The organism is Leisingera caerulea DSM 24564, from assembly GCF_000473325.1.
Lineage (GTDB): Bacteria > Pseudomonadota > Alphaproteobacteria > Rhodobacterales > Rhodobacteraceae > Leisingera > Leisingera caerulea.
The window spans coordinates 55778-112246 of sequence record NZ_AXBI01000001.1 but is presented as its reverse complement, the minus strand read 5'-3'; the positions used below and the strand labels follow the sequence as shown (position 1 = coordinate 112246).

The window sequence follows — 56469 nt, the reverse complement described above, 5'->3', positions numbered from 1 at the left end:
AGGCGGTGCTGCACCCTTTGCCGGTGAGGCCGAGACCCTTCGCGAAACCACAGACGCGCTTTTGGACGGGGACGGCATTCCACAAGAGAAGCGGAAGTTCCGGTTCCTTGCAGGCATGCGCTATGTGGGGCAGTTCCACAAATTGTCGGTGCCACTTGATGACGCCTGGCTGACAGACTGGGATACAGCAGCAGCCAAGGCACGTTTCCACGCAAACCATCTGGCCATCTACGGCCATTCCGCGCCGGAAACACCGGTGGAGATTGTCTCTCTGCATGTCGAGGCCCTAGGCGAAATAGATCGCCCCTCAAGCCTTGCGACCGCAGCCACGGACGAAGGCACCGCGCCAGAGCCAAGCGGATCACGTCAGGTCATGTTCGACGCGGATGAAGGCTTTGTCACTGCCGTCATTCATGATCGGGCGGCACTGCCCACGGGTGCCATCATTCATGGCCCCACCATCATCAACCAGCTTGATTCCACGATCGTGGTTGCCCCGAACGAGACGGTAAGCGTCGAAGCGGAAGGCAGCCTCAAGATCACCCGGGAGGCCTCATAATGACAGCAAATATCGACCCTATCAGCCGTGACGTCTTTCAGTATGAAGCCGTCAGCGTTGCCGAAGAGATGTCCATGGCGCTCAAGGGATCGGCGTTCTCGTCGATCATCTGGGATATGCTGGACTATGCCTGCGGTATTCTGGATGTGAATGGTAACACGATTGCGCAGGCTGAAACGATCCCGGCCCAACTTGGGATCATGCCAACTGCGGTCAAACGGATATTTGATGTCATTCCGCTGTCGGACTGGAACGAAGGCGATGTGATCATCTGCAATGATCCCTATTTCGGCTGCACGCACACGCTGGATATCGTTCTGTTCAGCCCGGTCTATTTCGAAGGCAAGATCATCGCCATCGCCTCGACCGTTGCACACCACATCGACCTTGGTGGCAAGGTGCCGGGAACCGAGGCTGCGGACGCTGTCGAAATCTTCGAAGAAGGTCTGCGGTTCCCGCCGATGAAGGTGATGGATCGCGGGACTCCCAACGACATCATCTTTGCCATGATCGAGCGCAACGTCCGCGATCCTGAAGCCTGTGCAGGTGATCTGCGCGCGCAGATCGCTGGCTGCCGGATGGGCGAGCGGCGAATGAAGGCGCTGGCCGAACGCTATGGCGCGGACCGGCTTCAGGCATTGATCGAAGCCAGCCAGGACTATGGTGAAGCCTATGTGCGGGCCGCGCTCGCGAATGCCGAACAACGCGAACACAGGACCTCGATCTTGATCGAAGATGATGCTTCCAGCGATGAGCCGATGAAAATCGTGGTCCACGCCAGGATAGAAGACGACAACTCGCTGACCGTCGATTTCACCGGTACCAGTGCACAACGTCAGCATGGGATCAATTGTCCCGTCGCCTCGGCCATCGGGATGACCTACTATGCGGCAAAGGTAATTTTCTCGCCAGACGTGAACCAGAACGAGGGCTGCAACCGTCCTTTGAACATTATCATCCCCGAAGGATGTTTTCTGAACCCGATCTCTCCTGCCGCTGTATCGGTGCGACACCTGAGCCAGCAGGCCACGGCGGATGCGGTGCTGAAGGCGCTTACTCCATTGCAGACCAAGAATGCCTCGGCTGGATGCCACGTGTCCTTCCCGACTTTCACTGCCGGTGGTGTAGACGACCGGGCGCAAGCGCTGAACTACGCAGGCCAGCATCCATACTTTGTCATCTGTGACATCATCAGCGGCGGCATGGGCGGGCATCGCGGTGGCGACGGGCTGAGCGCCATCGATACACATGGTGGCCACTGCGCGATCCTCTCGGCGGAAGTCATGGAGTCCATGAGCCCATTCCGCGTGCTCTCCACTAAGCTGGTGCCCAACTCGGGTGGCGAGGGCCAGTATCGTGGCGGACTAGCGATTACCCGTGATTATGAAGTGCTGTCCTCGGCACTGACGCTCTCGGGGTATTTGCAGCAAGCCGGTGAAGAGACAGCAGCCTGGGGTTTCTCCGGCGGCTCAAATGGCAAACCGGCCTCTGCTGAGCTCTTTCCTAAGGACTCCGAGCCGCAAAAGCTCAAATCCAAGTTTGTCGGCCTCAAGATGGCCAAGGGCGACGTGATTCGCCTGACCGGATGCGGCGGCGGAGGCTGGGGGGATCCGGCCCAGCGTCAACCGGAACGTGTCGCCGCAGACCGTGCGGCAGGTTTCATCGACTGACATTCAAATCAAAGCGAGACTGAAATGACCAACAAAACAACATCCACCCGGCGCGGGTTCCTGAAAGGGGCCGGCATGACGGCAGGGTCAGCCGCGATGCTTGCCGGATTGAACAGCCAGGCGCAGGCGCAATCCTCCGATCCGATCGTGATCGGCTGCCCCGCCCCGCTGACCGGCATCGTTGCTGCCGATGGCATTGAATATCAGCGCGGCCTTGAGATGGCTCGCGATGAGATCAACGAGATGGGCGGCATCCTTGGCCGTAAAATCGAAACCGTCTTCGTAGATACCGAAAGCAAGGGTGATGACGTTGTCATTCAGGCCTGTCAACGCCTGATCGACCGTGACAATGCAAGCGCTCTGATCACCGGATACAATCTTGAAACCGGCACCGCGATGCACGATGTGGCCGCCGATGCTAGCGTACTGGCGATGCACACCAACACTGTGGCTGTCCACGATGAGTTGGTGAAATCGGACCCTGACCGCTATTGGGGCGTGTTCCAGTATGACCCGCCCGAAACCATGTACGGCACAGGATTCCTGAAGTTCCTGGCCGATCTGGAAACGAACGATCAGTTCACACGTCCCAACAACAAAATTGCAATCGTGACTGGGCCCGGCACCTACTCGGTGAATATCGCCAACGCGCTTCGGGATGGTGCTGCCGAATACGGCTACGAAGTATCTCTGTACGAAACTGTGAACGTGCCAGTCACCGATTGGGGGCCAACGTTGGCCAAGCTGCGGCAGGACCCGCCTGCAGTGATCGCGATCACGCATTTCTACACACAGGATCAGGCGCAATTCATGAACCAGTTCATGACCGATCCGACCAATAGCCTTGTCTATCTGCAATATGGCGCTTCGCTTGCTGCGTTCCGCGACATTGCCGGCGACAATTCGGTGGGCTCGATCTATGCGACCGTTATTGGTGCTTTGCAGGATGAGATTGGCAACTCTTTCACCGAAGCCTACAAGGCCAAGTTCGGCGAAAACGCATCGCCCAACGCTGGGGCGCAAACCTATCAGGCGCTTCACACTTATGCGCTTGCTGCAGCTTTGGCGGGAGGCCCCGGTGCGGCCTATGAAGAGGATCAGAACCGTGCTGTGGCGGATCGGCTTCGCAACCTGATCTATCGCGGGCCTATTGGCACCCTACGCATACGGCCTGACACGCAGTCAGCCTTCAGCTATCCGACAGAGGTCAACGATCCCTCGCTTGGCATGCCGCACATCTTCAGCCAGATTCACGACAAGGCGCAGGACGGCGCGTTGATTGCTCCACATCCTTATGGTGTGGCAGAATTCAAGATGCCGCCGTGGATGCAAGGCTGACGGGGCCCGTGACTTCTTCAAGCGATATCATGTTGGAGTGCCGGGGCGTTTGTAAACGCTTCGGCGCTCTGGCCGCCGTCGATGGCATCGACTTTACCGTAGCGCGCGGCGAAGTCGTTGGCATCGGTGGCCCGAATGGTGCGGGCAAGACCACTTTTTTTGATCTCATCAGTGGGCTGACTCCGACAACGGAAGGCGATATCAGACTGATGGGCAAGAATATCGTTGGGTTGGCACCTCATCGGCTAATCCATCTGGGATTGGCCCGTACGTTTCAGCTCAATTCCGCATTCGACGGGATGAGCGTCTACGAGAACATTCTGGTGGCCCGTTCCTTTGGACGTCGCAGTGGCGGTGGCAGCGCTCTAGTAGCTGGTAGTGACAAGCAAGCGGCACGCGACATGCTCGCGGAGCTTGACCTTGAAGAATTCGCTTCGATGCAGGCCGCGGAAATCCCCATTCTAGCACGCAAAAGGCTCATGATTGCCACCGCGCTTGTCAATGAGCCGGATATTCTGCTGCTGGACGAGCCTGTCGGCGGTCTGACCCCGCCCGAAATTGAGGACTTCATTGCCCTAATGCTGAAACTCAAGGCGCAGGGTATGACCATCGTCTTTATCGAACATGTCATGCACTTTCTAACGTCTGTGGCGGACCGCGCGATGATCATGCATCAGGGGCAGACCATCTATGACGGAGCACCGACCGGCCTGGCCTCGGACAGAACCGTGGCCGAAGTCTATCTGGGATCAGCTGGATTGGAGCAAAGCGCATGAAACCGGTTCTGTCCTGCACCAATATCGTCTCTGGCTATCTCAATCGCCCGGTTCTGCACGGCGTCTCGATCGAAGTTGCCAAAGGCAATGTGTTCGCGGTGATTGGCCCCAATGGTCACGGCAAGACAACCCTCTTGCGCACCATATCCGGGTTTCTTCCGTTGCGAGACGGGCAGATCACCCTCGACGGCGAAGATGTTGCCGCAAAATCGGTGGACCAGCGGGTGGCCGCAGGCATCGTGCATGTACCGCAGGGTGATCAGCTCTTCACCGAAATGACGGTCGAAGAAAATCTGTTTATGGGGGCGTATCTGTCAACCGATTCACAAGAGACGGAACAGCGATTGGCCGAGGTTTTCGTATTGTTCCCAAAGCTGAAAGAACGCCGCAATCAGGTCACCAGCGGCTTGTCTGGCGGTGAACGGCGGATGGTGGGTATCGGGCGCGGCATGATGGCCAAAAGCCGCATTTTGATGCTTGATGAACCATCCCTTGGATTGGCACCTCTGGTAATCGAACAAATCTATGACGCATTGGCAGAATTGCGCAAACGCGGCATGGCCTTTCTGGTCGTTGAAGAAAACCCAAGCCGTCTGATGCATTTCGCGGAAAATCTCTGCCTGCTCGATGCAGGTCGGGTTGTCTGGCAAGGCAGCACCGCTGAGGCAAGAGAAAGCAGCGACATTCTTAATACCTATCTTGGAGGGCACTGACGTGGACGTTCTGACCCAGATTCTCATCACAGGGCTGACGCTGGGTTCGCTCTACGCGCTTGCAGCCGTCGGGTTGTCGTTGATCTATGGCACACTTGGCATGTTCAACATGGCACATGGCTTGTTCATGACCGTGGGTGCCTATGTTGCCTTCTCGGTTGCCAATTCAGTGCATATCCCGATGCTTCTGGGCATCCTTGTCGCGATGCTTGCGGGCGCACTGATCGGAGTGCTGACGCATTTGTTCATCATTCATTTTATGCTGGGCACCGACGGTTTCGCGACCAATGTTCTGGTCGCAACTGCCGGTCTTGGAATAGTCTTGCAGGATATTCTGTTGAAGATCTATGGCGGATACCCCTATCCTCAACCGCTTACCGTGGATGGGTTTTTGCGCATAGGTGGCGTGACGGTCACCTATCAGGCGATCATCACCTTCACGGTGTCGCTTATCCTGATTTTTACGGTCGCGTGGCTTCTTCTCAAGACCCGGTTTGGCCGGGCCATCCGAGCCACTGCGCTGAACCGTGAAGCGGCGATGCTCATGGGTGTGAAAGCCGACACGGTGTTCCTCCAGGTGATGGCGCTGGCCGGAATGCTGGCTGGCGTGGCGGGGCTGATGATTTCGACTCAGGCAACGCTGAGCCCGCAAATGGGCGGGGATCCGTTGCTTAAGGCCTTTGTGATCTGCGTTGTGGCCGGGCTGGGCAATGTCTGGGGCGCAGGGGTCTGCGCATTTGCGCTGGCGCTGTTCGAAGCGAGCATTGGCTACTACGTCGGCGTGCGGTTTGGTTTTCCAACCATGCTCTTCATCGTGATCCTCGTGTTGATCTGGCGTCCGCAGGGGCTGTTCGGACGCGAAAAGGTGGTGCGTCTATGACCCGTATCGACAATATGAGCCGTCATCTGCTGATTGGGCTGGTGATCATAGCCGCTTTTGCCGCCCTACCCCTGGTGCTGACGCAAAAATACCTGCTGGGTGAGGTCGTCGTCTTTTTCATCTGGGCGATGGTCGCGATCAACTGGAACCTGCTGATGGGGCATGCCGGGGTGTTTTCCCTGGCCCAGATGTTACTGTTCGCCTGCGGCGCCTATGGTGTTGCAATGGGCGTGACATTTGCCGGGCTGTCGGTCTGGGCGGCGATCCCGATTGCAGCGCTGTCGTCCGCTGCCCTGGCGTTTGTCATTGGTCTGGCCTGTCTGCGTCTGACCGGTGCCTATGTCGCGCTGCTTACCTATGCAATCGCCTCCATGGTACATGTACTGATCATCACCGACACGGAGTGCTTTTCCCTTGTGCAAAACAACTGCCAGCAGCTCTTTGGCGGTTCGACCGGGTTCTCGCGATTTGACGATTTTGGCTTTCGGCCTTTGCTGAAAGGAAGCTGGATTCTGGGGAACTACTATGTGGTGCTTGCTGCATTTGCTATCACGGTTCTGGTTGCGGTGGTCGTCATTCATGGTCGCATTGGCCTCGCATTTCGAGCCATTCGGGACAATGTCGGCTATGCCAGCAGCCGTGGCATCGACCGCAAGAAGTATCAGGTACTCGCATTCTGCATCTCTGCGTTTCTGACCGGGCTCACAGGTGGGGTTTATGCCGCACACTTCCGATTTGCCGGACCAAGCCTATTCGACTTTTCGACGCTGATGTTCATCCTTGCCATGGTGATCGTCGGCGGTCTGGGATCGACCTGGGGTCCGCTTGTAGGGACTGGTGTTATGATGTTTGTCGTGGAGATGTCGAAAGAGTTTGGGGACGCACGCAATTTGGTGCTGGGGTTCGCACTGATATTGTTCGTCGTGGTCTTACCGCGCGGGCTTGCAAAGACCGCGATGTTATTGAAAAGCATACGAAAAATGAAATGATCTGCGATGCCGCCCGCGCGAAACCTTCCTCAATCATTGCGTCCTGTCGCGTAGCCCTTAATTGGGCTCTGCCTCAATCTGTGTGGCGGAACGATAGCATTCTCGCCCGCAACAATTCTGGACCGGCCCGACCGTACATCGCGCGTTTGAAGGTCTTCAGGCGGTTGATCTGACCTTCCGCTTGGCCATTGCTCCAGGGCATCTCGATGGCGTTTTTGACTGCATCGAAGTCCCGGTTCAATGTGCGGGCAAAGCGCACGATGGGCGCCAGGTCGGTTTCGATCGCGTCGTCGATCCATGCAGGGAGCGGGTCTGCTTCGCGGCCGCGCAGGATACCGTTGAACCGCATGGCGAGACAGCACATCGTTGCGAAGGCGGGAGAGCCGGCCTTGAGCGCGTCGACTTTCCGCGCCTGATCCGGGGTGAGCTTTCCGCGGGGTTTGATGCACAGCGCTGCCGCGATGACCGGGGAAATCGCGTGCCCCGTTTCCGGGTCTCGAACCGGCTCCAAGATTTTGTGCTCTACGGCGGGGCACTTCGCTTGCTTTTCGGCTCTGCGCCAGCCCGCCAGCAACCGCTGCAAATGCGTCTTCTCTATTCGGCGTTCATTGGTCAAGCGCCTTCGAGCAGTTGTCAACGGCGGGTCTTCAGGTCTTTCGCGGGCCCTCGCTTCTCTTCGGGATCGGCACGCTGGCCCTCCCATCATGGGATTAGAAGAGTGAAGCGGTCCAATCTGACTCGCGGCCTGGCAGCCATGATGCTGCCGGAACTGGACGCATTGCGAACTCACCTCACCCATCGTCCCGCGAAGGACGTCTTCCCACGGCATTGCCAAGTTATCTGCCGTGGATTGGAAAAAGCGTGAGACCGCGTAATCAGGCCGATAGTTCGGCAGCATAACCTTCCCACAGCTTAAACCCGTCGGCTCTGGCATGGCGGTAGGAGAGAGTGGAAAGGCGATAGCGGCGGGGACGAAAGATCGTACTGATTTGGTCGTGGGCGACGAGAAATCGTTGCGCCTGGCGTGGTGACTTGAACCGACCCATCATCTTTTCCCGCTTTCGCGTCGGCCGGTGTGACCCTTCGATCCTGTTGTTGAGCCCCTTGTGCGCCCGATGGTCGGCGTCCGGCGTGATGGCCTTGATCGGCTTGGTATAGCTGCGCAGCTTGTCCGTGATCACGACACGCGGTTCGCCATAGGCTGCAACCAGTCGGCCGAAGAAACGCTTTGCGGCTTTGGCGTTGCGGCGAGGCTGGATCAGAATGTCGAGTACATCTCCATTGCCATCGATTGCACGCCACAGCCAATGTTTCACGCCGTTGATCGGGACGACCACTTCGTCCATATGCCATTTGTCGTGCGGCCGGGGCCGGTCGCGTCGGATACAAGCCGCGAACTGAGACCCGAAACGGTTCACCCAGAGACGAACCGCTTCACGACTGACGATGACGCCACGCTCCGCCAGGAGGTCCTCGACATCCGCCGTGCTGAGAGCAAACCGATGATATGCCCACACCGCATAGGCGATGATTTCGCGAGGAAAACGGAAGCCCTTCAGCCGCGGCAATGAGGTCGGTATGGTCATGGTACCGCGCTATCCGAGAAGGACAACCCAATCAACTTGGCAATGCCGTTCAATCACGGTGGCGCGCGCTGTATCTCGTTCGGTGGCATGCGGGTGGATCAGGCGATCGGCGCCGAGATCATCGCGCGGTTGCAACCACTCGGCATCGAGGCGGCACTCGAGGCAGAGGTGGCTCAGGGGCGGGCACATGAGGAGAAGCGCCATCAGCTTGAACTCAGCCTGGAGCAGGCGCGCTATGAGGCCTCTCGTGCCCGGCGCCAGTACGATGCGGTCGATCCCGACAATCGTCTGGTGGCAGGCGAACTGGAAGCGCGCTGGAATGCGCGGCTTGGTGCGGTCGCCGCGCTCGAGGATCAGATCAAGGCGCATGATGCGGCGTCCCTGTCGCAACAAGCGGGCACCGCCGATCGCGCCAGGCTGCTGAGCTTGGGGGCCGATCTTGAGCGCGCATGGACAAGCCCAGGTGCTGCACCTGCCACCAAGAAACAGATCATTCGCACTCTGGTCGAGGAGATCATTGCGCGCGTTGACGGAGAGACCATCGAGCTCGTTATCCGCTGGCAGGGCGGCGCACATTCCGCGCTGGCCGTGCGCAAGAACCGCTGCGGCCAGCACCGCTGGAGCACCGATCAGGATGTCGTCGATCTCACCCGGGCGCTGGCCCGGCTCATGCCTGACAAGCTGATTGCCGCAACGCTCAACCGGGCCGGCAAGGTGACCGGACGCGGCAACGGCTGGACACAATCACGCGTGTGCAGTCTGCGCAATCACCATCAAATCGATGTTTATCGCGAGGGCGAACGCCAGGAGCGCGGTGAGCTGACACTTGACGAGGCTGCCGAAGCGTTGGCACTCAGCCCCTCGACCGTACGTCGCCTGATCCAGGATGGCCATCTTCCGGCGCAACAATTCTGCAAAGGCGCTCCCTGGATCATTCAAATGGACGATCTGGGTAGGGAAGATGTCGTTCAAGCTGCGGACACACGACGCGCCCGTCGTCCGTCGTCTGAAAATCCGCACCAAAAAACACTGGCTTTATAGGGGCATAGAGAGATGGGCATTATGAAGCAGGATCGCACGGGCCAAGAAAGTGGACGACTTCGGCCCGGCGGATGAAGTCGAGCTGGGCCAGTGCCGCGATCCGCTCCCGGTCGAGCGACGGCTGGAAACTGAAGTCAAAGCTCTCGAGCGTCTTGGCGGGCAAGAGTTTGGCGGTGCGCAGCGCCACGTCGATCCGGCGGGTCTCCCGCGTGGCGTATTCCTCGCTCAACAGCGTGTTGATCGCCTCGATGGCGGTAACTTCGCCTTTTTCCAGCTGCTGCAGTGTGTGATCGAGAGCTTCGAGCGCGCGCGGCATCTTGAGGCCGACCAAGGCGCCGCGGATACGATCAAGCATATCGCTCATGACCGGCTCCCCTCGGCCGCAAGCCGGCGTCCGACCGCATCATAGAAGTCCAAGGGGCGGCGCAGCCTCTGCGGCGCCGGCGGCAGGGGCGGCCTTGGCGGCGGTGCCTTGCGGTGCGCAGGGTCGACGCGCCGCCGGGCCTTGCCTTCCAGAACCGGATGGCGGGCGATCAGCTGCCCCTCCTCGAAGATGCGCAGCTCGGTGGCATGATGCTGGACTTCGAGCGTCCGGCGGCGGGCGGTGTCGGGAACGGAGTAGAAATTCCCGCCAACCGAGATCATCCCGTCCTTGCTCACCCGGCGCTCCACCGTCAGCACGGCGCTGTAGGGAACCGCCGGCAGCGGCTTCAAGTGCGCAACCTCTCCGGCAAAAGCCTCGTCGACCACCTGCCGCGTTGTGGCGTGAACCCGGGGATTGGCCACGCCTGTCCGCCAGGCATCGAACTGGGCATTGAGGTCATCCATGTTCCGGAACGTGCGTGCCAGGAAGAAGTCCTGGCGGATATAGCGGAATGGCCGCTCAACCTTGCCTTTGGTGCGGGCCCGGTAGGGCTGGCAGGCGCGCGGCACCGTGCCGTAATGATTCAGGAGTGCCACCAGAGCCGCGTTGTAGGTGACAACCCCGGCTTCATCCTCGCCGATCACGGCCGTTTTCATGCGGTCATAGAGGATTTCTTCAACGGCACCGCCCATGGCGGAGAATGCCGCGATGTGACAGCGCAGGACAGACTGCAGGTTCTGGCTGGCAACAAAGCGGCCCCAAAGCCAGCGGCTATGGCCAAGCACCATCGAGAACAGCCAAACCTTGCGGACAACGCCGGGGTCATCGGTGAACTCCACAGTGAACTCGGCAAAATCGACCTGGGCCTGTTTGCCAGGCGGGGTTTCGAACCGCCGCTCAAATTGGGTTTGTTTGGCCGGGCGAACCTCGCGCAGGAAATCGGTCACCATGGTGTAGCCGCCCTCATAGCCCAGTTCCCGGATTTCGCGCAGCAGGCGGGCGCCGCTCAGATCGGGGAAGACCTGAACGCGCTCCTGGAGGTAGCGCTCAAAGGGTTCGATGATACGGTCCCGCGGTGCCCGCGGGCCGTAGACCGGCGCTTCGAGGCCGCGTTCCAGGTGCTTGCGCACCGTCTTGCGGTCACAGCCAACTTTCCGCGCGATCGCGGAAATGCTGAGACCCTGTTTCTTCAGATCATGGATCAAAACGATCTCCCTCAGTCCCTTCACCTGCCTGCCCCTGTCACTCTCTATTTGGAGCATCAGGCCTGTGTCCCGCGGCAGCGCCAATTCCGAAAATTTGAGGTTCGGAATTGGCCCTGCCGCTCATGGCTGGGGATTTTTCAAACGGCGGTTTTGGGGAGATTACGTCCGGCGATTACACAGCCGGGAGACCAAGCGCTTTGACGCCCGCATGCGCGCGGCCAGGTTGCGCCATGTGGGCGCCTGCCCGGAAGATGTCGATTGCCGCGCCCGCCGCGGCCTCGACAAAGCGCTGTTCCAGAGCCTGCTCACAGGCAAATGGATCGCCGACAAGCGCAGCCTGATCATCACCGGCCCAGCCAAGTCTTGCCGACTGCCGCGATGGCACCACCGTGCTCTACAAGCGCATGCCGCGCCTCTTCGAGGAGCTCGAAATGGCCCATGGCGATGGCCGCTTCCCCCGCCTGTTCCGCAGTCTCACGAAAACCCAGTTGCTGATCCTCGATGACTGGGGGCCGGACCGGCTGACCGCACCGCAGCGCCGCGATCTCATGGAGATCATCGAAGAGCGTTACGAGCGCGGCTCCACCATGATCACCAGCCAGCTGCCCGTCTCCGCCTGGCACGACCTTATCGGAGAACCCACCTTCGCCGATGCCATCCTCGACCGCATCGTCCACAACGCTTACCGCATCAAACTCGAGGGCCAGTCCATGCGGAAAACCATCGCCGAAAAGGATGACGTAACACCTCAGACCTGATACCCCGAAACNCGCATAGGCGATGATTTCGCGAGGAAAACGGAAGCCCTTCAGCCGCGGCAATGAGGTCGGTATGGTCATGGTACCGCGCTATCCGAGAAGGACAATGCGATCAACTTGGCAATGCCGGAACGTGACACCCGCTTTAGCGGCCGGCGAATTGTCGGCTGTTCAGGGCAACATCCACCATCATCTGGATCCCCATCTCGAAACTGTCCTCATCGATACCGAATTTTGGGTGGTGATGCGGGTAGTCGAAGCCTTTTTCCGGGTTTTTGGCGCCGATCATGCCGAATGTCGACGGCACCCGCAGGCTGAAGGCACTGAAATCCTCGCCGCCCATCATCGGCTTCTCGGAAATGACATGCTCGCCATAGCGTTTCCGGGCCAAGTCGCGCACGATCGCGGTTTTCTCCGGATCGTTCTGAACCGCGTCATATCCGTATTGAAATTCGTATTCGTAGGAGGCGCCATTGGCCTCGCAAAGACCCTTCAGCAGTTTCTCAAGACCGGAGTCGGCAAGATTGCGAGCCTGTTTGGTATGTGTGCGGACGCTGCCGCGCAGGGTCACGCTATGCGGTATGACGTTATCCGCGGTTCCGGCGTGGAAGACCGTATTTGAGATCACCATGGCATCGAGCGGGTTGCATTGGCGGGCCACGATGCTTTGGAGATTGGTCACGAATTGCGCCCCGATGACCACCGGGTCGATCGTTTCCTCGGGCATCGCCGCATGGCCGCCCTTGCCGATGATCTTAATGCTGTAGATATCCGAATTGGCGGTGCCAGGGCCGGCCTTTATGTCGATCTTGCCCAATGGCACGAACGACATCAGGTGCTGGCCGTAGATGAAGTCGAAATCGTCGAAATAGCCGGTCGCGACCATCTCTCTCGCGCCGCCCGGCGGCAGTTCCTCGGCATGCTGGAAGATGGCATGCACCTCCCCTTCGAGCTCGTCGAAATGATCGTCGAGATATTGGCAGGCGGCCATCAGGATCGCCGAATGGCCGTCATGGCCGCAGGCATGCATCTTGCCCTCCACCTTCGATGCGAAGGGCAGATCGTCGCGATCCTCGGTCACCGGAAGACCGTCGATATCCGCGCGCAGGCCGATCTTTGGACCCGGCTTGCCGCTGTCGAAAACCACGACCAGGCTGGTTTCGGTGAGCTTCTCGATACGGGTGACATGTTTCAGCTTCGTCATCTCGCCGAGAATATACCGGCTCGTCTCTACCTCCTCAAACGAGAGCTCGGGATATTGGTGCAGATAACGTCTCCATGCGACGGCCTGCTCCACATAGGCTCTGGCTATCTCATGGGTCATGGTTTTCTCCTTTCCTGCGGGGGGGGCTGAGCCTAGGGCGCGCCGTAGAAGATCAGGCCATCGGGACCGAGCGGCCAGCCCGTCAAATACCAAAGCAGGATCATCACAACCCAGGTGGCCGCGAAGGCGATGCTATAGGGCAGCAGCGCGGCGATCAGCGTGCCGATGCCGATCCCATTCACATATCTCTGCGCAAAAGACAGGAGCAGCGGCATATAGGGGACCATCGGCGTGATCGGATTGGTGATCGAGTCGCCGATCCGGTAGAGCATCTGCGTGAAGGCCGGATGAAAGCCCAGATACATCAGCATCGGCACGAAGATCGGCGCCAGGATTGCCCATTTGGCCGAGGCGGAGCCGATCACCAGATTCAGCATCGTGACCAGGAAGATAATACCGATGATCAGCACGAACCCGTTCTGATCTTCCAGCGCCTCGGCGCCCTTGATCGCCATGATCTGCCCCAGATTGGACCAGCTGAAATAGGCCAGCATCTGCGCCGCGAAGAACACGATGACGATGAAGCTTGCCATCGTGGCCATGGACTCGGCCATCATCCGCGCTGGCATTGCCAAGTTGATCACGGGGTTCCGTCGGGATAGGCGGTCATCATGAAAACCGTGCCGACAATTCGACGCCTGAAGGGCTTTCGTTTTCCCCGCGAGATCATCTCCTATGCCGTCTGGGCTTACCATCGGTTTGCGCTGAGCACGGCAGATGTCGAGGATCTGCTGGCCGAACGCGGCGTGATGGTCAGCCGGGAAACCGTCCGGAACTGGGTGAACCGGTTTGGCCGCCATTTCGCCGATTGCATCAAGCGCGACAGGCCGGGCGCCAGTGACAAATGGCACTTGGATGAAGTCGTTGTTCCGATCAATGGCGTGAAGTTCTGGCTTTGGCGGGCAGTCGACGCGAATGGGAATGTGCTCGACATTCTCGTGCAAAAGCAACGTAATGCAAAGGCCGCCAGCCGGTTCTTGAAGCGGCTGATCGACCGGTTTGGCGCGCCGCGGGTCGTGATCACCGACAAGCTGCGCAGTTACATCAGGCCGATCCGCAACCTCGTGGCGAATGCTGATCATCGGGCGCACAAGGGCTTGAACAACCGGATCGAAGGATCCCATCGGCCAACCCGCAAGCGAGAGAAACTCATGGGGCGGTTCAAGTCACCCGGACAGGCTCAGAGATTTCTGGACGCACATGACCAGATCAACATGTTCTTCCGTCCCCGCCGCTATCGTCTTACCGCCACATCGTACCGCCACGCCCGATCCGATGCCTTTGATCTTTGGAACGGCTACGCACTCGAGATGACCGCATGACGGGCGCGGAGCAGGCCGCATTCAGCCGGGTGCAAATAAGTTGGCAATGCCCATCAAAGTACCGCAATGCGGGCCAGACCTGTGTTTGCGCCAATCGTTTCTTCGTGCAGGAAGGCATCCACGACGCTTTTGTAGAAAAATTTACCGCCCGGGTCCGCGGGTTGCGCGTCGGTGACGGTTTCGGTGAAGATGTGCAAATTGGACCGATGATCGATCAGGCCGCGGTTGAAAAAGTTGAGGAACTGGTTGCTGATGCAACTGGCCGAGGGGGCACGATCAGCACCGGCGGCAAGCGCCACGCGCTGGGGAAAAGCTTTTTTGAGCCGACGGTACTGACCGACGTGTCGCCGGAGTTTCAAATCTTTCACGAGGAGATTTTCGGCCCTGTCGCAGCTATCATCAAGTTTGGCGATCCTGAAGAAATGTACGAAATGGCCAACAGAACCCCATTTGGGTTGGCTGCATATTTCTACGGTCAGAACCTTAGCCGCGTCTGGCGCACCGCCGAAGCGCTGGACTTCGGCATCGTTGGTGCCAACACCGGCATGATCTCGACCGAGGTCGCGCCATTTGGCGGGATGAAGGAAAGCGGCAACGGGCGCGAAGGATCTAAATACGGAATAGAGGACTATCTAGAGGTTAAGTACTTCTGCCTCTCCATCTGACTGTAACACCAGGGGGAGCTATTCCGGCCTGCCCTGACTTCTTCCATTGCGGTCGGGGCCCCGGCAGTTGAGTGAGGAAAGACAGCAGGCCTCCACATGGTGTGGCGGCGACGGCCCGAAGTCCGCATAGTTTTCCCGGACAAAAGCCAGAGCAAAATCGCGCTTGGCACTTGTGAGCGATACCTGAACCGCGACTTTTGTTACTTCACAGGGTAGGGACTGCAGCCCAGTTCTTCCATCATCTTCTCTCTGAAGACCTCTGCGGGCGTCTTCCTCCCGAGGCATTTGCGGGGCGTGTTGTTGAGGCGGTCGCAAATCACTTTCATGTCGTGATCTGAGAACTGCCGAATGTCGCGCTTCCGCGGGAGCCATCGCCGGGCCCGCCGGTTTGTGTTCTCAACGGTGCCTTTTTGCCAAGGCGAGGAGGGGTCGCAAAACATGGGTTAATCGCCCTGCTTCGACCGTGGCCCGTCCTGGAAACGGAATGTCTTTCCTTCGCTATGATCCAGAGCGTGACCCGAAAAGGGGTCTTGTTTGAAGCAACTGATGGAGACTGAGAATGAGTCAGCATATTGGGCTCGACGTTTCGCTGAAGGACACTGCCATTGCCATCCGGGAAGACGGCCATCGAATTTGGCGTGGAAAATGCCGATCGGATCCTGCGTCATACCTTCCTTGGAATAGATGTACCGGTATATGGTTTCCTGGCAGACCCGCAGCCTAGCGCCTTCAAGGATCATCCTTTTGCCGATCTGTTCTGGCGTCCAGCCATTTTTCAGCCGCTCGACGACACGGCGGCACAACTCCGGATGACGGATCAGCTTGCGTTGCCTCGCGCGCCGGCCGGCCGCCATCAGCTGGGCTGCGGCGCCATAATAGCCATCACATTTCGGCAGGCAGGGATCCGAGAAATGGTTCCGCTTCAACTCCCGGAATATCATCGATCTGCAGCGCCCAAGGACGCACGCGATCTCGTTCACAGGGACCTTCGCATGCCTCCAGCGTTCAATCTTGCGCCGTTCCGTGATACTCAGTTGGCTGTAAACAGCTCCATTTCGTTTCCTCTCGTCAGACAACATGCTGTTTTCTAACAAGAGTCGCAGTTGGGGGTAGCGCGCGCCCCGCGTACAACAAAAACGCTTAATCCTGCTTATGTAAAATAAGTCAGTCTATCTGATCTGAATTCCGCCTGCTATGCCTGCGCCTGGCCTTTAGCTCTTAGTGTCATGAAGAGATCAATCTAGAAGAATGCTGTATGAAATGGTTTTTGCTGGAGCTGCCTAACCAGTCCGCGGCTGCAGTGAAACTCGCCAAATATGACTCATCTAAAATGGTGCTGTGATCTTGGGATGCTCGAGCAAAAACATGCAGAGACTGAAAGCGCCATTTGGAGAAGCCGACTTCAGGGGGCAGCAACCTATCAAAACTGGACATCAACTAGGGTTTGTTCAGTTTTGCTGACCGGGAGCGGAGGAAAAGGTGAGCATTCGGTTCCTTAGGGCGGTTACCGACACAGCGGTGCCAGGAAGCCCGGCTACACAAACCTGCGCCGAGCCGGTCCGGCCGGAGCTGGCAACTTTTGTTGTGAATCCTGTCCCTAGAAATTTAGGCTAACGGGTATTAAAAAAATACACGCCACCCCACATCTTTTCGGGAGTGACGTGTAAACTTTATGCCCGATGCGCTACCTGGTAGGCATTTCCTCCTTCAGCGCTCTGTACAAGCTGATCATCATGAGAAGTATCACAAAGGAGAACGGCAGAGCAGCGGCGATCGATGCTGTTTGCAGAGCAACAAGACCTCCCGCGACCAGCAGCACGCTGGCGACAACTCCCTCGGTAACGCCCCAGAAGACTCGGACCACATGCGGTGGATGCTGGCTGCCCATCGCTAGCATGGTACAAATCACCAAGGTGCCGGAGTCCGACGAAGTGATGAAGTATGAGGCAATCAGGAAGGTGACAATTGCAGCAAAGGCAGTGCCCCAAAGACCAACTTCCATGCCCTCAAGCGTTGCGTAAAGCGCCAGGGTTGGGCTTTCATTCACGGCTTCGATGATGCCGCCAGCACCTTGCAATTCGATGCTAACCGCGTTGCCACCGAACATGGCCAGAAGGAACATTGTGACAAGCGGAGGGACGATCAGCAAGGCAACCACAAACTCGCGCAGGGTCCTGCCTCTAGAAACCCGGGCGATGAACAGGCCGACAAAGGGTGACCAGGCGATCCACCAGCCCCAATAGAAAACGGTCCACCAGCCCTGCCAGTCGCGCCCCGCTTCTTCATCCACCCACATCCCCATCGGCACAAAATTCTGCACATAGTTACCGAGAAGATTGACGTATTGGCCGAGCAGATAGACCGTGGGACCCGCAAAAAGGAAGAAGGCAAGGATCGCGAAGGTCAACCACATATTCAATTCACTGATAATGCGGATACCTTTGGACACACCCGAGACGGCCGAGAGTGTAGCAATGCCGGTCACTACAGCTATCAGAATGATCTGATTGGTTGTCGAATTGGCGATTCCAGTAAGCAGGTTTAGACCCGTGTTCATTTGCTGGACACCCAGCCCCAGTGTGGTGGCAACCCCAAAAATTGTGCCAAAGATTGCCAGCAGGTCAACGGCATGGCCCCAGAACCCGTAGATCCGATCGCCGATCAGCGGATAAAGGGTGGATCGCATCGAAAGCGGCAACCCTTTGCGGTAGGCAAAAAAGGCCAGAGACAAAGCAACAATCACGTAGACTGCCCAGCCGTGGACGCCCCAATGAAAGGCTGTAATCAACATTGCCGTGCTGGCGGCCAGCGCTGAGTTCGCCTCAGTTCCTGCCATTTCGATGAACGGGTTGCCCTGCAGGTGGTACATCGGCTCGGCGATACTCCAGAACAGCACGCCATTGCCCATGCCTGCGCTGAACAGCATGGCAAACCACGAGAAGTTGCCGAATTCCGGCCGGTCGCTGTCCTTGCCCAGCCGGATGTGGCCGTAGCGGCTGAAGGCCAGCCAGATGCTAAACAGCAGGAAGATGCTGATCATCAGGATGTAATACCAGCTAAGGGTGCTGGTGATCCACAGCTTGATCCCGTCGAACACGCCGGAGGCGAATTCGACATTGGCTACCGTGAACAGCACAAAGGCGATGACCATGAGTTTCGAGGCTATGCTCATCCGAGCATGCACGCCTTTCAACAGGCCGGTTCTGGCGACGGCATTATAGGGGTAGTGGCCGTCAAAGCCTTGTTCGAGTGACATTGTTTCTCCCTGTTTTTGTGTTTCAGCTGGACCTGGGCGGGCCAGCCATGACCCGACCTCCTAGGCCGGCAACAGGCAATAGGTGTTCAGCCTGAGACCTTAGCGGAGCAGTGGGGAGGCAGGTAATGAGAACTGCAAATACCTGGATTAAGGATGCTTATGGCGCGCAGCTGCTAAGCGACCAGGATTTGCGGAAACTGTGCGGTGAACGGTCAAACTTACGCTTGAATTGCCTGGAGAAGTACGAGGCATTTTCAAAGCCTGAGGCCATGGCGACCTCGCGCACGCTTAGGTCGGTTTCGTTCAGCAAGGAAAAGGCCCGCTCCAGCCGCAGGCCGAAGTAGAACTGCCAGGGAGACTGCCCGACATATTTCTGGAACAGGCGCTCCAGTTGGCGGCGAGAGACAGCCAGCGCACTGGCAATTCTATCCATGTCCAGCGGCTCTTCCAGGTTCGCCTGCATCAAGCGCACGGCCCGGATCAGATTCTGATTGCGGCAGCCAAGCATTGATGACACCGGCGAAATCTGCCGCGACATGCCTGCTCCCGGGCGTTTGTGCAGGCACATGTCGGCAACGCAGGAAGCAAGGTGGGCCCCGCAGTGGGCCTCAATGATTTCAAGCATCATGTCTGTTGCGGCATGGCCACCACCACAGGTGTAAAGCCCGCGGTCGGATTCATAGAAGTTGCCGGACGGCTTGAGACAAGGAAACAGCTCGACAAAACCCGGGGCATTTTCCCAATGCAGAGTAAACCGCCGCCCGGTCAGAACACCTGTTGCCGCCAAAGCAAAGGCGCCGGTGCAGATGCTTCCAACGCTTGCACCATGCGCTTTCTGGCGACTGATCCAGCTGACAACCCGGCTGTCATAGGATTGCGCTGGCTCCGTCCCTGCACAGACAAAGAGCGAAGCGTTGCGGTCCAGGTCGACCAGCCCGGAATCAACCTGTATCGGAATGCCGTTCGAGCAGGTTACCGGAAGGCCATCCGGGCTGAGCGCATGCCATTCAAAAAGCGCCTTCTGCGTTAGCTGATTGGCAATCCGCAGCGGTTCGATTGCGGCGCTGAAGGCCAGCATCGTAGTTTTGGGCAGCAGAAGAAAATGGAATTTCTTCGGTGGCGCGTCGCTGTCGAAGCGTACAGTGGCAGCGCCTTTCGGAAGGAAGCGGTTGTCTTGCATGGGCGGTCTCCAGGACATTAGAAAGCAAGCTTCTGTCCGGGTTTTGATATTCAGGCATTTTCAAGCACCGCACACGCGGGCGCGGTGTGTTGTTATTGCGGGACGGGGAAGGCCAGACGCAAATAGACCCATTTGGCGGCGCTTTCGCTGGTCCGCTGCGGATCCGGGGCCAGCGAAAGCAGGCTAATGGACCCAGCCAGGACAACTAAACAGGTCAGCCCCTGCAGCAGTATTCCGGTCTTCCCCTGCATCTTAGGCCTTACCGCCGACAATGTTGTGCTCCGGGCCGTAGGGGAATCCGGTTATATTCTCGGCACCGTCTTCGCCTACGATCAGAATGTCATGCTCGCGATAGCCGCCTGCGCCCGGCGTGCCTTCTGGCAGCATGACCATTGGCTCCATCGACACCACCATGCCGGGCTTCAGCTCGGTATCGATATCCTCGCGCAGCTCGACCCCGGCCTCGCGGCCGTAATAGTGGCTTAGCACCCCAAAGCTGTGACCGTAACCGAATGAGCGGTACTTCAGCAGATCCCACTCCCGGTACATCTCATTTAGCTCCAACGCGATATCCTTGCACTTTGCACCGGGCTTGATCAGCTCCAGCCCGCGCTCATGCACGGCGACGTTCTTTTTCCAGATGTCCAGGCTGGCGTCGTCCACATGGTCGCAGAACAAGGTCCGCTCCAGCGCAGTGTAGTAGCCAAAGATCATCGGAAAGGTGTTGAGGCTGAGGATATCGCCGGACTGCACAATTCGGTTGGTGACGGGGTTGTGGGCGCCGTCGGTGTTGATGCCGGACTGGAACCAGGTCCAGGTGTCCATCAGTTCAACAAAGGGGAACGAAGCTGCAATCTCACGGATCATCGCATTGGTTCCTGCAATTGCCACTTCATGCTCGGCCACACCTGCCTTCACCGCATTGGCCACCGCTGCGCCGCCCACATCACAAATCCGCGCGCCTTCGCGGATCAGTTTCAGCTCCTCATTGGATTTGATCGTCCGCATCCACATGGAGGGGCCAGACACATCGACGAATTCCACATCCGGCAGCGCATCCTGCAGCGCTTGGCGATAGTCCAGCGACACGTGGTCGAACTCGATACCGACACGCTTAGCACCCTTGGTAAGCTCCTGCACAGCCCGATAGAAATTGTCGCGGCGCCAGTCGGTATAGGTGATGTTGTTTCCGAAGCTGCGGCGCCAAGGCTGACCGCCATCAATGCCCGCGGAAATCGTGGTCGCATTTTTCTGGTCGATTACCATACCGTACTTGCGCCCGAAGTAGCAGTACAGCCAGCCAGAATAATAGTTGATGCAGTGGTAGGAAGTGAACAGCGCCGCATCGACATTTTGTTTTGCCATCCAGCCGCGCAGCTCGTCCTGGCGGCGTTTCATTTCCTGGTCAGAGAATGGCGAAAAATCCTTCTCGCCATTGTGCCATTCCATGACGTGGAGCATATCTTCAGACATGTTTGATCCTTTCTTCGGAGCGTGTCCCAGTCGGTAACACCGAAAAAAGATCTCAAAAAATTAATAGATATGATCCTACTATAAATATCCCAAATTCATCCTACCCGGACGTCGGCTTCAGAGTCTTACGGAAGCCCCCAACGCCTCCTGCTATCTGTTCGATCAATTTCAGTGCAGCCTCACTCTGGCGCACATGTTTGTAGAACAACCCGACATGTATTCGCGCCAGCTGCGGAAATCCGATGTCCGGTGTCAGGATACGCATGCCCGGGAGCAGGGTCTTAGTTGTAAGGGCAGAAATGCCCCAGCCGCTGGCCACCGCGTTCTGCAGTGCCGAGATGCCGGGGCTCTCAAAAGCGATCCGCCATTTGCGCCCTTCACCATTCAGCGCTTCGATCACCCGGCCCCTGTAAACGCATCCCTCCGGGTGCAGAACCAGCGGCAACGGCTCATCCGGATTGAAATGAAACCCCTTTGCGCAAACCCATTTGGGACGTTCAGACCAGTAGTGCGAGACATATGGCGCCGGCATGGAGTCGGTAATGGCAATTGTCATATCCAACTCGTCCGCATGCAGCTTACTCAAAAGATCGCGGCTCCAATTGCAGCGAATGTCCAGCGTGACGGCCGGGTTTTCAGAAACAAAGTCCGAAATGATCTCCTGAAAGAAACCGATTGCATAGTCGATCGGCAGGCCGACCCGCAGCACGCCCTGAATGCTGGAACGCGACAGCCGAGCCACAGCGCTGTCGTTCAGCCGCAGTATTTCACGGGCAAACCCGATCAGAGCATGGCCATCTTCCGTAAGCGTCAGCTCCTTGCCCTGATGCACGATCAGTTTGCAGCCGCTGAGCTCTTCCAGGCGGCGAATTTGCAAGGAAATCGCCGGCTGGGTCCGGCCAAGAGTTTGTCCGGTTTCAGTATAATTCCCTAGATCGACTGCCGTCACAAAGGTGCGCAGCAAGTCAGTTTGCAGGTTCGTGAACTTTCGAGACATTTACAAATCTTATTCTATCATTGCCACTATCAATTTCCCACATGGCGCATCTGGAGTCAAAGTAAAGCCAACCTTAACTTCCCGGATTGAGCCTCCCCATGAAGAACGCTTCAGTTTTTGCCGCCGAGCTGCCTTGGCCGGAGTATAAATCGCGCGTCACAGGTGGCAGCACCCCCATTCTGATCCCGATCGGATCGATGGAACAGCACGGGCATCACATGCCAATGCATGTAGACGTACTGCTGCCGACCGAGTTTGCCCGCAGGGCTGCGTCAGAAACCGGCAGCCTTGTCGCCCCGCCCTTTACCTATGGTTACAAATCACACCAGAAATCCGGAGGCGGGAACTTCTTTCCCGGCACTACTAGTCTGGATGGCAGCAGTCTGGTCAACGCACTGAAAGACGTGATCAAGGAATTCGCCCGCCACGGCAACCGCCAGATCTGCCTGGTGAACGGCCATTTTGAAAACTCCTGGTTCATCGTTGAGGGCATCGATCTGGCCCTGCGGGAACTGCGCTGGGACGGCATCACCGATATGAAAATTGTGGTGCTGTCCTACTGGGATTTTGTCGGCGATGACTCAATCGCCAAGCTCTACCCCGACGGCTTCCTGGGTTGGGACATCGAACACGGCGGTGTGTTGGAAACTTCGCTGATGCTCAAGCTTTACCCGGATTTGGTGTGGCTGCAGGACGCAATCGACCACCCGCCGGCCGAATTTCCGCCCTATGACGTCTACCCCCCGCACGAGGACTGGACACCCTCCACCGGCACCCTGTCCTCCCCCAAGGATGCCTCGGCGGAAAAGGGCGAGCTGCTTCTCAATGTCTGCACCGCAGGGATCGTCAAAGCGCTGCGGAAAGAATTCGGAGAACGCTCTCCGGCAAGCGCGGCGGCTACAGCTGCGCAATAAAACCAGCAAGGAGACTGACATGACTGCCAAACTTACCCATCCCACCCGGCGGGCGCTGCTGAAGTCGGCCGCAGGCGCGGCCCTCGCAACCCCGTTTCTGTCTATCCGGGCCGCGGCCGAAACCGTGAATCTGTCGATGCTGGCGTGGTATGGCCATGCAGAGCCTGATGTCGTTGGCGAATTTGAAGAGCTGCACAATGTAAAGTTCACCCCGAAATACTACACCGGAGGCGACAACATGCTGGGCCTGATCGCCCAGTCGCCGCCGGGCACCTATGACGTCATCCTGTCCGACGCCGAATATGTTCAGCAGTTGAACGCGGCCGGATACATTGAGGAACTGGACCCAATCGACTATGCCTTTGATGACTTCTTCCCGGAGTTCCAGCAATTCCCGGGTCACTGGAAGGACGGCAAGCTCTACTCGGTGATCACCCGGTTTGGCTTCCTCGGCATATCCTATAACGCCGATGTGCTGAGCGAGAGCGATGCGGCCAGCTACAACGTCTTCGGCGACAGCCGCCTGACCGGCAAACTGGGCCACTTCGACTGGCACCTTCCAAACTTGGGGCAGATCAGCTTGCTGAACGGCAATCCCAATCCCTTCGACCTGAGTGACAAGGCTTGGCAGCAGGTGCAGGACAGCACCATGGCGCTGCGCGGCCAGGTGGGCGGATTCTTTGACTATGGCGGTACTTTCTCGTCGCTAAAGAACGGTCAGATGACCGCATTTGCGGGCATTGGCGACTGGATCACCGGCGTGCTCGAAAAAAACGGCGCCAATGTGCGCACCGCCATTCCGGAGGAAGGCGGCCTGCAGTGGACCGAGAGCTTCTCGATCGGCAAGGGCTCCCGCAACCAGGAGATGGCGCGCAAGTGGATTCAGTACATCACCTCGCCGGAAGGCCAGGCGAAATCGGCGGATATGGCGGCCTACCCGGCGCTGATCCCCAACAAGAAGGGCTGGGTCGTGCTGAATGAGGCGAACCCGGCCGAAGCCAAGAGGCAGAACATGGTGCTGGGCCAGCACAACGCCATGGACCTGATCCGCGAAGACCGCATCAAGTACCGCCAGCTGCCAGTGCAGCAAAGCCTCGAGGACTGGAACGACTTCTGGTCCGATTACAAAGGCGCCTAACCCCACCAGCACCGGAGCTGTCTCCTCCCCCGGCTACCGGTGCCCAACTGAAGGTCAGCTGCCTCCCGGCGCTGAAAGACCAATGAATACACGGCCGAATCTGTTTTCACTGACGTTCTCGCTGCCTCTACTTATCTGGCAGCTGGCCTTCTTTTTGTTTCCCCTGGCGTTTCTGGTGGCGCTCAGTTTCTGGACGGTGCGGAATTTTCAAATGCAGCCCGATTTTGACACTGTGAACTGGGTCAAGATCTATTCCCGCAGCGTGTTCTGGGATGCCTACTTTAGGACCCTGCTGCTGGCTTCTGCCAGTGCGGTGCTGATCAGCTTGACGGCTTTCCCGGCGTCTTATGCGATCTCGTTCAAACTGGGCGAAAATGCGAAACGCTGGATGATCTTCGTCCTGATCATCCCTTTCTTCACCAGCTATCTGGTCCGGGTCTATTCGCTGCAGGTTTTCCTGTCCGACGCGGGCATCCTTAATGCCTTCCTGGGTTACTTTGGCCTCGGCCCGTATCCGATGCTCAACAACAGCTTTGGCACCCTCACCGGTTATGCCACCCTGTGCCTGCCGCTGGTAATCCTGTTGCAGGTCTTCAGCCTGAATTTTGTGAACCGTGATCTGGTCGAGGCCGCCCACAACATGCGTTGCGGCCGCCTGCGGACAGTATTGGAAGTGATTATACCTTCCGCCAAAGCCGGTCTGGTGATCGCGGGTCTCTTCGCCTTCATCCTCAGCTTTGGCGACTTTGTGAGCCCCCTTTACCTGGGCGGAGGCAACCCGCCGACCCTTTCGATCATGATCACCGACATCACCAAATCCGGGCAGCAATGGCCGCGCGCCGCGGTAGTGGCTCTAACGATGATCGCCACACTCCTGACAGTAGCCTTTGCCGCCATCAAATTCGCTTACAGGGAGGCTGGAAAATGACCGGTAACCGCAACCCCATTATCGACGGCCTTCTGAAACTGCATATCACGCTGTGCCTGATTTTCATCTTTGCACCGATTGTCGGCAGCTTTGTTTTCTCACTAAACTCGGACCGCTTTCCTTCGCTGCCGCTAGGCTCGTTCTCAACTGAATGGTACCGGCTAATCTGGGAAGATCCGCTGGTCTGGGCCGGCTTCTTCAACACTCTGCTGGTTGGCGCCTGCGTTGCAGCGATTGCCACGCTGCTGGGATTTGGCGGCGCCTACACCGACTTCCGCTACGAGTTCTTCGGCAAAACCGCCTATCTGGCCCTGGCCCTGCTGCCGCCCACCATCCCGGTGGTAATCATGGGCCTGGCGATGCTGGCTTTCCTTTCCCGTATCAGCCTTTCCGGCAATGTGGTCTCAGTCATCATTGCCCACGGCGTGATGTGCAGCCCCTTTGCCATGGCCATCATCCGATTGCGCCTGTCGCAGATGGACCCGGATCTGGAAGCCGCAGCCTGGAACCTGGGCGGTAATGAATGGGTGACCATGCGCCATGTGATCATCCCCTTCACCAAACCCGCAATCTATGCCGCCTTGTTCATCACCATGGCTGTTTCCTTTGACGAGTTCGCGGTGGCCTGGTTTGTGTCGGGCCTGAACGAGACCCTGCCAGTCAAGGTTTTGGGCTTCCTTCAGGGCCAGGTCAGCCCCCGGATCAATGCCATCGGCTCGCTCGCCTTTGTCAGCTCAATCTCCTTCATCGTGATTGCCCAGCTTCTGATGCGCAATCCAAACGCCAAGACCTCTTAACAGACAGGACAGAGCCATGCTGGACACTCCAATCGTGCATTTTGACAACGTTGTTAAAAAGTTCGGCAGCTTCACCGCTGTTGAAAAGGCCGACTTCCAAATAGCCCGCGGCGAATTCCTGGCGATCATGGGCTCTTCGGGCTGCGGCAAGACAACCACCTTGCGGATGCTGGCCGGACTTGAGGACCCGACCGAAGGCAGCATTTTTCTGGACGGGGAGAAGATCAACGGCAAGCCGACTTGGGAGCGGGACACGCCGATGGTCTGGCAGAGCCTGGCCCTGTTCCCTTTCCTTACGGTGCAGGAGAATGTCGAATTCAGCCTTAAAATGCGCAAAGTGTCCAAGGGTGAACGGCGTGAGCGGGCCCGCAAGTGGCTGGACCGGCTTGGTATCCTGGAGTTTGCTGACCGCAATATCTCGCAGCTGTCCGGCGGCCAGCGCCAGCGTGTCGCGCTCGCCCGTTCGCTGGTGACCGAACCTAAGATCCTGCTGCTGGACGAGCCGCTTTCCGCTCTTGACGCCCACTTGAAAGTGCGCATGCAGTCGGTACTTTCGGGCCTACAAAAGGATCTGGGCATCACTTTCGTCTACGTGACCCATTCGATGTCCGAGGCCTTCTCCATGGCCGACCGGGTGGTGATCATGAGCCGCGGTAAGATTGAACAGATCGGTACGCCCGAGGAAATATACCGCGAACCGCACAACCGCTTTGTTGCGGACTTCCTGGGCTCATCCAACGTGTTTGCCGGCAGCCTCAAATCAGGCGGAAATGAAGCTTGGCAAGTTGCATCAGAACACTCGGCATTCACATTGAAAGCGCCTTCAGAAGTACAAAAGACTGAAGGATCTTCGCTGGCTTTTGCGGTGAGTTCTGAGAACATGTCATTAGCCGCCATTGGGACGCCCTGGACAGGAAACAGCATTGAAGCCACGGTTGTCGGCGGCGAATTTGCAGGGGCCTCTGCCACTGTCTTCTTGGAAACCGATCAGGGTCAGGAACTTAAAGTGCAAAAGGGACATGACGAACTTAAGACGGTAGACATCAGAGCAGGACAGAGACTTTTGGTTCACTGGCTGCCGGAGCATTGTCACGTTCTGCCTGGCGAATGAACAGTCTAACGGGCATTGCCAACTTATTTGCACCCGGCTGAATGCGGCCTGCTCCGCGCCCGTCATGCGGTCATCTCGAGTGCGTAGCCGTTCCAAAGATCAAAGGCATCGGATCGGGCGTGGCGGTACGATGTGGCGGTAAGACGATAGCGGCGGGGACGGAAGAACATGTTGATCTGGTCATGTGCGTCCAGAAATCTCTGAGCCTGTCCGGGTGACTTGAACCGCCCCATGAGTTTCTCTCGCTTGCGGGTTGGCCGATGGGATCCTTCGATCCGGTTGTTCAAGCCCTTGTGCGCCCGATGATCAGCATTCGCCACGAGGTTGCGGATCGGCCTGATGTAACTGCGCAGCTTGTCGGTGATCACGACCCGCGGCGCGCCAAACCGGTCGATCAGCCGCTTCAAGAACCGGCTGGCGGCCTTTGCATTACGTTGCTTTTGCACGAGAATGTCGAGCACATTCCCATTCGCGTCGACTGCCCGCCAAAGCCAGAACTTCACGCCATTGATCGGAACAACGACTTCATCCAAGTGCCATTTGTCACTGGCGCCCGGCCTGTCGCGCTTGATGCAATCGGCGAAATGGCGGCCAAACCGGTTCACCCAGTTCCGGACGGTTTCCCGGCTGACCATCACGCCGCGTTCGGCCAGCAGATCCTCGACATCTGCCGTGCTCAGCGCAAACCGATGGTAAGCCCAGACGGCATAGGAGATGATCTCGCGGGGAAAACGAAAGCCCTTCAGGCGTCGAATTGTCGCCACGGTTTTCATGATGACCGCCTATCCCGACGGAACCCCGTGATCAACTTGGCAATGCCGTCCAAGCAGCTGGAAGGCTTTAAGGTCGATGACGAGGACCTGAACGGTTATCTGATGTATCCCAAGGTGTTCCTGGACTACATGGGCCGCCACCGCCAGTACGGCCCGGTCCGCACCCTGCCGACCCGGACCTTCTTCTATGGCATGGAGCCGGGCGAGGAGATCACCGCCGAGATCGACCCGGGCAAGACCCTGGAAATACGTCTGCAGGCGATTTCCGACACCGACGAGAAGGGCGAAGTGAAGGTCTTCTTCGAGCTGAACGGCCAGCCCCGCGTGATCCGGGTGCCGAACCGTCTGGTCAAAGCCTCGACCGAAGCCCGCCCGAAGGCACAGGCCGGCAACCCGAACCACGTTGGCGCGCCGATGCCGGGTGTTGTCGCATCGGTTGCGGTGCAGGCAGGCCAGCAGGTGCATGAAGGCGACCTGCTGCTGACCATCGAAGCGATGAAGATGGAAACCGGCATCCACACCGAGCGCGGCGCGGTGGTGAAGGCCGTGCACGTTCAGGCCGGCGGCCAGATCGACGCCAAGGACCTGCTGGTTGAGCTGGAATAAGCAACAAGCTCTGCTTGGGCTGGGTCTTCTTGCGTCAATGTGCCGTTGCGCTGCTCCCCAACCTTGGACCGCCAGAAGCTGGATTTTTCCGGCTCTGTCACGATGACGGGCTGGTGACGCCATCGGGATAATGCATGGCAATCGGGACGTTGTATCCGATTGCGCTGTGGGGTCTGTTCTCATTCTTGTACCGACGCCAATCCTCCCGCCGGGCAATCCTGAGATGGGCCGACAGGAAACGCGTGGATTGGAATTACATCGCCCCCGGAAAAGGCGCAGGTGGCTAAAAAAAATCCGTCCGTTTCGAGAGGAAACGGACGGCGAGAACAGGAAGGTCAATGGGGACTTGACTGTTCACATGTATGTTCGCGCTTCTCGGGAGCAAGGGCTGGAGAGTATGGGGGGCGGAGTCGGCAAGTATCCGCCATAGGCAAGTTCGTGTCTTCGCATTAAGGCTTTGGACGGAGGGCGGGGGGCAATCGCCTACTGACTTTGGAAAAGCGAACCTGCGGGCGTTTGCAGCATGCGCCCGCCGGGATCGCGCCTAGTTGACAAGGAAGACCGGATCTTCCGCAGCCGTCCTTGCAGGCACAGCCAGTGTGAAGGCCCTGAGGTTCTGGTGCATATCCAGGATTTGTTTCGCCTGACGGCATGAGGCGAGAACATGGCCTTCCGCCTTGCCCCCTCAGGCTGCGCTTTGTGTCGGTAATGCGATATCCGCAAGTGTTGTCTGATTCAGATCCTCTAGGAATACCGCTTCAGCCTGGCGCAGCCTGGCTTTCAAGCGGCAGCGTCCATCTATCGTGCAATCGCCTCCGTCGGCGCCAAAGCATTCAACCAGCGCCTGTCCTTGCTCGAGCAGCTCAACAATTTCACCAAGACGGATGTTTTTCGCAGGCATGCACAAGAAGGCGCCGCCACCAGCACCGCGCCGGGTTTCAACAATTCCGGCGCGCGCCAGCCGCTGCATGATTTTCGTCAGGTGATTTCGGGAAAGGCCGAACTCCTCAGCCAGATCGGCAGTCGAGAACCCTTGCTCTGGCTGGCTCGCCATCCTCATCAGCATTCGAAGTCCGTAGTCCGTGAAAGATGTTAGGCGCATGCGGGGTTCCCTTCGGCTATAATAAGTATTTACTGTACCAATTAAGATACTTAGGCTCAATGAGTGAAGCAGGCCAGCCAAGTCTATGCCGCCACATCACTCGGACGTGTTATGTGCCGCAGGCAGTGGTTTCGCCGGTGAACCATCGGCGCTGACTGATTTGAACAGCCCGCAATTGAGTGGAGCGGCTTACCTTGGGCGCCATTTCCACTGTTTGCGCCAAAGGGAGCATAGTCGAATGAGCGGCCAGAAAATTGACAATCCACTGCACGCTCCGCTTTGCAAGTTGCTGGGATGTGACCACCCGGTCCTCCTGGCTGGCATGGGCGGCGTATCCCGCTGGGAACTTGCTGCCGCCGTCTCCCAAGCCGGCGGCTTTGGCATGCTTGGAATGGTGCGCGAAAGCCCGGACCTGATCACCGAAGAAGTCACAAAACTCAGGGCCGCAACTGACCGTCCCTTTGCGGTGAATGTCATCCCCGCAGCCACCGAGCCTGGATTGCTTGATGCCCAGATCAGCTGCTGCCTGGAACTCGGTGTTCCGGCCTTCACTTTCTTTTGGGATGTCGTGCCCGATGCCGTTTTCCGGGTGAAGGCGGCAGGCTGCCTCGTCTTGCACCAGGTCGGCACAGTTGAGGCCGCCCGCGCGGCAGAGGCGGCCGGCGCGGATGTGATCATCGCGCAAGGGATCGAGGCAGGCGGTCATGTCCATGGCCGCCGCCCGGTCCGCGACCTTACCGAAGCAATTCTGGAAGCCGTGTCTGTACCAGTGGTTGCCTCAGGGGGTCTTTCTTCCGGCGAAGATCTGGCCCGGTTTCTGTCAATTGGTGCCTCCGGCATACAATGCGGGACCGCCTTCCTAGCCACAGATGAATCCTTTGCTCACCCCTACCACAAGGAACGCGTCGCAACCTCCACCGGCGGCGATACTGTCCTGACCGATGTCTTCGTCTTGAACTGGCCAATGGGGGCGGCGGTGCGTGTGCTGGAAAACAGCGTGACCAAAGCACTCGGCGGTACCTACCTGGGCCACGATCCGGATGCCCTGCCGCGCGAGGCGATCGCCTGGGACGGATCCCAGCCGCGCCTGCGGTTCAGCACGGATTCTCCTCTGCGGACAACAACTGGAGACCTTGAGGCAATGGCTCTGTTTGCAGGACAAGGCGCGGGGGCCATCAGCCGGATTGTACCGGCAGCAAGCCGTATCGGGGATATTGTCAACGAAGCAGAGCAGATTCTCGGATACTCCCTTTCGCACCGCAGCGGAGCAGGACTATGAGCCGAAGTTCTGATGGCCCGCCCGATCAGAAACGATACGCTTCCTCACCCTGCATGGCTGCGGAGGCCGGACATTACGACCCGCAGGCGGTTTCTCCGCAGCAGACTGCTGACGTTGCCCGCTGGCGCAAGGCAGAACGGAACCGGCTGCGGGCGGAGCGCTTGGCATTGCCGGTTGCTATCCGTCAGTCCGTTGGAGAAGCGCTGGCCGGACATCTGCGCGAATTGATCCGGAACCGGTTCTCCGGCGCAAACGGGCGTGTTATCTCCTTCTACTGGCCGATCAAGGGCGAACCCGATCTGCGCCCCCTAATGGCAGAGATGCACGCACAGGGCGCCGCCATTGCCCTGCCGATTGTCGAGACCAAGGCTGCGCCGCTGGTTTTCCGGCTGTGGACACCAGATACTCAGCTGGTGCGCGGCGACTGGAGCATACCGGTTCCACCGCCCAGTTCGCCCGAGCTCATTCCCGGAATTGTCCTTGCGCCGCTGGTGGGCTGGGCTTCTGGAGGTTTCCGGCTGGGTTATGGTGGCGGATATTTCGACCGGACCCTCGCTGCATTGTTGCCGCGCCCCTATTCAATTGGCATTGGTTTGGAAAGCGCACAGCTTCCTACAATCTTCCCGCAACCGCACGACATTCCTTTGGATGCTATCCTGACTGAAGGCGGCGAAAGGTACGCAAAAGTAGGTGCGTAACGAACGCCAGCACGCGGATTGGTGCCAGACGGCTGGCTGAAACCCTGGGACCGGAATGTTGCCTACGCAGACAGATGGATCTCGTTCGAAGCGCACTCACAATTGGCGGGCTGACTTCACTGCTATTGTTTTGAGCGACCTGCCGCCATCTGAGGCTTGACTTAAGCCCATCGCACAAATAGGTATTTAAAATACCGATTAAGGGAATGGCGATTTCAGCTTTTGCCGAAGCTGTCCGTCAAGGACATGGCCGCACTGGCGCAATTGCCCTGCTTCCCTTCAACGATCCAAAGGAGAGCGTGATGTTCCGCGTTGTTTCACTTATCGCATGTCTCATTTCACCTGCAGCGGTATTCGCCGCCTCATCCTGTGAGGAGGTCAGAGAGCTGGCAGATACAGTGATGTTCACTCGGCAATACATGCCAGTCGAAATGCAGAGTCAGATGATTGCCGTTGGAAGCCCGGAACGTGTGCTTATTGCCCAGCAACTAATTCAAGAGGCATACGGCTGGCCGAAAGTACCTTCCACTCAATGGAACGCTGCCGCCGACCAATTCGCAGAGCTTGCGGAATTAGAATGCCGGAAGTCTGGCCGGGATCAGTGACAGGCCCTAGCTGACCTTAGTCACATCCGTCACGAACTCACTCTATGCGGGACAAAGTGAAAATTGGCTGCAACTTCTAGGTTTGCGCCCTGAAAAGTTCACGCGGTGCGGACCAATCCGACATTCGCCGATGCCAATCAGTTACATAACTGCCTGCTGGAGGATTGAGGATCACCCTCGACCGCGCGCCGCATTTCTGGCGATTGCGGCAATCAGGTCCGTCCGAGTGACAATGCCGACGATTTTTCCATATTCGAGCACGGGGACAGCATCGGTGTCCCCGTCCGCCATCATTGGGAGCAGCACACCAATCGGAGTGTTGGTGGTAGCGCGGGGTACAGCTGCGCTCATTATGTCCCCCGCAGTCATCTGCTTTTGCCATTCACGGTCCAGAAGGCGCCGCAGCGCAGCCCAATAGCCTCGCTTCAGGCGCAGCGCGTCGGACCGAGCCTGGTTGATGAGATGCATCTGGAAAATGACCCCTTTGAACGCCTCATCGGCCCCCACGACAGGCAATGATGTAAACCGATGCTGTTGAAACAAGTCCGCGATCTCGCCGAGGGAGGTTTTCAAGCCGACGGTGATGAGGCTACGGGACATGATATCCTGTGCAGTCAGGGGGCCAGAAGACTGAGCTGCGGCCTGAAGTTCTGCTGCGCCGATCAGCCGCGCGAGATCCTCGGCGCCGAGATTGAAGGACTGGCTGTAACGTTCAAGGATACCAGTCAGCTCTTGCTCGGAGAGTCCGAGCCGTTCTGTCGGGTTGCGGTCTCCTGTTGCATGCTTACTAGGATCATCGAATTGCCGGAACGGGTAGTGCCGCCCGGTGAGCCTTGCATAGAGGGTTGCAAGCACTACTAGAGTTGCCGTTCCGACAGCTATGGGTGCAAGCGCGAACCAGAAACCCAGTTGTGCGATGGCGTCCGGGGACATGGCTGCAGTCATCGCGACCGCTCCTGCCGGAGGATGAACGGCGCGGCACAGGATGGTTGCGGTGATCGCAAGGCCCACCGCCAGGGCGATCCGAAGCGTCTGATCCGCCACCAGAAGGCAGACGGCCACGCCCACTAAGGCAGCAACGGTATTGCCGATAATCGCCGACCAAGGTTGCGCCAGAGGGCTGTTTGGTACCGCGAAAAGGAGGACGGAGGACGCCCCGAATGGAGCCACGAGATAGAGGCCCAATTCTGGGTCGATTTGAGGAGACAAAAGAAAAAACCCGGTTAACCCCAAACCGATGAGGGCACCAAACCCGGCACGTATGGCTTCAACGCCTGAGACGCGGGCAACAGCGGGGCCAAGTGATTTCAGATTGAGCAAATGCGCGCCTCCGAATGAGATATGCGCAAAATTTCATCAGTTTGTTAAAGGTTCAACCTGTCATTCAACTGAGATGCCGCTGCAGTGGTCGCCGGCCGTCCCTGCTGGTCGCGAGCGGCGGCCTGCCTGGCGCCGGCGCCTTGCCGAGATGCAGCACTTGCATCATGCCCCTACAAAAGCCCATACGGTCGCTAGGCTTGGTGTGAAGAAGGCAGGCAGCCCGAAGCAACCGTCTGAACCCGAAGCGATCGCAGAGCTGCTCAGAGGGCGAAGCATCAGGGTCGCCATTTGAAAGCTGCCGGTCCGCAGGCGGCTGCACCCATGGGTGATGCTGCGGGATCACGGCCGACCTCGGACATACGGTACAGCGTCAGCCAATTCCTAGCCGTTTCAGCATTGTCTTGCGGCGGGCGCCAGACGCTGTAGCGTGGCCCGGGCATGACGCTGCTGAATGGGGACTTGAATGACCGATACCTGCATCTTTTGCCAGATTGCCCGTGCGGAAGTGCCCGCACACAAGCTCATCGAGGATGACCTCGTGCTTGCGTTTCTCGATCTTCACCCGATCCGCGAAGGCCACGCCCTGATCATTCCCAAGCAGCACCATCCCTGGTTCGAGGACCTGCCCGAACCCACCGCATTACGGATCATGTCTGCGGGTCAGCGGTTGGCACGCGCGATGAAACGCGAATGGGGCGCTGAGCGCGTTTCGTTCTTCTACACCGGCATCCACGTGCCGCACGCCCATGCCCATGTTGTGCCTATGTTTCACCGCCATGATGTAACCTCGGCGCGGTATCTCGATGACGGCTTCGATGAATTTTCTTTGCCCCCGAGCCCCGGCGGTGCGGCGCTTGCCCTTACGGCCGACCGCATCCGCGCCCGCCTGGCAGAAGCTTGCTGAATGGAGGACACCAGCCGCAGCTTGGCGGCGGTGGGCTACCTGAACCATGATTGGCATGAACAAGCCCGAGTGACGACACGAGGGCTCCATTTCATGGAGTGCAGGAAGAGATTGCAACAGCCAATATGGTATGGCTCGGCTTTGGAAGTCGACATTTATCCTGAACCCTAAAGGGGTCTAACCATCTGGTGGAGGAGCCTTTCATACAGCGAAAGGCAGCATCGAAAGGATGTTGGCAGGGTGTCAGGAAAGGGTTGAAATTGCGCGCGACACTATCTTAGTGTCAACTCAACTAGTAGCTGTTTAGATACGGAAAAGATGTTCCTTTGACGGTGCCGCTAGTTTCGGACCTGCCTTATTTTGTTAATCAGATTGCCAAACATTGTGCGATGCCTCAGCATGTAAATATCCAACCCCAAGGTTGTCACTGGCCAAGTGATAAGAGGCACCGCCGCTTCAGCGACGGAGAAACGGTGATTTTGAAAGGCCGTGAAATGCCTTTCGTTGCAACTATTGTTCAGGGTCACGCTTGCATCAAAAGCAGCCTTCAAGATGGCAGGTCTCAGATAGTAGGGTTGCTCTTTCCATCGGACGTTTTGGGAAGCCCAGGTCGCAGACAGGCATCTCATACGGTCGTTGCAGTGGGCCCAGTCGAACTCTGCTGTCTGTGTGTCAAAGATTTTGAGCACTTTTCCGATCAGGAACCCGAGTTGGCAAGGCACCTTCTCGAAAGAAAGTTTGAAGAACTCGAGCGCGCTCGTAAGTGGATGGTCTTGCTTGGGAGAAAAACTGCTCGCGAAAGAGTTGCAAGCTATCTGGTTCTGCTAACACGACGCCGGCGCCAAATGGCAGACCGCCTTCAAAATCTCAACTTTCCAGAGCTGGACCTGCTGCTCAAACGCCACCAAATTGCCAACTTTCTGGGTCTCTCCGCCGCCACAATCAGCCGTCAGCTTCATCAACTTCAGGAAGAGGGTGTGCTGGAAATTCTGCGGTCCCAATACGTTTTGATCAAGGACTACCAGGCTCTGTTTTCAATGACTGGAGACGACAGCGACGGTGGGATTATTTCCTAGAAACTTACCTACTCATCAGAAATGAATTATTGAACATCACCTCAGGTGAAAATCGATCATCATATTAGTTTCCGCGCCGTGCTAATGACCGGGCTAGTGAATCTGTACTGCAGCGTTTGACTACGATGGCGAACCCTGAGTTGGCCGCTCCGTCCACTTTTCAAAGACCTCCCCCTGCTCCTTAATCATCTGAATGATCTGCTCGTCGGTGAATCTCGTCTTTTTTTGTCCGTCCATTGGTTGGGCGGGCTCTACACAAAACGGGAAGAGATCCAGGGGCTCAGGTCATAGGCTGCCGGTACAACCGCATTTCCTTCGGCGGTGCAGCGGGAGAAATTCGGCGATGCTGCGTACCGGTGCGCAGCGTGCGTACGCAGCAAATTTTCAGCATTTCCGGTATGGGCTCGAACCTGCCCAACCCATCTGCGGCGCTTCCCAAAGAACACGCAACCGGACAACGGCCATTCAAACCGCCTGTAAAATTCAGGTGTCAGCGCGGTGCTGATGTCTGGGCTTGGCGGGAGGATTGGAGGGCATCATTCTCGACTGCCAACCTCCCGATTTTGGTTTGCAGTTCTTTGACCTCTGCCTTCGTCGGAACGCTTTGCTTGCCATCGGAGAACACGTCCGCCATCCCAGCAATGGCCTGCCGGTTCCAGGTACTGACCTGGTTCGGATGCAGTTGATGCTTCGCCGCGATCTCCTGAACGATCTTGTCACCACGCAGCGCCTCGAGCGCAACCTTGGCCCTAAACTGATCTATAAAGTTTCGGTGCATCGCCATTTTCGTATCCCTTCAAAGGTTTGGGATACACCTTAGCCAACTGTCCGGTTTCCTGGGACTACTTCAACTATCGACAGTGAGAGACATCGGGCCCGTGGCTGGCCGCTTGATCGGCGCGAACCTCTGGGTTTGCCGAAGCGGCAGACCGAACACAAGGCGCAGGGCAAGGCAGGTCTCAATCGCCACATCAGAATATTGCCGCTGACCGCTCCGCTTTCCAGAACGCGCTGCGCACCATCCACACACTGCTTCCTCGCTGAACCAGACCGTTACGTTACCACGCAGTCGCAGGGCCTCGTTGTATTCGGCCCAGTTTGTTACCCGGCACTTTGCCTTCGCAAATTTATCCCGCCGCGACGTGTGGAACTTGAAAGGCACCCCGGCATCCCGCTGTCAAATCAAACGACCAGCTACGCCGGCAAACCGATCCACACAACACGGCACCACATGACAAGCCGGTCAGCCCGAGGTTTTCGGAGATACTGTCATTCTTTCAACTGGTTTTCAGTTATTTGGTAGACGCGAACAGCTTGCTCTTTAAGTATACGCTTCGCATCCGAAGGAATGCGCGGGTCAGTTGTCATACCAAGCAATGTGTTCGCCAAACTATTTAGAAGCTGGATTTCGTTTTTGTTCATGGGTGTACTCTTTAATCGGGATTGCCAAGTCGTTTGGGCGTGATTGAGAAGGGTCAGGCCTCGGCCTTTCAGGCGGTCATTTCGGCAGCATAGCTGTTCAAGAGGTCCAAAGCATCTGCTCTGCATGACGGTACGAGACGGCGGAAAGTTGATAGCGGCGGGGACGAAAGACGGTGTTCATCTGGTCGAGGGCTGCCAGAAACCTCTAGGCCTGCGTGGGAGATTTAAACTGCCCCATCAGCTTCTTGTGTTTTCGGGTTGGCCCGTGGCATCCTTCAATCCGGTTACTCAAGCTTTTGCGTGCGCGATGACCCGGCGCGCTTTAGAACAGCACGGGACGTTGCAGCATGGTTGGGTTTGGTGCCACAGCAGCATTCAACCGGAGGCAAGCAGACCAAAGTTAGCGGTAGCTAGCTAGCCTTCAGGCCCGGGTGACCAAGGTTGCGCTCGAGGAGGGGATACAGTCAACAGGTCAACCGCACGGGCGGCAACCTGGTTGGCAATATCCGTCAACGTTGTGTGCGCAAGATAGAATGCAGGAACTGGCGGCATCACGATGGCACCCATTTCGGTCACTGCTGCCATGTTTCGAAGATGCGCCAAAGTCAGCGGTGTTTCCCTTGTCAGAAGGACTAGGCGCCTGCGCTCTTTCAGCTGCACACCCGCTGCCCGGGTCAGAAGGTTGTCGTCAAACCCATGCGCGATGGCAGCCAAGGAGCGCATGGAACACGGTGCTACTATCATCCCCGACACCGGCACCGAGCCAGAGGCGATGGCGGCACCGATATCGTGCACAGGATGGCAGCGTGCAGCAATGCTTCTCAGGGTTTCCACGGCTTCCGGTCCGCATTCATGGACCAAGGTCCGCTCCGCTGCGGCGCTGGTGACCAGATCAATTTCGGCCCCCAGCTGCAGCAGATGCCGTGCGGCCGCCAGGCTTAGCGCGGCCCCGGAGGCACCCGAGACCCCCAGCACAACCCGATGCTTGCTCATGTCATCAGCTCCGGCATCAGCCGGGACACTATATCCTCTGCAAAAGCTTGATCTTTTGCATCCGCTTGCATGACCTGCCCCCAGTCGCGGGCAGTCTCGCTGCCGATCTTCGTTGTGGCGTCGATGCCGATCTTGCCTGCCAGCCCCGGCTGGGGCGAGGCGAAGTCCAAGTAATCCATCGGGGTATTCTCCAATATCATGACATCGCGGCTCGGGTCCATGCGTGTGGCCAGCACCCAAGCGATGTCATCCCAGTTCCGCGGGTCAACATCGGCGTCCACGGTGATCATCATCTTGGTATAGCTGAACTGCGGCAGCATCCCCCACAGCGCCATCATCACCCGGCGGGCCTGTCCGGGGTAGCGTTTGTCGATACTGACAATGGCGATGCGGTAGGAACAGGCAGCAGGAGGCAGCCACAGGTCGCGGATCTCCGGGATCTGCACCCGGACCGTTGGCAGGGCCAGCCGGTTGAAGACCTCGCCGATGATGGCAGGCTCATCCGGCGGCCGCCCGGTATAGGTCGACAGGTATAGAGGGTTCTCTCTATGGGTCACCGCACTGACTCGCATAACGGGAAAGGGCTCGGCCGGGTTGTAATAGCCCGTGTGATCGCCGAAGGGGCCTTCGGGCACGGTTTCCGCGGCTGACACCCATCCCTCCACCACGATTTCGGCGTCGGCGGGCACCATCAGCGGGATGGTCTTGCAGGGTACCAGGCGCGGGCGCACGCCGCTGAGGGCACCGGCAAAGGTCAGCTCCGACACGGTTTCCGGCAAGGGCAGCGCCGCGGACAGCAGTGTGGCCGGGTCTGCCCCCAGAACCACGGCAACCGGCATTGGTTCGCCATTTCCCGCCCAGCTGCGGTGATGTGCAGCGCCGCCGCGGTGCGGGAGCCAGCGCATGATCAGCCGCGAGCGATCCAGAACCTGGGTCCGGTAGACCCCCGCATTGTAGCAGTTGACTGCTTCCGGCGCGCTGCCATGCGGCCGGGTGAGCACCACAGGCCAGGTGATCAGCGGCCCGGCGTCCCCGGGCCAGTGGGTCTGCACCGGCAGTGTCTCCAGGCTGGCATCCGGCCCCTCGCGGGTGACGGCCAGAACCGGCGCGGATTTCACCCGCTTCGGACGGGTGGACAGCGCTGCCTTTAGCATGGGCCAGCGGGACAAGGCATCGCGCAGGCTATCCGGCGGCGCCGGTGATCCGAGCGCCGCAAGAAAGCTTCCCAGATCATCCAGGCCGTCCTGTGCGACTCCAAGCCCGGCCGCCACGCGTTCAGCGGTCCCGAACAGGTTCACCACGACCGGGATGCCCGAAACCTGGCCGCTTTCCAGACCCGGGCGGTCGAATTGCAGCACCGGGCCTCCAGCCTCCAGCACGGTGCGGTGCACCGCCGTCATCTGATGGCGCACGGAAACCGGATCGGAAATCCTCTGCAACTGCCCTTTAGACGCACACCAATCCAGGAAATGGCGGAGGCTGGGATATGGCGGAAGAGTACGAATGGGACCGCTCCAGTGCTGATTTCCGCCGATCCCTAGCAAAGTTTCGGGCCGCGAATTTGTCCGCCGTCAAACTCCGGCCGCGTGCGGGGCCATACACCCGCTGCAGATGAAGCCACCGGCGGGAAAGGATTAATTTTTGCCACACGCCCAGCCACAGATTCCAATTTGCCCGGCGGCCCTTGCGCGGCTGCTGCGTGTCGTGCCCCTTGTTCCCGTATCGCTTTCTCTCACGGCCTGTTCCCGGCGGATTGCCAAGCGTCACCCGGGCCTGTTCCGTCGCCTGGGCGAGCACGGCCGTAAGCGGTTTGTCCTGGATCCTGCCGATCTGCCCATTGTTCTTTGCCTTGAAGCCAATGGCGGCCAGCCGAAAGTCCGCGCAGTGCGCGGAAATTGCGACGGCGATGCCCGGATTTCCGGCCCGCTTGCTGCGCTTATAGGGCTGGTGCATGGGGCCTATGACGGAGATGCACTGTTCTTCTCCCGGGACCTGGTGATCGAAGGCGATACTGCCGCGGCGCTGGCGCTACGCAACGCGGTGGACGATGCAGAACTGGACCTGTCGCAGGAAATCGCCGCGATGTCCGGGCCGTTTGCCCGCTTTCTGTTGCGGGCCGTTGCCTTTGCCGAGCAGCGCACCGGAGTTTCCCTCGCCCGGCCGGAGGATGAAGCGGCATGGTAATGGAAATCGTTTGCCCCGCAGGAACTCCCGCGGCCCTGCGTGCCGCCGTCAAGGCCGGGGCGCATACTGTCTATTGCGGCTTTAACGACGAAACCAACGCCCGCAATTTCCCGGGCCTCAACTTTGACCGCGCGGAGATGCGCGAAGGCGTGGCTTTTGCCCATGGCCACGGCGCCAAGGTGCTGGTGGCGATCAACACCTTTCCCCGCGCAGGCGGCCAGTCGCTCTGGCACCGCGCCATTGACGACGCTGCACTATCAGGCGCGGATGCTGTGATACTGGCGGACCCCGGCTTGCTGGATTACGCGGCGCGCATCAACCCCGGCCTGCGCCTGCACCTTTCGGTCCAGGCTGCGGCCGCCAATGCCGACATTATTAATTTCTACGCCAGCACTTTCGGCGTGAAACGGGTGGTGCTGCCGCGGGTTTTGTCGGTGCCGGAAATCGCGGCCATCAATGCAGAAACGGAAGTGGAAACCGAAGTCTTTGTCTTTGGCGGGCTGTGTGTGATGGCCGAGGGGCGCTGTTCGCTCTCGTCTTATGCAACCGGGCTGTCGCCCAACATGAACGGCGTCTGCTCCCCCGCCAGCCATGTGGAGTACCGCGACGACGATGGCGCCCTGGATGCAAAGCTCGGCGGATTTACCATCCATCGCGTGGCCAAGGACGAACCCGCGCCCTACCCGACCCTGTGCAAAGGCTGCTTCTCCGCCGGCAGCCAGACCGGCCACCTGTTCGAAGATCCTGTCAGCCTCAATGCCGAGCAGCTTATCCCGCAGCTGCGAAAGGCCGGTGTCACCGCGCTGAAAATCGAAGGGCGTCAGCGCTCGAAGTCCTACGTGGCGCAGGTCGTGCGCAACTTCCGCGCTTCGGTTGATGCGCTGGAGGCAGGCAAGCCGCTGCCGCACGGCATGCTGGCGCGGCTGTCGGAAGGTCAGGCGATGACCACAGGCGCCTACAAGAAAACCTGGAGATAACAGAATGGAACTGACCGTCGGGCCGAACCAATTCTTCTGGCCGGCCGAAAACTGGAGCGCGTTTTATGTCGCTTTGGCCGAGGCTCCTGTTGACCGCGTCGTTCTGGGCGAGCTGGTTTGCTCCAAACGCCTGCCCTTCTACCAGGACCGCATCCCCGAGGCGCTTGCTCTGCTGGCGGAAGCGGGCAAGGAGGTGGTGCTGACCAGCCTCGCCCTTGTCACCCTCAAGCGCGAGCGCAATCTGACGGCGGACCTTGCCGCAATGGGAGTGACGGTTGAAATCAACGACCTGACGGCGCTGGCGCATTTGCCCAAGGGCATGGGCTTTCATGTGGGGCCGCTGGTCAATGTCTACAACGAGGGCACTTTGGCCTGGCTGGCATCGCTGGGGGCCACGCGTGTCTGCCTGCCGCCGGAGCTGCCGCTTGCGTCGGTCAAGACACTCACCCGCGCAAGCAAGGAGCTGGGCGTTGCCATTGAGGTTTGGGGCCACGGGCGGCTGCCGCTGGCGATCTCGGGGCGCTGCTATCATGCCCGGCTGCACAAGCGGGCCAAGGACAACTGCCAATTTGCTTGCGAGAATGACCCGGACGGGCTGGAGGTGCGGACGCTGGAAGATCAGCCCTTCATGGCGATGAACGGGGTGCAGACCCTGTCGCACAGCTATGCCTGCGCCGACTACCAGATTGAGGCACTGACCGAAGCCGGGGTGTCTGCCCTGCGCCTGTCGCCGCAGTCCCAGGGCTTCATCCGGCTGTGCCAAGTCTACCGCGACCGGTTGAATGGCACAGTGCCAACTGGCGCCATTGCCGCGGAATTGCAGGAAGCATCTCCGCATACGCGCCTGAGCGACGGGTTCCTAACCGGTCCTAGTGGCGTGTTCTGGACTGGTGCTCCAATGTCACCATGATCAAGCGCGGGGACTACAGCGTCTTTTGGGACGCTCCATACCGTCCGCTGTTCCTTTTTGGGTTTCTGTGTGCCCTCCTTTCTGTCGTTTGGTGGCCACTGGGCGTGCAGCTGGGATTGCCGGAGCCGGGATTGCAGCCAGCGGTTTTGTGGCATGTTCATGAGCTTCTCTTTGGTTTTGCCTCCGCTGCCATTGCCGGCTACCTGCTGACGGCGCTGCCAGGCTGGACTGGGCGACCGCCTTTGCGCGGCCCCGGCCTGAAGGTTTTGGTTTCGCTCTGGCTGCTGGCCCGCGCCGCGACAGCAATATCCGCGGCAGCGCCGCTTGACGCCATTCTATTCGTGAACGCCGCATTTTTTCTTGGCCTTGCCGGGTATCTTCTGCACGAACTGACCGCAGCCCGGGCATTTTGCAAACTTGGCTTTGCCTGCGCCGTTCTGGCCTTGGGACTGAGCGAGGCTGCTTACCTGTCAAATGCCGCCGCCGGAAATGTCTGGAGCAGCCTGGACCTTGCGCAATCTGTCCTGACCGGCCTCGTCCTGCTCCTGTTCAGCGTAGCTTCGCGGGCGATACCTGCGTTCACCTGCAATTGGCTGGCGCTGTCAGGCCGCACAACAGTGCGTGTCAGGGAACGCCCGCTGATCAGGGCTGTTTCACAGGGGCTGCTGGCGCTCGTACTTGCATTGCAGCTGGCCGGCGCTGCCGAAGCAGCAAATGCCGTATTGATTGCAGCTGCCATAGCCATGTTCTGGTCCTCGCTGGGATGGAGAACGGCGGTTGCCCTCTGCAACCCGCTGCTGGCAGCGCTGCACCTGGCCTGGCTCTGGCTGCCCTTTGGCGCAATGGCCGCGGGCGCCACCGGCCTGGGCCTTTTTGATTACCCTTCGTCCGCTGCCCTTCATTCCATCACCATTGGCGCCATGTCAGGTCTGATCGTGGCCATCACCGGGCGGGCCAGCGCCCATTCCAGCGACGGTATCATGCGCGCAGGCAAGGGGTTTACCACCGGAGCTATTCTGATCTGGCTCACAGTCTGGATCCGGCTGGCTGTTCCGCTCTCGCCGACATTTGCGGACGGGTTGATTGCTGCTGCGGGTATGCTTTGGTGCGTCGGCTGGATTGCATTTACTTTAGGTTTCCTGCCTTCCCTCATTGGCCCGGTTCGCCGACCTGCTCTAAGCGGCCGTAGCTTCAGGCAGCCTTGAAATGGTTTCACCGGAAAGGGGTCTATTGCTAGGCGGGTGAAATGACACTCTAAACATCTTTCTGAATGGCAGCTGTTGGTCCACAGCGCGGCGAACCTACGGTATGAGCCCTCTGCGGATGGAGTGGGTGGCTCCTGCTCCACCGGCGTCGCAATGCGCCATACTGCAGTTATCAACGACTGCTCGGAAAGGAGCTGTCCAATGACAGTTAAAACAGTTGGACTGGATCTGGCCAAGGACGTGTTCCAGGTTCACGGGATTTCCGCCGCCGGCCGCAAGATTTTCAACAAAAAGATCAAGCGCGCGAAACTGCTCGCGTTTTTCGAGGCACTTCCGCGCTGTGTTGTCGGCATGGAAGCCTGCGGCTCTGCCCACTACTGGGGCCGGGAGCTCAGAAGGCTGGGCCATGATGTCCGCCTGATGCCGGCGGCCTATGTCAAACCATACGTAAAGCGCGGCAAGACAGACGCCGCTGATGCCGAGGCGATCTGCGAAGCTGTCCGCCGGCCAACAATGCGCTTCGTCGAAGTGAAATCCGAAGACCAGCAGGCAATCCTGGCACTGCACCGCACCCGGGATCTCGCGGTCCGGCAGCGCACACAGCTGGCTAATATGATCCGCAGCCTTCTGCGCGAATTCGGCCATGTGCTGCGGAGCGGGATTGAGGCTGTGACTGCCTTCGCCAAGCGCCACCTTGAAGGGGAACGGCCCGGCATGCCCGATCTGGCAAGCGGCATTCTGGGCACGGTCTGCTACCAATTCCTTGGAGTTCACGAGCGCGTTGAAGGCTTTTCAAAGATGATTGAAAAACATGCGCTGCTGCATGCCGGCGCCCGGCGCCTGATGCGTATGCCCGGCATCGGCCCGATCACTGCCTCCGCCATCGTGGCGACCATCGGCGACGCGAAGCAATTCCGGACCGGCCGCGATCTTGCAGCTTGGCTGGGCCTGACCCCGCTCAACAAGTCCAGCGGCGGCAAAGAGAAGCTCGGCAAAATCACCAAGAAGGGCGACAGATACATCCGCAAGCTTCTGATCACCGGCATGACGTCCCGCGCGCTAATGGGCAGGAAACACCCAGAGCGCATCGATATCTGGAGCGCCAGGATTCTTGCAGGGAAACCGTTCCGGCTGGCGACAGTCGCGATGGCCAACAAAAGCGCCCGGGTCATCTGGGCAATACTGACGAAACAACAGGAATACCGGCAGCCGGCCGCCTGACAAGGCAAGCCTGCCCAGAGATGCAAGACGCTTGATGTGATGATGCGGACTTAAGTCAACCAAGAGCAAGGACACTCCGACCAATGTCTCGGCCCTCCGAGGCCGCTTTGCCGATAGGAACCTTGCTTGCGGAACTCATCAAGGCCAGCAGCCCTCAACACTGGCTGCGTAAATAGGCCGGACACACGACGGTACTGACAGACCGCCGCGATCACTGCAGAAAACGCTTGCAATGCAGGCGCCACCCACACACGTCATTGCCCTAGGCGCGGCCTCTCGCTTGTGCAGCACGTCGGTCACAGCCGAGGCTGTGTCAAAACTCCGGATGCTGTATGCTTTTCGGCAAAGACCGGAGGCAGGCATGTCGGGATATATCGAGGGTGCGGACCGCAGTCAGGTGACACTTTTTCCGGCCCGGCTGGAAGACTGGATAAACGAGGATAATCCGGTCCGCGTGATTGACCTCTTCGTGGACGAGATTGATCTTGGGGAGATCGGTTTCCTGCGGACGGCGCCGGCGCAGACAGGACGGCCCGGCTATCACCCATCGGTCCTGCTGAAGCTGTTCATCTATGGCTATCTGAACCGCGTCCCTTCGAGCCGTGCCCTGGAGCGGGAGGCTGGGCGCAATGTCGAGGTGATGTGGCTGACGGGTCGGCTTGTCCCGGACCACAAGACGATCGCCGACTTTCGGCGCGACAACGGCCCGGCGATCCGGCGGACCTGTGCGCAGTTCGTCGAACTCTGTCGCCGGATCGGGGTGCTGAAGGGGGATTGTGTTGCCATCGATGGCTCCAAGTTCAAGGCGGTGAATAATCGCGACAAGAACTTCACCAAAGGCAAGATCGCCAGCCGCACCGCCCATCTGGTCGCGAGCATCGAGCGCTACCTTGAAGAAATGGTCCGGATCGACCGTCAGGAAGAGGGCGAGGCCCGGGCCGGGAAGATCGCCAACCTGGCGCAACGTTGCGAGCGCATCCGGCAGGAGATCGAGCGCCTGGTGGACATGGGCGAGGCGCTCAGGGAGAGCCCAGACAGGCAGATCTCCCTGACTGATCCGGATGCCCGCTCCATGGCCACCAGCGCCAAAGGCAGCGGTTTTGTAGGCTACAACTCCCAATCCGCAGTGGATACCGAGACCCATCTGATTGTCGCGCATGACGTGATCAATGCCGGGCATGACCGTGAACAGCTGTCACCGATGGCCAAGGCGGCGAAGGCCGCTCTCGAACGCGACGAAATGAGCGCGGTCGCTGACAAGGGCTATTTCAGCGGCCGGGAAATTCTGGCCTGTCACGAGGATGGCATCACCACAACCCTCCCCCGGCCCGAGACTTCGGGCAACCGCAAGAAGGGCATGTATGTGAAGGCCGACTTTGCCTATGACGCGGATGCGGATATCTACCGATGCCCGGCAGGTGAGGCGCTGACATACCGCTACACGACCGAAGAAGGCGGCCTGGTGGTACGGCGATACTGGACCAACGTCTGTCAGGCCTGCCCTGTCAAGGCGCGCTGCACGACCGGCAGGGAACGTCGTATCACCCGATGGGAACACGAGCATCTGGTCGACGAGATGCGTGGCCGTTTGAGCCGCGACCCGGCCTTGATGGGCCTCCGCCGCTCAACCGTCGAGCACCCGTTCGGCACAATCAAGAGCTGGATGGGAGCGACGCACTTCCGGATGCGAACGCTCAAGAACGTCCGCACCGAGATGGCCTTCCATGTCCTCGCCTATAACATCAAGCGGATGATAGCCCTGATCGGGGTACGTGGGCTTTTGACTGCCATTCCGGCCTGATGGGCGGCGCTCAGCTCAAATCGTACCGCAAAAAACGCCACAAGAGCGCGGATTCAGCCCTCTCCGGCGCATAAGGCGCTAAAGTGACCCAAAATCCGGCTGCCTCCACAAAATCGACTGAAACATCCTCATCGTCGAGAAACCAAACGAGTTTCCACACACCCTCAGCCCATTGCTGCCATCTCTGCCCTCTCTGGATGCTGCGAGCGCGCTAGGCTGTTCAGCGCAAACGCGACGTTCGTACCTGGCACAGTGCCAGTTCCGCTGCGCGTGCGAAGCATTTGGGCCATACTCTTGAGAGCGGACGCTCGGCGTGATCTTCTGGATTTTGATTGATGTTGGAGGCGTGTGCTGGCTTTGAGTAGTTACCCAGATCGGCAGCTTCCTTATGCTCGTCATAGGTCTCTTCCCTAGGACGGCGGTGTTTGTCGCCTCACCAGTTGGCGCTTGGTCTCTTCTATTTGGTGCTCCGAGCTGCATACTTAATCTGTTTGGCTAAAGCTCCAACTCGCGGCCACCGTTATTCCACTTCCGGCGAATGGAATAGCGGCAGACCTTGGACGGTCGGCACCGCTACATTGGCACATTGCGATGCCGTGATAGGCGTCCACCCCATCGGTTACTGAATAGCAACACTTGTTAACCATCCGGTAAGAATTTCCACCTTGCCCCTTGCTGGGAATCAGCAGTCCCCTTCAAGTGTCGGGCTATTGATTTCCGCCAGCGGCGGCCGCTGGCTTATACCGGTAAGGGGCAATGTTATGACAACTTTTACGTTCAGTGGCGCGCGGGTCGATTTTGTGGACGGCGAACCATCGTCGGTCAGCAACATCGAAGTGCAGGTGACGGTTCCGGATGCCAGCTCGACCTTCACCTATTCCATTATCGGTCGTGACGACGACGGCGTTGCCTATATCGACATGAATGACGATGTCCTTCAGGCGATTGCCGGCGGCGTCAACCTGGACAACCTTGGTTTCGACGCCCTGTCCGACGAGACGCTGATGACGCGGGTTACCTGGTCCGGCGGCACAAGTGTGATCCTGGGTGTCAGCCTGGAAACCGGCGAGAACACCGACACAGAATTTTATCTTGTGATTGACGGGGCCGCGCTGCCGCAAGTGAGCTCACCGGCGGATTGGAATGCCTTCGACGACACCATCTCCGGCATCGCCGACCCCACCGGGGCACTGGCGCCGGGCCAGGTCATCGCGTGGTCGTCGCTGGCCACCACCGGGTCCACCGAAGACGACGAATTCTACGGCACACCGGGCCGTGACACCTATAACGGCGGTGCCGGCGACGACTATTTCGTCAGCTCCGACGGGCGCGACACTTACAACGGCGGCAGCGGCGGCTTTGACCAGGTCGCGTTCACCTGGGACCCCAGCGGTGTCATTGCGCATCTGGGCAAGGGCACCGCGACGGACGGCTGGGGCAGGACCGACACGCTGAAAAGCATCGAGATGCTGCGCGGCTCGGCCCATGACGATAAGCTGACCGGCAACGGAAAAGCCAACTACTTCCGCGGGCTGGAAGGCAACGACACCATCAAGGGCGGCAAGGGCAAGGACGAGGTCCGCTATGACCGCGACGAACGCTATGGCGGCGAGGATGGGGTTACCGTGAACCTGAGCAAAGGCTTTGCCATCGACGGTTTCGGCGACCGAGACACGCTGAGAAGCATCGAACGCGCGCGCGGTTCCGACAGCGGGGATAAGCTCACAGGCAATGGCGGCGGCAACCGCCTGATGGGCGAAGGCGGCAATGACACCCTGTCCGGCAAAGGCGGCGACGACCTTATCCTGGGCGGCGCCGGCCGTGATAAAATCAACGGCGACAGCGGCAACGACGAACTGTTTGGAGATGGCGGCGCCGACCGGTTCATTTTCAAGGGCGCCTTCGGCGACGATACCGTGTCCGATTTCCAGACGAAGGGCCGCAAGGAAAAGATTGATCTGGACGGTGTCAGCAGCATCAAGTCCTTCCGCGATCTGAAGAACAACCACCTGTCCGAAAACGGCGATGGCGATGCTGTGATCAGCGACAACAACGGCAACACGATCACGCTGGACGGGATCGGCATAGCTGACCTGTCGGGCAACGATTTCATTTTCTGACCCGTGCTGCGTGCGGCTCCCGCGATCTTGGGGGCCGCCCCTTTCCGGGGCTTCAAACCGGTGTCGTTCCGGTTTATGGAAAGCAAAACCGTCGCCGCAAAGGATGCCGAGCGGCTCGGATGCCCGTCGACATAGCAAAAAGGCATTGCCAACTTATTTGCACCCGGCTGAATGCGGCCTGCTCCGCGCCCGTCATGCGGTCATCTCGAGTGCGTAGCCGTTCCAAAGATCAAAGGCATCGGATCGGGCGTGGCGGTACGATGTGGCGGTAAGACGATAGCGGCGGGGACGGAAGAACATGTTGATCTGGTCATGTGCGTCCAGAAATCTCTGAGCCTGTCCGGGTGACTTGAACCGCCCCATGAGTTTCTCTCGCTTGCGGGTAGGCCGATGGGATCCTTCGATCCGGTTGTTCAAGCCCTTGTGCGCCCGATGATCAGCATTCGCCACGAGGTTGCGGATCGGCCTGATGTAACTGCGCAGCTTGTCGGTGATCACGACCCGCGGCGCGCCAAACCGGTCGATCAGCCGCTTCAAGAACCGGCTGGCGGCCTTTGCATTACGTTGCTTTTGCACGAGAATGTCGAGCACATTCCCATTCGCGTCGACTGCCCGCCAAAGCCAGAACTTCACGCCATTGATCGGAACAACGACTTCATCCAAGTGCCATTTGTCACTGGCGCCCGGCCTGTCGCGCTTGATGCAATCGGCGAAATGGCGGCCAAACCGGTTCACCCAGTTCCGGACGGTTTCCCGGCTGACCATCACGCCGCGTTCGGCCAGCAGATCCTCGACATCTGCCGTGCTCAGCGCAAACCGATGGTAAGCCCAGACGGCATAGGAGATGATCTCGCGGGGAAAACGAAAGCCCTTCAGGCGTCGAATTGTCGGCACGGTTTTCATGATGACCGCCTATCCCGACGGAACCCCGTGATCAACTTGGCAATGCCCGGCGAATGGGTCTCGGTCTTCGGTGACGCCAAGATGACAACCGCGCTTCTGGATCGCGTAACCCATCACTGCGCAATCATCGAGACAGGCAACACGTCATACCGGTTCGCACAGAGCAAGCGACGCAGAAAAACATAAACGTCGCGCAAGCAAAGACCCCAGACGGACTCGCTATATGAGGGCGGCCCGCCTGGGGCCTTTGCGCCACAAGGGGTGGGTCAAATTCAAACGCTGAAACCGGGTCAGTTTTGAACGCTCATTGACAATACGGCGGGAGGACAGCCGGCCAGGACGGTCGCATTTCCCCGACTAGGGGAAAAAACGAAATTGCAACGAAACCTTGTGCCAAGGACCATTGGCAAACCCGACTTTTCCTGAAGCCTGTTTTTAGCCGCAGTCACAGGCGGTGATGCTGTTCACAAGCTGGCTGGTACCCCGCCCGCCGCTTTCTGCTCAGTAAACCAAGCGCGATGATCAGGGCCGGGGCAGGATGCGCTTTGCATATTCGTAGCCTGCATGGTTTGAGCCGTCTGACAGGCTACTTCAGCATGCCGCGGGCAATGATCGTGCGCTGGATTTCCGAAGATCCCTCATAAATCCGGAAGATCCGCAAGTCGCGCAGGTAGCGTTCCAGGGGGAAGTCGCGAGTATAGCCGTAACCACCGTGAATCTGCAGCGCCCGGTCGGTAATGCGCCAGGCCGCCTCGCTGGCATAGAGCTTGGCAAAGGCCGAGTCCAAGGAATACCGCTCACCGGTGCCACGCTTGCGGGCGGCCTGCAGCCCCAAGGCCCGCGCCGCCGCCAGCTCGGTGGCGCTGTCGGCCAGCATCCATTGCAGCCCCTGGAAATTGCCAATCGGCTGGCCGCCGACCTCGCGTTCCTTGGCATAGGAAACCGCCGCATCCAGCGCCGCGCGGGCGATGCCGGTTGCCTGCGCGGCTACCTCGATGCGGCCATTGTCCAGCACCTTCATCGCGGTTCGGAATCCGGTGCCTTCGTCGCCCAGCCGGTTTTCCGCGGGCACATGGCAGTCAAGGGAGACCGGGAACACATGGCCGCCGCGCAGCCCCATGGTTTCCTCGTGCCTGCCGATCTCCACCCCGTCCGTCTTGCCCGGCTCCACCACAAAGGCGCTGACCCCGCGCGCGCCTGCGCTGCTGTCGGTCTTGGCATAGACCACGATGAAATCCGCGCCGCCCGCGTTCGAGATGAAGCATTTCGAGCCTTTCAGCCGGTAGCCGTCCCCGTCGCGGATGGCGGTGGTGCGCATGTCGGCCGGGTTGGAGCCGGCCATCGGCTCGGTCAAGGCAAAAGCCCCCAGCGCCTCCCCCGATGCGGCGGCCGGCAGCAGCCGCTGCTTCAACGCCTCATCCGCGCCCAGCAGAAGAGAATCCGTCGCCAGAAAATGCGCCGTCAGCATCGACGCAGTTGAGCCGCAGGCGCCGGCTATGGCCTCCACCGCGCAATAGAGCGCAGGACCGGACAGGCCAATGCCGCCATAGGCTTCGGGCAGGTTCATGCCCATGGTGCCCATTTCTGCCAGCGCCGGGCGGTGCAGGGTTGCAAATGTCCCCGCGGCATCGATCGCCGCAGCGGCAGGCGCCAGCACCTCATTCGAAAACCGCTCGATTTGGCCGATGACGGCCTGTTCTTCACTGTTCAGATCACCGCTCATTTGGTCTCTCCTTCCTTCAGCCGATGCAGGATTTCCTCTGTATGCGCCCCCAGTCCCGGGGCTGCCTGACGGCCGCCGCGCGGCGCGGCGCTGAAATGAACCGGCTGTTCCGGCACGCTCAGCGTGCCGAGCGCGGGATGGGTGACGGGCGTTGCCAGCTCCCGCGCCTGCGCCTGCGGCGACGCCCAGGCCTCCGGCACCGAACTCAGGGCCGCGGCCGGGATACCCTCCTCGGACAGCAGCGCGGCGACGCTCTGCACGTCCCGGACCGCGGCCCAGCTTTCGATATGCTGCGCCAGCGCCGGCTCATTCTGCCGCCGCTGGCTGTCGCTGGCGAACCGCGGATCCTCCGCCAGTTCCGGCGCGCCGATGGCCGCCGCGAACTTTGCAAACAGCCGGTCGTTCAGCACCGCGACGGTAAAACTGCCGTCCCTGGCCGGATAGGTGCCAAAGGGCGCCGACAGCGCGTGCTTGCTGCCGGTCCGCTTCGGCGTCTCCCCGGCCATCAGCGCCCGGCAGGCCAGCACCGGCATCATCGACACCAGCGAATCGTACAGCGCCAGGTCGACATGCCGCCCCCGGCCGCTTCGGGCGCGGTCGAACAGCGCCACCATCGCCCCGAAGGCCGCGAACAGGCCGCCCGCCACATCGGCAAAGGCGTCCCCGGCCATCATCGGCGGGCCGTCCTCGGCGCCGGTCACGTCCATCAGCCCGCTCATCGCCTGGATGATGATGTCATAGGCCGGCAGCATCCGGTTCGGGCCGGTCTGGCCGAACCCGGACACCGAGACATAGACCAGCTGCGGACAGGCCGCGCACAATGCCTCCCGGCCCAGCCCGAACCGCTCCATCACGCCGGGGCGGAAATTCTCGATCAAAACATCGCTCTCCGCCGCCAGCGCCCGGGCCGCCGCCGCGCCTTCTGCGGATTTCAGGTCCAGAACGATGGATTTCTTGCCGCGATTCACCGACTGGAACAGCAGGCTTTCGCCGTCCCTGAAGGGGCCGATGTGGCGGTAGTCATCGCCCGCGGGCGGTTCCACCTTGATCACTTCCGCGCCAAGGTCGGCCATCAGCGCGGTGCAGTAGGGACCGGCCAGAACGCGGGAAAAGTCCAGCACCCGGACCCCCTCCAGCGGCCTGCGGCCTGCGGTGGCGTTATTGTCGAACATGCTTCCCCCATCAATTGCTTGCTGCAGGATAGCGTCCATTGAGATATATCAGGAAATACAGGATCTGTATAAAGGGTATTCCAACTTGAATATACCATTGAACTTCCGCCAGGTCGAAGTCCTGCTGGCCGTGGCCGACACCGGCAGCACCGCGGCGGCCAGCCGCGCGCTGAACACCTCGCAGCCCTCGGTGTCGCTGGCCATCGCCCGCTGCGAGGAGGTGTTCGGCCAGAAGCTCTTTGTCCGCATCCCCGGCCGCGGGATGGAGCTGACGGCGTTCGGGCAGCATAAGGTTGCCCAGCTGCGCGAACTGGAGAAGCAGGCGCGCTGGGTGCTGAGCGGCGGCGAAGGGACGCCGGAGTTCCTGAACCTTGGTGTGTTTTCCACCCTGGGCCCCCGCTATGCGCCGCAGCTAGTGCGCCGCTTCATGGACACCCGCCCCGGCGCGGAGATCCGCATCCTCGAAGGAGACTTGCAAACGCTGTTCGACTGGCTCAGCGAAGGCCGGATCGACCTCGCGCTGCTCTATGATTTCGGGGTTCCGTCGGATTTCGCCATCATTCCGCTGATGGCCGCCGAACCCTATGCGCTGCTGCCGCCGGGGCACAGGCTGGCCCGTCAGCCCGGCGTCAGCGCCGAAGACCTGGCGCAGGAGCCAATCATCCTGATGAACCTGCCGCACAGCCGCGGCTATTTCCTGTCCCTGCTGCAGAACGCTAGGTTTCCGGTGCGGGTGGCCCAAGAGACCGGCTCGATCGAGATGCTGCGGTCGATGGTGGCCAACGGGTTCGGCGCCGGCCTGCTGGCCACCGACCTGCCTGACGGGTTGTGCTATGATGGCAATCCGGTCGTCCGGGTGCCGCTCTCCGGCCATCCGCCGCCGCATCAAATTGCACTTGCCCATCGCGGCGCCGCGCTGAAACAGCCTGTCATCCAGGCGTTCACCGCCTTTGCCAAAGCCTTCTTCGCCCCGCTGGACTAAGCGCCCGGCAGTCCCGGCACCAGACCAGCGACAGTGGAAACCGGCCCTGCCGCTTGACGCGCGGCGCGGCCCGGCCCACCCTAACGCGCAGATTGCAGGCGGCGTGACCGCTTGCACGGCACAGGAGAAACGCAGATGACGACTTTCGCTGCTGCAACCCCCCTCTGCGGCCTGCTGGGCAGCGATTACCCCATCCTCCTGGCGGGCATGGGCGGCGTGTCCCGCTGGGAACTGGCCGCCGCCGTGACCAATGCCGGCGGCTTCGGCATGCTGGGCATGGTGCGCGAAAGCCCGGCTCTGATCACCGAGGAGGTCACCCGGCTCAGGGCCGCCACAGACCGCCCCTTTGCGGTGAATGTGATCCCTGCGGCAACCGAACCCGCCCTGCTCGATGCGCAGATCGGGTGCTGCCTCGATCTCGGCGTTCCCGTCTTTACCTTCTTCTGGGATGTCATGCCCGAAACCGTGGCCCGGGTAAAAGCGGCGGGCCGCCTGGTTCTGCACCAGGTCGGCACCGTTGAGGCCGCGCGCGCCGCAGAGGCCGCCGGCGCCGACGTGATCATCGCCCAGGGCATCGAGGCCGGCGGCCATGTCCACGGCCGTCATCCGCTCCGCGGCCTGACGGAAGAAATCCTGGAAGCGGTGTCTATCCCGGTCGTCGCTTCGGGCGGCCTGTCCACCGGCGGGGATCTGGCCGCTTTCTTGGCCATGGGCGCCGCCGGGATCCAGTGCGGCACCGCCTTTCTTGCAACGGCTGAATCCTTTGCTTACCGCTACCACAAGGACCGCGTTGCCGCCGCCACCGGCGCCGACACCGTCCTGACCGATGTCTTCGTGCTGAACTGGCCCGCGGGCGCGGCGGTGCGGGTGCTGGAGAACAGCGTCACCAAGGCGCTCGGCGGCGCCTATATGGGCCACGATCCCGACGCTCTCCCGCGTGAGGAAATCGCTTGGGACGGCAGCCAGCCGCGGCTGCGGTACAGCACCGATTCCCCGCTGCGCACCACCACCGGCGACCTCGAGGCGATGGCCCTGTTTGCAGGCCAGGGGGCGGGCGCCATCCGCGGGATCGTGCCGGCAGCCGAGCGTATCGCGGACATCATCAGCGGCGCAGAGCATGTCCTCGGACGGCCCCTCTCGCCCCGCAGCGGAGCAACCGGATGAGCAAGCCCCCCAGCACCCCGCCCGCCGCCAAGGGCTACGCTTCTTCGCCCTGCATGGCGGAGGAAACTGGCCTTTACGATCCCCAGGCCGCCGCCGCCCGGCACGCCGCGGACATTGCCCGCTGGCGCAAGTCCGAACGCAGCCGGCTGCGCGCGGAACGGCTCGCCCTGACGGTTGCCGAACGCCAGGCGGCCGGGGACGCGCTGTCCGGGCATTTGCGGCAGCTGCTCCGGTCCCGGTTCGGCGGCGCGGACGGGCACGTCATCTCCTTCTACTGGCCGATCAAGGGCGAACCCAATCTGCGCCCGCTGATGGCGGAGCTGCACGCCGGGGGCGCCACGATTGCCCTGCCCATTGTCGAGACCAAGGCCGCGCCGCTGGTGTTCCGCCTGTGGACGCCGGAAACCCGGTTGGTGCGCGGCGACTGGAACATCCCGGTTCCGCCGCCCGAAGCGCCGGCGCTGACCCCCGGCATCGTCCTTGCTCCGCTGGTGGGCTGGGCGCCCGGCGGCTACCGGCTGGGCTATGGCGGCGGCTATTTCGACCGCACCCTGGCGGCCCTGGCGCCGCGCCCCTTTGCCATCGGCATCGGGCTGGACAGCGCGGAGCTTCAGACAATCCATCCGCAGCCGCATGACATTCCGCTGGATGTCGTTTTGACTGAATCTGGCGAGCGGCTGGGGTACTAAGATGTCTTTTCATAGCCACAGCGGTTCTGAACTTTGGTTCACGTTTTCCCGCCATCGCAGCGGCGGGAAAGTTGGAGCAGGCTTAGAAATCACTGGGGGACGGTATTAGCCAACTGTATCATTTGCCTGACTGTCAGGCGTCGATAGCTCCGGTTCCGTGCGCGGATCCAACCCCATGGCAACTGGCGATATATCAGGAAGCGGCACAAACTTCTCTCGTCCATCGGCGGGCAATTCGGGCCCCGCCTTGACGCTGAAAAGGACAAAAATCGCGTACGCTATCGCGATGGCGGATTCGAACAGGAAGAACGAAGAAGGGCCGTAAACCGCCATGAGCGCCGATGCGAACAGCGGGCCGATTGTCGCTCCGATGGAATAAACCATCAACAGACGCCCAGATGCCGCGACATAATATTTCCGGTCCAGCCGATCGAAAGTTTGCGCAACGCATAGCGGATAGACGCTGCTGATTGCGCCGCCAAACGCCAATGCCATGACCATCAAGACGGCCAATGGTACCCCATTTGCAATCGAACCCGACAATAGCCCCCATGACGCTCCGACGCCGATCAGCATACAGGACATGACAATACGACGATCAAACTTGTCAGCCAGAATGCCGACGGGCATCTGAAAGCCAAGCCCCCCAAGCACAACGACACTCATGAACAGGGCAGCTTCCGTCACGCTCATGCCGATTTGGCGGGCAAAGACGACACCCATCGCATAGAATGAGCCAACAAGCATTCCGGCGACACCCGCGCCAACCACGCCAACCCGTGACGCCTCGTATAGCTTTTTCACGCCCAGAACGCGAAGCTCGCCGAGGTTTGGTTCACCAAGTCCCGTGAGGGCTATGGGCATAAGCGACAACCCGATCAGGGCCGAAGCGATCAGCAGATGGTCATCGCCGCTCACCGGGGCGACGTTTATTAAAGTCTGGCCCAGTGCAATCGCAAGGTAGAAAGTCAGCATGTAAGACCCAAGCACGCGGCCGCGGGTTTCGTTGCTGCTGCGGTCATTAAGCCAGCTCTCGATCGAGGTTGTCATCCCGGCGATACAGAAGCCGTTGACAATCCGAAAAATTATCCATGCAAACGGGTTAAAGAAGAACGCATAGGCAAGGCACGTTGCGGCGGTCAGCGCCGCAAAAGTCGAGAAGGCGCGGATATGTCCGATCCGGAGGATGACGTGTTTGGCTTTGAATCCTCCAAAGGCCAGTCCCAGATAATATGCCGCCATGATCATACCGGTTAATGCCACCGGATAGTCTGCCGCTTCCATGCGAAGCGGCAGCACAACGCCAAGCAGGCTGTTCCCAGCCATGAAAGCGACCGTGCCGCCAAGGAGGGATTTTACAGGGGCCAGCAGCCTGCGAAGGTTAGGGGCCATGGATCGGTCCGGGATCTATTTTCTCCTTCTGACGGTTCAGGCCGTTTTTAAGTCTCTGTATAGCGAAAATCGACGCTTGCAGGAACCGTGTGATGCAAAAGCCCCGGCCATGGCCAGGGCTGATCTGCTGCTATCCGCTGTAACTGGGTGCGTCTACGCAGCCGTGGCGCGGAGCATCCAGGCGGCTTTCTCGTGAAATGCCGCGCGTTCGGTTGCGAGATCTGCTGTCACAGGATCTTTTGCGGCTTCTGCGGTCTCGACAAG

At 59.5% G+C, this 56469-nt stretch carries 51 protein-coding genes and 7 pseudogenes (2 of these 58 only partly in view); 34 read left to right on the top strand and 24 right to left on the bottom strand.

Annotated elements, in window-relative coordinates:
• The 7 genes in view from CAER_RS0100605 to CAER_RS0100575 are tightly spaced (at most 24 nt apart) and all read left to right on the top strand, a layout consistent with a single transcriptional unit that may run on beyond the window.
• Positions 1-559, top strand: the 3' end of a protein-coding gene (locus CAER_RS0100605; protein WP_027233597.1) for a hydantoinase/oxoprolinase family protein. Its footprint begins 1502 nt before the window's first position; only the last 559 of its 2061 coding nucleotides appear in the window; the start codon falls outside the window, past its left edge; the stop codon is at positions 557-559.
• Complete coding sequence (locus tag CAER_RS0100600) at positions 559-2229, top strand: hydantoinase B/oxoprolinase family protein (RefSeq protein ID WP_027233596.1); 1671 nt, start codon at positions 559-561, stop codon at positions 2227-2229. The genes CAER_RS0100605 and CAER_RS0100600 overlap by 1 nt, the downstream gene beginning before the upstream one ends.
• Positions 2230-2253: 24 nt before the next feature.
• Entirely contained in the window at positions 2254-3567 is a 1314-nt protein-coding gene (locus CAER_RS0100595) for an ABC transporter substrate-binding protein (protein ID WP_027233595.1), read from the top strand.
• The gene (locus tag CAER_RS0100590; protein WP_245597303.1) at positions 3552-4343 is read left to right on the top strand and encodes an ABC transporter ATP-binding protein; all 792 of its coding nucleotides are present in this window, start codon (positions 3552-3554) and stop codon (positions 4341-4343) included. The genes CAER_RS0100595 and CAER_RS0100590 overlap by 16 nt, the downstream gene beginning before the upstream one ends.
• Positions 4340-5056, top strand: coding sequence for an ABC transporter ATP-binding protein (locus tag CAER_RS0100585; protein ID WP_051357619.1), 717 nt, complete (start codon positions 4340-4342; stop codon positions 5054-5056). The genes CAER_RS0100590 and CAER_RS0100585 overlap by 4 nt, the downstream gene beginning before the upstream one ends.
• 1 nt (position 5057) lies before the next feature.
• Positions 5058-5936: a branched-chain amino acid ABC transporter permease gene (locus tag CAER_RS0100580; RefSeq protein WP_027233592.1), complete on the top strand. Its 879-nt coding sequence runs from the start codon at positions 5058-5060 to the stop codon at positions 5934-5936.
• Entirely contained in the window at positions 5933-6925 is a 993-nt protein-coding gene (locus CAER_RS0100575) for a branched-chain amino acid ABC transporter permease (RefSeq protein WP_027233591.1), read from the top strand. The genes CAER_RS0100580 and CAER_RS0100575 overlap by 4 nt, the downstream gene beginning before the upstream one ends.
• A 73-nt stretch (positions 6926-6998) precedes the next feature.
• On the opposite strand, the pseudogene CAER_RS27055 reads toward CAER_RS0100575, so the two are convergent.
• Positions 6999-7511: pseudogene (locus tag CAER_RS27055) on the bottom strand (ISL3 family transposase); the annotation flags it as partial.
• A gap of 289 nt (positions 7512-7800) precedes the next feature.
• Positions 7801-8511 (bottom strand): IS6 family transposase, encoded by a 711-nt coding sequence (locus CAER_RS0100565; RefSeq protein ID WP_027233590.1) that lies wholly within the window; start codon positions 8509-8511, stop codon positions 7801-7803.
• 42 nt (positions 8512-8553) lie between these two features.
• Here CAER_RS0100565 and CAER_RS27050 point away from each other — a divergent pair, with 42 nt between their 5' ends.
• The gene (locus CAER_RS27050) at positions 8554-9552 is read left to right on the top strand and encodes a helix-turn-helix domain-containing protein (protein WP_051357618.1); all 999 of its coding nucleotides are present in this window, start codon (positions 8554-8556) and stop codon (positions 9550-9552) included.
• Positions 9553-9571: 19 nt separating this feature from the next.
• On the opposite strand, the gene CAER_RS27045 is transcribed toward CAER_RS27050, so the two are convergent.
• Positions 9572-9916, bottom strand: coding sequence for an ATP-binding protein (locus CAER_RS27045; protein WP_281172250.1), 345 nt, complete (start codon positions 9914-9916; stop codon positions 9572-9574).
• The gene (gene istA, locus CAER_RS0100550) at positions 9913-11145 is read right to left on the bottom strand and encodes an IS21 family transposase (RefSeq protein WP_036796628.1); all 1233 of its coding nucleotides are present in this window, start codon (positions 11143-11145) and stop codon (positions 9913-9915) included. Before istA ends, CAER_RS27045 begins: the two co-directional genes overlap by 4 nt.
• Before the next feature lie 142 nt (positions 11146-11287).
• On the opposite strand from istA, the pseudogene CAER_RS28655 reads away from it, so the two are divergent.
• Positions 11288-11879: pseudogene (locus CAER_RS28655) on the top strand (ATP-binding protein); the annotation flags it as partial.
• Between the two features lie 145 nt (positions 11880-12024).
• Here CAER_RS28655 and CAER_RS0100540 read toward each other — a convergent pair.
• Entirely contained in the window at positions 12025-13203 is a 1179-nt protein-coding gene (locus CAER_RS0100540) for a M20 metallopeptidase family protein (RefSeq protein WP_036796626.1), read from the bottom strand.
• Between the two features lie 32 nt (positions 13204-13235).
• Entirely contained in the window at positions 13236-13757 is a 522-nt protein-coding gene (locus tag CAER_RS0100535; protein WP_209320168.1) for an AbgT family transporter, read from the bottom strand.
• Between the two features lie 57 nt (positions 13758-13814).
• Between CAER_RS0100535 and CAER_RS0100530 the strand changes: the two genes are divergently transcribed.
• Together CAER_RS0100530 and CAER_RS27035 are read left to right on the top strand one after the other, a co-directional pair.
• A complete protein-coding gene (locus CAER_RS0100530; RefSeq protein WP_008335478.1) occupies positions 13815-14525 on the top strand; it encodes an IS6 family transposase in 711 nt (236 codons plus the stop codon).
• A complete protein-coding gene (locus CAER_RS27035; protein WP_084299302.1) occupies positions 14522-15190 on the top strand; it encodes an aldehyde dehydrogenase family protein in 669 nt (222 codons plus the stop codon). Before CAER_RS0100530 ends, CAER_RS27035 begins: the two co-directional genes overlap by 4 nt.
• A 233-nt stretch (positions 15191-15423) precedes the next feature.
• Here CAER_RS27035 and CAER_RS30820 read toward each other — a convergent pair.
• The 5 genes and pseudogenes from CAER_RS30820 to CAER_RS0100485 all read right to left on the bottom strand — a co-directional run.
• A pseudogene (locus tag CAER_RS30820) lies at positions 15424-16269 on the bottom strand (transposase); the annotation flags it as partial.
• A gap of 605 nt (positions 16270-16874) precedes the next feature.
• Positions 16875-18446, bottom strand: a complete 1572-nt coding sequence (locus CAER_RS0100505; RefSeq protein WP_051357615.1) for a BCCT family transporter — start codon at positions 18444-18446, stop codon at positions 16875-16877.
• 157 nt (positions 18447-18603) lie between these two features.
• Complete coding sequence (locus CAER_RS0100500; protein WP_027233584.1) at positions 18604-19626, bottom strand: GlxA family transcriptional regulator; 1023 nt, start codon at positions 19624-19626, stop codon at positions 18604-18606.
• Between the two features lie 252 nt (positions 19627-19878).
• Entirely contained in the window at positions 19879-21099 is a 1221-nt protein-coding gene (locus CAER_RS0100490; RefSeq protein WP_027233583.1) for a M24 family metallopeptidase, read from the bottom strand.
• Positions 21100-21199: 100 nt separating this feature from the next.
• Complete coding sequence (locus CAER_RS0100485) at positions 21200-22096, bottom strand: LysR substrate-binding domain-containing protein (RefSeq protein WP_027233582.1); 897 nt, start codon at positions 22094-22096, stop codon at positions 21200-21202.
• Positions 22097-22194: 98 nt separating this feature from the next.
• On the opposite strand from CAER_RS0100485, the gene CAER_RS0100480 reads away from it, so the two are divergent.
• The 5 genes from CAER_RS0100480 (at position 22195) to CAER_RS0100460 (ending at position 26984) form a co-directional block, all read left to right on the top strand.
• The gene (locus CAER_RS0100480; protein WP_036796624.1) at positions 22195-23010 is read left to right on the top strand and encodes a creatininase; all 816 of its coding nucleotides are present in this window, start codon (positions 22195-22197) and stop codon (positions 23008-23010) included.
• A gap of 19 nt (positions 23011-23029) precedes the next feature.
• Complete coding sequence (locus tag CAER_RS0100475; protein ID WP_027233580.1) at positions 23030-24148, top strand: polyamine ABC transporter substrate-binding protein; 1119 nt, start codon at positions 23030-23032, stop codon at positions 24146-24148.
• A gap of 82 nt (positions 24149-24230) precedes the next feature.
• Positions 24231-25076, top strand: a complete 846-nt coding sequence (locus CAER_RS0100470; RefSeq protein WP_027233579.1) for an ABC transporter permease — start codon at positions 24231-24233, stop codon at positions 25074-25076.
• Positions 25073-25873 carry an ABC transporter permease gene (locus tag CAER_RS0100465; protein WP_027233578.1) on the top strand — a complete coding sequence of 267 codons (801 nt, stop codon included), beginning with the start codon at positions 25073-25075 and terminating at the stop codon, positions 25871-25873. The genes CAER_RS0100470 and CAER_RS0100465 overlap by 4 nt, the downstream gene beginning before the upstream one ends.
• 16 nt (positions 25874-25889) lie before the next feature.
• Positions 25890-26984, top strand: coding sequence for an ABC transporter ATP-binding protein (locus tag CAER_RS0100460; RefSeq protein ID WP_027233577.1), 1095 nt, complete (start codon positions 25890-25892; stop codon positions 26982-26984).
• A gap of 62 nt (positions 26985-27046) precedes the next feature.
• Here CAER_RS0100460 and CAER_RS0100455 read toward each other — a convergent pair whose 3' ends face one another.
• Positions 27047-27757: an IS6 family transposase gene (locus tag CAER_RS0100455; protein ID WP_027233576.1), complete on the bottom strand. Its 711-nt coding sequence runs from the start codon at positions 27755-27757 to the stop codon at positions 27047-27049.
• Between CAER_RS0100455 and CAER_RS0100450 the strand changes: the two are divergent.
• Positions 27737-28363: pseudogene (locus tag CAER_RS0100450) on the top strand (biotin/lipoyl-containing protein); the annotation flags it as partial. The gene CAER_RS0100455 and the pseudogene CAER_RS0100450 sit on opposite strands and share 21 nt — an antisense overlap.
• Positions 28364-29048: 685 nt before the next feature.
• On the opposite strand, the gene CAER_RS0100445 reads toward CAER_RS0100450, so the two are convergent.
• Complete coding sequence (locus tag CAER_RS0100445; RefSeq protein WP_027233574.1) at positions 29049-29465, bottom strand: RrF2 family transcriptional regulator; 417 nt, start codon at positions 29463-29465, stop codon at positions 29049-29051.
• Between the two features lie 85 nt (positions 29466-29550).
• Here CAER_RS0100445 and CAER_RS27020 point away from each other — a divergent pair, with 85 nt between their 5' ends.
• The 3 genes from CAER_RS27020 to CAER_RS0100430 all read left to right on the top strand — a co-directional run bounded on the left by CAER_RS27020 (position 29551) and on the right by CAER_RS0100430 (position 32047).
• A complete protein-coding gene (locus CAER_RS27020; RefSeq protein ID WP_245597302.1) occupies positions 29551-30744 on the top strand; it encodes an NAD(P)H-dependent flavin oxidoreductase in 1194 nt (397 codons plus the stop codon).
• 53 nt (positions 30745-30797) lie between these two features.
• Positions 30798-31442: a 5-formyltetrahydrofolate cyclo-ligase gene (locus CAER_RS27015; RefSeq protein WP_084299298.1), complete on the top strand. Its 645-nt coding sequence runs from the start codon at positions 30798-30800 to the stop codon at positions 31440-31442.
• Positions 31443-31648: 206 nt separating this feature from the next.
• Positions 31649-32047, top strand: coding sequence for a hypothetical protein (locus CAER_RS0100430; protein ID WP_154667599.1), 399 nt, complete (start codon positions 31649-31651; stop codon positions 32045-32047).
• A gap of 171 nt (positions 32048-32218) precedes the next feature.
• Here CAER_RS0100430 and CAER_RS0100425 read toward each other — a convergent pair whose 3' ends face one another.
• A complete protein-coding gene (locus tag CAER_RS0100425; protein WP_036796619.1) occupies positions 32219-33367 on the bottom strand; it encodes an HPP family protein in 1149 nt (382 codons plus the stop codon).
• 463 nt (positions 33368-33830) lie between these two features.
• Between CAER_RS0100425 and CAER_RS0100420 the strand changes: the two genes are divergently transcribed.
• Together CAER_RS0100420 and CAER_RS29065 are read left to right on the top strand one after the other, a co-directional pair.
• Entirely contained in the window at positions 33831-34271 is a 441-nt protein-coding gene (locus CAER_RS0100420; RefSeq protein ID WP_027233571.1) for an HIT family protein, read from the top strand.
• Between the two features lie 389 nt (positions 34272-34660).
• Positions 34661-35347: a Crp/Fnr family transcriptional regulator gene (locus CAER_RS29065; RefSeq protein ID WP_084299296.1), complete on the top strand. Its 687-nt coding sequence runs from the start codon at positions 34661-34663 to the stop codon at positions 35345-35347.
• 490 nt (positions 35348-35837) lie between these two features.
• Here CAER_RS29065 and CAER_RS0100395 read toward each other — a convergent pair whose 3' ends face one another.
• The 3 genes from CAER_RS0100395 to CAER_RS29445 all read right to left on the bottom strand — a co-directional run bounded on the left by CAER_RS0100395 (position 35838) and on the right by CAER_RS29445 (position 36769).
• On the bottom strand, positions 35838-36131 hold the full coding sequence (locus CAER_RS0100395) for a transposase (protein WP_027233568.1): 294 nt from the start codon (positions 36129-36131) through the stop codon (positions 35838-35840).
• A gap of 63 nt (positions 36132-36194) precedes the next feature.
• On the bottom strand, positions 36195-36509 hold the full coding sequence (locus CAER_RS30720; RefSeq protein ID WP_084299294.1) for a transposase: 315 nt from the start codon (positions 36507-36509) through the stop codon (positions 36195-36197).
• 107 nt (positions 36510-36616) lie between these two features.
• Complete coding sequence (locus tag CAER_RS29445; RefSeq protein ID WP_154667598.1) at positions 36617-36769, bottom strand: hypothetical protein; 153 nt, start codon at positions 36767-36769, stop codon at positions 36617-36619.
• A gap of 309 nt (positions 36770-37078) precedes the next feature.
• Here CAER_RS29445 and CAER_RS30715 point away from each other — a divergent pair.
• A pseudogene (locus tag CAER_RS30715) lies at positions 37079-37162 on the top strand (transposase); the annotation flags it as partial.
• 21 nt (positions 37163-37183) lie between these two features.
• Here CAER_RS30715 and CAER_RS0100390 read toward each other — a convergent pair.
• Positions 37184-37762 carry a UbiX family flavin prenyltransferase gene (locus CAER_RS0100390; RefSeq protein ID WP_027233567.1) on the bottom strand — a complete coding sequence of 193 codons (579 nt, stop codon included), beginning with the start codon at positions 37760-37762 and terminating at the stop codon, positions 37184-37186.
• Entirely contained in the window at positions 37759-39267 is a 1509-nt protein-coding gene (locus CAER_RS0100385) for a UbiD family decarboxylase (RefSeq protein ID WP_027233566.1), read from the bottom strand. Before CAER_RS0100385 ends, CAER_RS0100390 begins: the two co-directional genes overlap by 4 nt.
• A 199-nt stretch (positions 39268-39466) precedes the next feature.
• Between CAER_RS0100385 and ubiT the strand changes: the two genes are divergently transcribed.
• The 7 genes from ubiT to CAER_RS28640 all read left to right on the top strand — a co-directional run bounded on the left by ubiT (position 39467) and on the right by CAER_RS28640 (position 48180).
• Entirely contained in the window at positions 39467-39946 is a 480-nt protein-coding gene (gene ubiT, locus CAER_RS0100380) for a ubiquinone anaerobic biosynthesis accessory factor UbiT (RefSeq protein ID WP_245597301.1), read from the top strand.
• Positions 39946-40923, top strand: a complete 978-nt coding sequence (gene ubiU, locus CAER_RS0100375) for a ubiquinone anaerobic biosynthesis protein UbiU (RefSeq protein WP_027233564.1) — start codon at positions 39946-39948, stop codon at positions 40921-40923. The genes ubiT and ubiU overlap by 1 nt, the downstream gene beginning before the upstream one ends.
• A gap of 4 nt (positions 40924-40927) precedes the next feature.
• Positions 40928-41833, top strand: a complete 906-nt coding sequence (gene ubiV, locus CAER_RS0100370; RefSeq protein WP_027233563.1) for a ubiquinone anaerobic biosynthesis protein UbiV — start codon at positions 40928-40930, stop codon at positions 41831-41833.
• Entirely contained in the window at positions 41830-43038 is a 1209-nt protein-coding gene (locus CAER_RS0100365) for an NnrS family protein (RefSeq protein ID WP_027233562.1), read from the top strand. Before ubiV ends, CAER_RS0100365 begins: the two co-directional genes overlap by 4 nt.
• Before the next feature lie 201 nt (positions 43039-43239).
• Positions 43240-44259, top strand: a complete 1020-nt coding sequence (locus CAER_RS0100360) for an IS110 family RNA-guided transposase (protein WP_027233561.1) — start codon at positions 43240-43242, stop codon at positions 44257-44259.
• A 361-nt stretch (positions 44260-44620) separates the two neighbouring features.
• Positions 44621-46060 (top strand): IS1182 family transposase, encoded by a 1440-nt coding sequence (locus tag CAER_RS0100355; protein ID WP_027233560.1) that lies wholly within the window; start codon positions 44621-44623, stop codon positions 46058-46060.
• A gap of 761 nt (positions 46061-46821) precedes the next feature.
• Entirely contained in the window at positions 46822-48180 is a 1359-nt protein-coding gene (locus tag CAER_RS28640) for a calcium-binding protein (protein ID WP_051357612.1), read from the top strand.
• Positions 48181-48372: 192 nt separating this feature from the next.
• Here CAER_RS28640 and CAER_RS0100345 read toward each other — a convergent pair whose 3' ends face one another.
• Entirely contained in the window at positions 48373-49083 is a 711-nt protein-coding gene (locus CAER_RS0100345; protein WP_008335478.1) for an IS6 family transposase, read from the bottom strand.
• A 48-nt stretch (positions 49084-49131) separates the two neighbouring features.
• Between CAER_RS0100345 and CAER_RS29050 the strand changes: the two are divergent.
• Positions 49132-49269: pseudogene (locus tag CAER_RS29050) on the top strand (ATP-binding protein); the annotation flags it as partial.
• A 400-nt stretch (positions 49270-49669) separates the two neighbouring features.
• On the opposite strand, the gene CAER_RS0100340 reads toward CAER_RS29050, so the two are convergent.
• Entirely contained in the window at positions 49670-50806 is a 1137-nt protein-coding gene (locus tag CAER_RS0100340) for an acyl-CoA dehydrogenase family protein (protein WP_027233559.1), read from the bottom strand.
• Positions 50803-51978, bottom strand: coding sequence for a CaiB/BaiF CoA transferase family protein (locus CAER_RS0100335; RefSeq protein ID WP_036796618.1), 1176 nt, complete (start codon positions 51976-51978; stop codon positions 50803-50805). Before CAER_RS0100335 ends, CAER_RS0100340 begins: the two co-directional genes overlap by 4 nt.
• An 85-nt stretch (positions 51979-52063) precedes the next feature.
• Here CAER_RS0100335 and CAER_RS0100330 point away from each other — a divergent pair, with 85 nt between their 5' ends.
• The 3 genes from CAER_RS0100330 (at position 52064) to CAER_RS27000 (ending at position 54813) form a co-directional block, all read left to right on the top strand.
• A complete protein-coding gene (locus CAER_RS0100330) occupies positions 52064-52960 on the top strand; it encodes a LysR family transcriptional regulator (protein ID WP_027233557.1) in 897 nt (298 codons plus the stop codon).
• Positions 52961-53095: 135 nt separating this feature from the next.
• On the top strand, positions 53096-54124 hold the full coding sequence (locus CAER_RS0100325) for an NAD(P)H-dependent flavin oxidoreductase (protein ID WP_027233556.1): 1029 nt from the start codon (positions 53096-53098) through the stop codon (positions 54122-54124).
• A complete protein-coding gene (locus CAER_RS27000) occupies positions 54121-54813 on the top strand; it encodes a 5-formyltetrahydrofolate cyclo-ligase (protein ID WP_036796617.1) in 693 nt (230 codons plus the stop codon). The genes CAER_RS0100325 and CAER_RS27000 overlap by 4 nt, the downstream gene beginning before the upstream one ends.
• 105 nt (positions 54814-54918) lie before the next feature.
• On the opposite strand, the gene CAER_RS26995 is transcribed toward CAER_RS27000, so the two are convergent.
• Both CAER_RS26995 and CAER_RS30395 read right to left on the bottom strand, forming a co-directional pair.
• Complete coding sequence (locus CAER_RS26995; RefSeq protein ID WP_036796616.1) at positions 54919-56205, bottom strand: MFS transporter; 1287 nt, start codon at positions 56203-56205, stop codon at positions 54919-54921.
• Between the two features lie 153 nt (positions 56206-56358).
• Positions 56359-56469: pseudogene (locus CAER_RS30395) on the bottom strand (ferritin-like domain-containing protein) (its annotated part continues 60 nt past the right edge of the window); the annotation flags it as partial.

Coding starts and splice junctions, on each gene's coding strand:
- CAER_RS0100600 (WP_027233596.1), top strand. CDS start 559: ATGACAGCAAATATCGACCCTATCAGCCGTGACGTCTTTCAGTATGAA.
- CAER_RS0100595 (WP_027233595.1), top strand. CDS start 2,254: ATGACCAACAAAACAACATCCACCCGGCGCGGGTTCCTGAAAGGGGCC.
- CAER_RS0100585 (WP_051357619.1), top strand. CDS start 4,340: ATGAAACCGGTTCTGTCCTGCACCAATATCGTCTCTGGCTATCTCAAT.
- CAER_RS0100575 (WP_027233591.1), top strand. CDS start 5,933: ATGACCCGTATCGACAATATGAGCCGTCATCTGCTGATTGGGCTGGTG.
- CAER_RS0100565 (WP_027233590.1), bottom strand. CDS start 8,511: ATGACCATACCGACCTCATTGCCGCGGCTGAAGGGCTTCCGTTTTCCT.
- CAER_RS27050 (WP_051357618.1), top strand. CDS start 8,554: ATGCCGTTCAATCACGGTGGCGCGCGCTGTATCTCGTTCGGTGGCATG.
- CAER_RS27045 (WP_281172250.1), bottom strand. CDS start 9,916: ATGAGCGATATGCTTGATCGTATCCGCGGCGCCTTGGTCGGCCTCAAG.
- CAER_RS0100540 (WP_036796626.1), bottom strand. CDS start 13,203: ATGACCCATGAGATAGCCAGAGCCTATGTGGAGCAGGCCGTCGCATGG.
- CAER_RS0100535 (WP_209320168.1), bottom strand. CDS start 13,757: ATGGCCGAGTCCATGGCCACGATGGCAAGCTTCATCGTCATCGTGTTC.
- CAER_RS0100530 (WP_008335478.1), top strand. CDS start 13,815: ATGAAAACCGTGCCGACAATTCGACGCCTGAAGGGCTTTCGTTTTCCC.
- CAER_RS27035 (WP_084299302.1), top strand. CDS start 14,522: ATGACGGGCGCGGAGCAGGCCGCATTCAGCCGGGTGCAAATAAGTTGG.
- CAER_RS0100505 (WP_051357615.1), bottom strand. CDS start 18,446: ATGTCACTCGAACAAGGCTTTGACGGCCACTACCCCTATAATGCCGTC.
- CAER_RS0100500 (WP_027233584.1), bottom strand. CDS start 19,626: ATGCAAGACAACCGCTTCCTTCCGAAAGGCGCTGCCACTGTACGCTTC.
- CAER_RS0100490 (WP_027233583.1), bottom strand. CDS start 21,099: ATGTCTGAAGATATGCTCCACGTCATGGAATGGCACAATGGCGAGAAG.
- CAER_RS0100485 (WP_027233582.1), bottom strand. CDS start 22,096: ATGTCTCGAAAGTTCACGAACCTGCAAACTGACTTGCTGCGCACCTTT.
- CAER_RS0100480 (WP_036796624.1), top strand. CDS start 22,195: ATGAAGAACGCTTCAGTTTTTGCCGCCGAGCTGCCTTGGCCGGAGTAT.
- CAER_RS0100475 (WP_027233580.1), top strand. CDS start 23,030: ATGACTGCCAAACTTACCCATCCCACCCGGCGGGCGCTGCTGAAGTCG.
- CAER_RS0100470 (WP_027233579.1), top strand. CDS start 24,231: ATGAATACACGGCCGAATCTGTTTTCACTGACGTTCTCGCTGCCTCTA.
- CAER_RS0100465 (WP_027233578.1), top strand. CDS start 25,073: ATGACCGGTAACCGCAACCCCATTATCGACGGCCTTCTGAAACTGCAT.
- CAER_RS0100460 (WP_027233577.1), top strand. CDS start 25,890: ATGCTGGACACTCCAATCGTGCATTTTGACAACGTTGTTAAAAAGTTC.
- CAER_RS0100455 (WP_027233576.1), bottom strand. CDS start 27,757: ATGAAAACCGTGGCGACAATTCGACGCCTGAAGGGCTTTCGTTTTCCC.
- CAER_RS0100445 (WP_027233574.1), bottom strand. CDS start 29,465: ATGCGCCTAACATCTTTCACGGACTACGGACTTCGAATGCTGATGAGG.
- CAER_RS27020 (WP_245597302.1), top strand. CDS start 29,551: ATGCCGCCACATCACTCGGACGTGTTATGTGCCGCAGGCAGTGGTTTC.
- CAER_RS27015 (WP_084299298.1), top strand. CDS start 30,798: ATGGCTGCGGAGGCCGGACATTACGACCCGCAGGCGGTTTCTCCGCAG.
- CAER_RS0100430 (WP_154667599.1), top strand. CDS start 31,649: ATGGCGATTTCAGCTTTTGCCGAAGCTGTCCGTCAAGGACATGGCCGC.
- CAER_RS0100420 (WP_027233571.1), top strand. CDS start 33,831: ATGACCGATACCTGCATCTTTTGCCAGATTGCCCGTGCGGAAGTGCCC.
- CAER_RS29065 (WP_084299296.1), top strand. CDS start 34,661: ATGCCTCAGCATGTAAATATCCAACCCCAAGGTTGTCACTGGCCAAGT.
- CAER_RS0100395 (WP_027233568.1), bottom strand. CDS start 36,131: ATGGCGATGCACCGAAACTTTATAGATCAGTTTAGGGCCAAGGTTGCG.
- CAER_RS29445 (WP_154667598.1), bottom strand. CDS start 36,769: ATGAACAAAAACGAAATCCAGCTTCTAAATAGTTTGGCGAACACATTG.
- CAER_RS0100390 (WP_027233567.1), bottom strand. CDS start 37,762: ATGAGCAAGCATCGGGTTGTGCTGGGGGTCTCGGGTGCCTCCGGGGCC.
- ubiU (WP_027233564.1), top strand. CDS start 39,946: ATGGAAATCGTTTGCCCCGCAGGAACTCCCGCGGCCCTGCGTGCCGCC.
- ubiV (WP_027233563.1), top strand. CDS start 40,928: ATGGAACTGACCGTCGGGCCGAACCAATTCTTCTGGCCGGCCGAAAAC.
- CAER_RS0100365 (WP_027233562.1), top strand. CDS start 41,830: ATGATCAAGCGCGGGGACTACAGCGTCTTTTGGGACGCTCCATACCGT.
- CAER_RS0100360 (WP_027233561.1), top strand. CDS start 43,240: ATGACAGTTAAAACAGTTGGACTGGATCTGGCCAAGGACGTGTTCCAG.
- CAER_RS0100355 (WP_027233560.1), top strand. CDS start 44,621: ATGTCGGGATATATCGAGGGTGCGGACCGCAGTCAGGTGACACTTTTT.
- CAER_RS28640 (WP_051357612.1), top strand. CDS start 46,822: ATGACAACTTTTACGTTCAGTGGCGCGCGGGTCGATTTTGTGGACGGC.
- CAER_RS0100345 (WP_008335478.1), bottom strand. CDS start 49,083: ATGAAAACCGTGCCGACAATTCGACGCCTGAAGGGCTTTCGTTTTCCC.
- CAER_RS0100340 (WP_027233559.1), bottom strand. CDS start 50,806: ATGAGCGGTGATCTGAACAGTGAAGAACAGGCCGTCATCGGCCAAATC.
- CAER_RS0100335 (WP_036796618.1), bottom strand. CDS start 51,978: ATGTTCGACAATAACGCCACCGCAGGCCGCAGGCCGCTGGAGGGGGTC.
- CAER_RS0100325 (WP_027233556.1), top strand. CDS start 53,096: ATGACGACTTTCGCTGCTGCAACCCCCCTCTGCGGCCTGCTGGGCAGC.
- CAER_RS27000 (WP_036796617.1), top strand. CDS start 54,121: ATGAGCAAGCCCCCCAGCACCCCGCCCGCCGCCAAGGGCTACGCTTCT.
- CAER_RS26995 (WP_036796616.1), bottom strand. CDS start 56,205: ATGGCCCCTAACCTTCGCAGGCTGCTGGCCCCTGTAAAATCCCTCCTT.